This is a genomic window from Parasphingorhabdus sp. (assembly GCF_039982395.1).
GTDB lineage: Bacteria > Pseudomonadota > Alphaproteobacteria > Sphingomonadales > Sphingomonadaceae > Parasphingorhabdus.
Window position 1 is genome coordinate 1089825 of record NZ_JBDWYO010000006.1, and the last position, 57671, is coordinate 1147495.

Here is a 57671-nt window from a genome sequence, read left to right on the forward strand (position 1 = left end):
AATGCACCAATGTTGTCGCCAGCCTCACCGGAGTCGAGCAACTTGCGAAACATTTCAACACCGGTAACCGTTGTTTTCGTCGTATCTTTGATACCAACGATTTCACATTCGTCACCAACATTCACAATGCCGGTTTCAACACGGCCGGTAACAACCGTACCACGACCTGAAATTGAGAACACATCCTCAATCGGCATCAAGAAATCTTGATCGACAGGACGGTCTGGCTGAGGAATAGATTCATCAACAGCTTTCATCAGTTCAAGAATTTTTTCTTTACCGATATTGTCGTCGCGACCTTCTAGTGCAGCCAAAGCAGAACCTGAAACGATAGGAATGTCATCACCGTCAAAGTCATAAGAAGACAGAAGTTCACGGATTTCCATTTCAACCAGTTCGAGCAACTCTTCGTCGTCGACCTGATCAACCTTGTTCATGAACACAACCAAAGCTGGAACACCAACCTGACGAGCGAGCAAGATGTGCTCACGGGTCTGAGGCATTGGGCCATCGGCAGCGTTAACAACCAAAATAGCGCCATCCATCTGAGCAGCACCGGTAATCATGTTTTTCACATAATCGGCGTGACCTGGGCAATCGACGTGCGCATAGTGACGGGCTTCGGTTTCATATTCAACGTGTGCCGTTGAAATGGTGATGCCACGCTCACGCTCTTCAGGCGCCTTATCAATATTCGCGAAGTCTACAGCTTCGCCGCCGCCTACTTCCGCTAGAACCTTGGTGATAGCCGCGGTCAACGTTGTTTTACCATGATCGACGTGACCGATGGTACCAATGTTGCAGTGCGGCTTGTTGCGCTCAAACTTCTCTTTAGCCATTTTCTATTACCTCTGATTTTCTATCGTATTGATAGTCTGCGCCGCGCTTTGGCGAGACTCTCTAATTCTGTCAACACCCTTTTGTTGGTCTGGCGGTTTTCCTGCCAGCGCCGCACAAAAGGAAAGCGCGTTACCTCAAATAAGGAGTGGCGATTAAGCCATTTTCTCCTTGATCTCTTCAGCCACGTTGTTCGGCACCTCTTCATAGTGAGAGAATTGCATCGAATATTGCGCACGTCCCTGACTGAAGGAACGCAATTCGTTCACATAACCGAACATATTGGCCAGCGGCACCATGGCATCGACGGCCTGTGCGATACCGCGTGTATCGGTACCCTGAATCTGACCACGACGAGAGTTAAGATCGCCGATCACATCACCAAGATAATCTTCCGGCGTAATCACTTCAACTTTCATGATCGGTTCAAGCAACTTGATGCCGGATTTCTGAGCCGCTTCGCGCATTGCTGCACGGGCTGCGATTTCAAATGCCAGTGCCGAAGAGTCAACGTCATGATAGGCGCCATCATAGACACGGATGTGGAAGTCGATGATCGGGAAGCCTATCAACGAACCAGTATCAGCCGTCTCGCGCATACCTTTTTCAACAGACGGGATATATTCTTTTGGAATATTACCACCCTTGATTTCGTCTTCAAAGGTAATGCCTGCACCGCGCTCACCTGGCGTGACTTCGAACTTGATACGCGCGAACTGACCAGAACCACCGGACTGTTTCTTATGCGTGTAATCAATTTCAACAGCTTTGCCGAGCGACTCACGATAGGCAACCTGTGGTGCACCAACATTGGCTTCCACCTTAAATTCGCGCTTCATCCGATCCACAAGAATGTCGAGGTGAAGCTCGCCCATGCCCTTGATGATCGTCTGACCGGATTCGTGGTCGGTCGTCACCCGGAATGATGGATCTTCAGCAGCCAAACGGTTCAAGGCAACGCCCATCTTCTCTTGGTCAGCCTTGGTTTTTGGCTCCACGCTCAACTCGATAACCGGATCCGGGAATTCCATACGCTCCAGAATGATCGGCTTGTCAGCGTCACAAAGCGTATCGCCCGTGGTCGTGGTTTTCATACCAGCCAAAGCAACAATGTCGCCGGCATATGCTTCATCAATGTCTTTACGATCATTGGAGTGCATTTCCAATATACGGCCGACTTTTTCTTTCTTGTCCTTAACCGAGTTCAGCAACGTGCCTTTTTCCAGCTTACCGGAATAGATACGGCAGAAGGTCAGCGTGCCTACGAATGGATCGTTCATCACTTTAAACGCAAGAGCGGAAAATGGCTCATCATCGCTGGATGGACGCTCGTCTTCGGTTTCGCCGTCAAGGCCAACGCCTTTAATCGCGTCAACGTCGAGCGGGCTAGGCATGTAATCCACAACCGCGTCGAGCAGAGGCTGAACGCCTTTGTTCTTAAACGCGGAACCGCAAAGCACAGGAACGAAACTCTGGTTCAATGTGCCCTTACGGATGAGCGATTTCAGGGTCGCTGCATCAGGCTCGTTGCCTTCAAGATACTGCTCCATGATGTCATCGTCTTGCTCAACAGCAAGTTCGATGAGCTTTTCGCGATATTCCGCTGCTTCGTCCGCCATATCCTCTGGAATGTCACCATAGGAATATTCAGCACCGAGATCTTCGTTCTTCCAAGTGATCGAACGCTGATTGACGAGATCAACCAGACCAACGAGGCTCGCTTCGATGCCGATTGGCAAATAAAGCACAGCAGGCGTCGCGCCGAGGCGTTCTACAATCGAATCAACGCAGAATTTGAAGTTGGCGCCGGTCCGGTCGAGCTTGTTGATGAAGCACATCCGTGGAACTTTATATTTATCAGCCTGACGCCATACGGTTTCAGACTGTGGCTCAACGCCGGCAACGCCGTCAAAACAGGCGACCGCGCCATCAAGCACACGCAGCGAACGTTCAACTTCAATGGTGAAGTCAACGTGGCCTGGCGTATCAATGATGTTAATCCGGTGCTCAGGACCCTTGCGGTCTTCTGAATTCCAGAAACAGGTGGTCGCAGCAGAGGTAATGGTAATACCACGCTCTTGCTCTTGCTCCATCCAATCCATCGTCGCCGCGCCATCATGCACCTCGCCGATCTTGTAGGACTTACCCGTATAATAAAGAATACGTTCGGTGGTCGTTGTTTTACCAGCATCAATATGGGCCATAATGCCGATATTGCGATATCGTTCGAGCGGATGGCTGCGTGCCATAGTCTTTACTCCAATATGTCGGGAACCAATTTCTGGCCGCCCTATAGTGAAATGGGCTGAACAATGCCAGCCCTGTGATGGTCTATTCGATCTATTATTTCACCGTAGCGACGATCCGGAAGATCAACGCTACGGTGTATATTCTTACTACCAGCGGTAGTGAGCGAAGGCGCGGTTGGCTTCTGCCATCTTATGCGCATCTTCACGCTTCTTCACCGCGTTGCCGCGATTGTTGGAAGCATCAAGAATTTCACCCGACAGACGCGCTGCCATTGTGGTTTCGCTGCGGCCACGAGCAGCAGAGATCATCCAGCGGATGGCCAGAGCCTGCGCACGTTCAGGACGCACTTCGACGGGAACCTGATAGGTTGCACCACCAACACGGCGGCTGCGCACTTCAATGCCCGGCTTGATATTGTTGAGCGCATCATGGAACAGTTGAAGCGGGTCTTTTTTGGCCTTGGCTTCAACGCTGTCAAATGCACCATAAACAATCCGTTCTGCGGTGGATTTCTTACCATCCATCATCAGGTTGTTCATGAATTTCGAAAGCACCAGATCCTTAAACTTAGGATCGGGCAGGATAACCCGTTTTTCGGGACGACGACGACGTGACATATCTTATAACTCCGAAACTAAACTTATTTAGGACGCTTGGCGCCATATTTCGAACGGCTCTGCTTCCGGTCCTTGACACCCTGGGTATCGAGAACACCACGGAGTACGTGATAACGCACACCGGGAAGATCGCGAACACGGCCGCCGCGGATCAGGACAACACTATGTTCCTGAAGGTTATGACCTTCACCGGGAATATAGCTGATGACCTCGCGCTGGTTGGTCAGGCGAACCTTGGCAACCTTACGCAGAGCGGAGTTTGGTTTCTTTGGAGTCGTTGTGTAGACACGGGTGCAAACGCCACGTTTCTGTGGGTTGGCTTCCATGGCCGGCACTTTGGACTTCGTCTTCTGGGCCACCCGCCCTTTACGGACGAGCTGGTTAATCGTTGGCATAAAGTCTTCACCTTATAAGTAGTTTATCCTGCAAATTGCAGGGGTTACTCTCACCGCATGATAGTACGGCAAGTGTTTTGCCTATGTAGCTTTCCCATTCAGCAGAACGCATCCCGCACGAACAAGAGCGGCGCCATTAGCGGGGATTCGGGTGGGGGTCAAGGGTTGGGAGCGGTTCAGTATTTTCGTTTGGCAATGTTTAAAAACATAGTATTGAACTAGTATATATAAAAACCCTAGTCAATGGAGGTAACATAAGTGACGCATTCCGTGGGGCTAAGACAATACAAACTTTTGATTCAGGAAAAAGATAGCAAGGTATTCGTTGATCCTAGCTCAAGCGTACTACAATTAGACTTTCCTGATTTTCTCACGGATTTCATTGCACAAAATGCAATCCAACAGAACGAAAAAGAAGTGGAGCGAAGTTGGAAGTTTAAAGAAATTCTTGCCGACCTTCCGGGCTGCTCACGAGGGTGGATTTCCTATGGTGTTTATGGTTTTGCTTCCAGATTAGAGGACGGGAAAACGGGGGAACTAAACTATGCACGCAAGCGGGATGATAATGAAGTGATCGATCTTTATTATCGCTACTGGCTTCCTGAATTTGAAAATTTTGTCCTAGTTTCGTTTCAATCGTTCAGCGGGCGATCTTGTATAACTTTGGTTCTCAGTGCGATGCAAACGCTGTTCGAAAAAAAGAACCCCCAACACAGATTGCTCTACAGTAAATTGTTACCTTCAGATGCAACAGGAAAAATCTACGAGGGTAAGCCCGTCAAAAATTTAAGGCTGGTGAGTAGAAAACCAACAACTGATCTTGCAGCTCGCTTTTTTAATAATGAAGACCAAAAGACGTCTCGTATGAGTGTTACCATTAACGCTGGAAGAGGGCGCAGTTTTGGAATACTTTCAGAAATGCTTCAAAATCTCCCGCCAGATTCAAATTCCGTGATCACCCACAATGGGATCGAATTTGATGAAGCCATAGCTGGTGTTGAAATTGGCAACAAGATTCGACCAATCGGAGTTTTTGGCGCGCATAGCGATGTTGGAGTTGTCGACGTTACAGAGGAAATTGTTAAAGGCGATGATGATGGTCATCCGACCTATGAATCGATCAACAAGACGGCTGATGATATATTGAATGGCTTGTATGATAGCCTTCACGGAACCCAATCATGAAGATTGACGTCACTCCTATTATTACCGACTATCTCGGGACATTGAGGGACTCCAACACTAACAAAATTCTATTTGCTGATCTATTTTTCGTTTTTGGCTTTCCTGTAATAGCTTCAATTATCGCGGCTTGGATTAAAACAGCAATAACTCCATCCTTCTATCTCAGCCTCTTTACTCTTTTTGGGGTATTCGCAGCCGTTCTAATTGCATTACAATCCAATCTTTTACAAATTTCGGATATACCAAGAAAACAGAGTAAAGATCCTGCGGTTGATAAGCGCTTGAAGGGGCTCCACGAAAGTCGCCAAACGTTGGCAAAAGAGGTATGCTACGCAATCAGTTATTTGGAACTTTTTTTCGTATTCTCGATCATATATCTGATCATTCCGATTGCTTTGAACAGTGACCTTTTTCTTTTCAAATGGACCTCCATATTTCTTCTGTTTCACGCACTAATGAACATCCTGATTATTCTACGGAGATTTCACGCTCTGTTTCGCAATCAGTTCGAATGACAGAGGCAATAATCCCCGATCACCCACTAACCGACAACCGCACACCCATTGCCCGCAGCACATTCAGCAAAGTCTCCAGCGTCATATTGCCGCACCTTGTAAAGCGCCTGCCGCTTGATCTTGCTTCCAATTAGCCCGGAATGAATATTGAATTTTGCACGAAAGATTTTTTTGGGATATGCAGGCGAACATGAACGATCTTCCTAAGCCCAAGAACTATGCTAAATACTTCGTGTTTCCGGTTCTAGTTGTTGTCATTGGTGCTCTATTGACAAATTGCTGGGATCGAAACGAATTCGATCGAAGAGAAGTCATTGCCGAAAAAACTAGAGCCGAGAATAGGGCTAGAACTCTGGACGATCAACAAAAAGCCAAAATCGAGAAGCTATTTGCGGAATATCTCAAACTGCCGTCCAACAATGCGAAAACTAGAAACTTCATCGACTCAGGAACTGGAGCCACAAAGGAAAATGTAAAAGAAATCGTTCGCCACTTTGCGATGGTAATTAGATACACCAAGAACAAGCATGTTAATCGAACACATTTGGCGGATTTTTATGGCGGTCCACTACTGCATTGGGGACAAAGATTCCAAAAAATAGGCCATGACAAATCCGCTATCAGCGAACAGTTTTCATCAGATGAGAAAAAAGCCTTGAATGCGATTGGTGCGGCGATGAATTATATTTATTCAGAGAGAAGCGAGGTCGTCAGTAAAAACCAAAATGGCACAGTATCAACTGGAAGCTTTATCCAGGGAACGCCGGAAGATGCGGCGATTCCGGTAGACGTATTCTCAAGCGACTGGCTAGAATCCCCAGAAAATGAGAACACTTCTTCCGGTGATCCAAAAAAATAGGAATGATTGCTGGTCCCCTTACTAACGACTTGTTGGTGCCTCAAACCCCAATCAATCCACTCCCGGCCAGCGTGACCTGGCGTTTTTTTATCCCAACAAAGCCACCCAGATAGCGACAAAGAAAGACGCGCCACCCATCATACAAAACCGCCATCTCCTAACGCCCCCTGCCCAACCAGACCAGCAGCAGCGCAATCACCGCTGGCACGCTTTGCACCAATGCGGTGCGTGGCGATACGGTATAGGCGCCGAATAGTCCGGCCATCGCCACGAACAGCAAAAAGCATGTCGCAACGCGGCGCTGCCATATATCGTCCTTGATAAACAGCGACCAGATCAGGCCAGCGGCAAGGAAGCTGTTATAGAGCCCCTGATTGGCCGCCATCGCCGTGGTTGATTCAAATAAATCTGCAGGAAAGGCAGTGAAAACCGCCGGGCCTCTGGTGGTCCAGGCGAACATCTCGAACCAGGCGATATAGAGATGCAGCGCGGCGATAAGCCCGATGCATAGCGATGCTAATATTCTCATTGTGCCTCTCCCCGAACCGACAACCGCACCCCCATCGCGCGTAGCACCCCTAGTAAAGTCTCCAGCGTCATATTGCCGTTCGGACCCAACGCCTTGTAGAGCGCCTGCCGCGTGATCTTACTCTCCGCTGCCACCGAAGCCATGCCCTTGGCGCGGGCGACATCGTTCAGCGCCGTACGGATCAGCGCGGCGTCATTTTCCTCAAACGCGGCCCGCAAATAGGTCGCGATCATATCCGGGCTGTCGAGATATTCGGCAGCGTCAAATTCTGTTGTGGCGGTCGCCATCTTGCTATCAAACCTCGTTTCTCAAATTCTTCGCTTTCTCGATATCGCTCTGCTGTGTTTTCTTCGATCCGCCGCACAGCAATATGATCAACGCGCCCCCACGCTCGGCAAAATAGAGTCGATAGCCGGGGCCATAGTCTATACGCGCCTCGCGAACCCCCTCACCCACCGATTTCACATCGCCCAGATTGCCATGTTTAAAGCGGTTGATACGCAAAATGATCCGCGCCCGTGCCTCATGATCCTTCAGCTTCCTGAGCCATTTTGCGAAGGCATCGGTCTGCCGAATGTTCACGGGCGTAAACTATGGATGACAATAATTAATTTGTCAACTTTAGATGACATGCGTTGAGGGAGTTGCATGCGCTTCGGTAAAGATGCTCTTCATCCCGGATCAAGCCGGGATTGATGAGCTGGCCGGAACTGTCACAGGGCTTCAAGCCACCAAAGCCACCCAGATCGCCACAAAGAAACTCGCCCCGCCCATCATCACAAAACTATGCCAGATGGAATAACGAAAGGGTTGCGCCTTGCGGGCATAGAAAATGGTGCCGAACGAATAAAAGACTCCGCCCGCCAACATGGCCCATAAGGACAGTTGCGGTAACTGTTCCATCATTTCGGGCGCGCCGATCACGCCCATCCATCCCAGACCGAGATAAGAAGCCAGCGACCAACGCGAGTCCAGATTTTTGCCGAATATCTTGTACAACATCGCGGGGATGGCGAGCGCCCAGACTACCATCAGAAGAAAGAGACTGAACTCCGTGCCCGTCAGCACGAAAAGCGGCGTAAAAGTACCCGCAATGGTCAGATAGATCGCTGCATGGTCGATCCGGCGCAGCACCAGCCGCCGGCCATGATAAGGCGACAAATGGTAGAACATGGAAATGGTGTGTGAAAACAACACGCCGATCACATAGATACCGACCGCCGCGACCACAGCCGCGCCGTGACCAGCCGCCTGGATGAACAAAGCCACACCGGCCGCAAGAATGAAAATCAATCCAAAGGCGTGGACCAAAAAATCAGCGCGGCGTTCCTGTTTATCGGGCGTGGGGTACATCAGGTCACAATCTTAGGAAGTGGGCTTTGGAGAAGGGATGGCGGTAGAAGTAGCGATATTCCAGAATTTGGCGAGGGACATCAAAATAACCGGCTGCCGATCGGAACCTCGCTGTCCGGCTTGAACAGAACAACATCTCCGGCTGCATCCGGAAAACCCAAGGTAAGCACTTCAGACATAAATTTGCCGATCTGTCGCGGGGGAAAATTGACGACGGCGGCAACCTGCCGATCCAGCAAATCTTCGAGCGCATAATTTTCAGTGATCTGCGCCGATGATCGCTTTGTGCCGATGGTTGGGCCAAAATCTATCACCAATTTAAAGGCTGCTTTTCTGGCTTCGGGAAACGGCTGGGCTTCTATGACCCTGCCCACGCGAATATCAACATCCAAAAATTGTTCGAAGTTGATCAGATCACCAGCGGGATCCTCTGGATTGTGATTCAAATGCATCCCGTTCGCTTAGGCACCAAATCTTGGCTTCTCCAGAAGTTTTTTCCATTCAAAAGGCTTTGGGTCGGGAGCGACGCGGACAAAAATTACAGTAACAGGCTTCAACCAGGCAGCCGTCACCGTAAACATCGCGCAATTCTAAATCATTGAGAAGAGGAGTTACGAGGCCGGCGGGTCGCAAGTCCGGCCCCGTGACTCCTGCTCTATGGAGTAACACGTTTCAGGTCTTTGGTCCAATTCTGAAATTTTCCTGAAATATCGCTATCAACTTTGAAAGAGATCGCTGTATATCGCGGCCAGATATGAACAGCGCTCAAAAACCGTCAAAACGCATCAAGCTGGGCGGTCTAACACTTCTGCCGAACCGCGAACTCTTACGCGGCAACCAGCCGATTGCCATAGGCCGCAAAGCCATTGGGATCTTGTCGGCTCTTGCTCAAGCGGATGGTCAAGTTGTGACCAAAGCAGAACTGATGGACGCCATCTGGCTGGGAACGGTCGTTGAAGAAAATGCGCTTCAGGCTCAGATGACAGCATTGCGCAAGGCCATGGGCGATGACGGCAAGCTCGTGAAAACAGTGCATGGCCTCGGCTATCTTTTGAAAATCGGGTTGGCTGAAGAAACAGAGAGCCCCTTGCCACAAATTGCGGTTATGCCGTTTGCTGATCTGATCGGTGATCCCGAACAAGCCTATTTCGTCGACGGGTTGATGGAAGAGATCACTTCGGCTTTGACTCGTATTCGAACCCTATTTGTGATTTCCAGCGGATCCTCGCTGGCTTTGAGAAATCAGGATCTATCAGCAACCGCCGCTGCAGAAAAATTGGGCGTCCGCTATATTCTCGAAGGCAGCGTTCGCGCTGCCGCGAATAACGTCCGTATAAATGTGAAATTGATCGACACCAACAGCGGGGGCCAAATCTGGGCGGACAGCTTCGACGGTTCGATGGAAGATATATTCTCTTTGCAAGAACAAGTGGCGATGGGCGTTGCAGGCGTGGCGGAATTTTCAATCCAGAAAAGCGAAACCCAGCTGATTGTCAACCGCCCAACATCGGACCTGCAAAGCTATCACCTCTATTTACGCGCGATGGTGCCGTTCCGCACATATACCCGCCAGAATATTGAGATCGCTTTGAACTTGCTCAATGAAGCCATCGAACGGGACCCGGAACATGCATTGGCGCTTAGTCTAGCCGGCACCGGTCATGGCTTGATCGCGCAATTTGGCTGGACCGATGACCCGACAAAACATTTGGCGAAGATGAAGGACCTTTTTGAACGCGCGCTCTATTTCGGTTCCGATGACGCCCAAGTCGTTGGCACAGCAGCATTGAGCTATTGGACGGTCGGCAGATATGGTGAAGCGGCCCAGCATGCGGATCGAGCGGTGGAACTGAACCCGGGATCCTCCTTTGCGCTTATTGCCCGGGGTCAGATCAGTGCCCATGCGGGCAATCTTGCAACAGCAGAAGATTCGATCATCCGCTCCATGGAACTGGATCCTTTCTCGCCGAACCGCGCATTGCAATTGGGTACGCTCGCGCAAACGCGCTTTGTGCAAGAGCGCTACGCCGAGGCCGTTCGGCTGACGCGCGAATGGACTCAGATCAACAAATCACCGATGAATGTCGCCCTTCTCGCCGCCTGCCTCAACAAAATGGATGATGGTGAAGCGGCGAAAAAGGCCCTGGACGAAATGAAGCGCCTTTCCCCGATCACCCTGCCCGCGATTGCATCCATGTTTTTTTTGAACGACGACTTGCGTAAAATTTTCTTAGATGCCGTAGCGTCGATCTCTTAACCGAACTGACAGCAGCGACTATCACATAGTGCAAAACCCCCAGCGGGCGCGGAAATTGGAATATACAAGATGGCAAAAACCGGTATCGTGTAAGAAACCACGCACAAAAATGCGGGAAAAACGGTAGAGGAATTTGAATTTGGCCGAAGCGACAGCGAGCAGCGCCTCCCATTCAGACAGACATGGAAGCCCGGAAACGGGCTATGGCACCAAAGCCTATCGCAAATATATCCTCGGGATATTGCTGACCGTCTATATTTTCAATTTCATCGACCGCACCATCATCAACATTTTGACCGAGCCCATTAAGGAGTCTTTCGGGGTTGAAGACTGGCAAATGGGACTGTTGGGTGGCCCGGCCTTTGCGATCCTCTATACATTTGTCGGCATCCCCATTGCCCGCTTCTCCGAGAAGCATCACCGCGTCTGGATCATCGCCGGGTCGATCGCTTTGTGGAGTTTGATGACGGCATTATGTGGCTTTGCAACGAGCTTCATTGCGCTGTTCATTTTCCGGATCGGGGTTAGCATTGGCGAGGCAGGCTGCTCACCACCAGCCAATTCTATCATCGCAGACTATTTTGTTCCCAAAGAGCGATCAACCGCGGTCTCGGTCTATGCTTTGGGCATCCCGCTCGGCGGCATGGTTGCCTATGTATTTGGTGGCTTTGTGGTTGGCAATCTTGACGGACCAACCGTTGCTGCGCTTCTGAATAGCTGGAACTGGACATGGGCCGTCAATGCCTTGGATTGGCAAAATATCGAAGGTTGGCGTGTTGCCTTTGTGGTCGTCGGCGTGCCGGGAATCATTGTCGCAATGATAGTGAAGATGACGATCAAAGAACCGCCGCGTGGATATACCGATCCATCCGACATGCAGAATAAGGAACAAGTGGGTTTCCGCGAGGTTCTTAAGATTCTGTCGAAAAAACCGGCCTATTGGCACGTCACCATGGGCGTCACCATCGCGTCATTCGTCAACTATGGCGTCGGTCAGTTTTTCGTGTCCTTTCTCATCCGGACCCATGACATGTCGATCTTCGACGCGTCGGTAAAAATCGCAATGGCTCTTGCCGTTATGGCCTCAATCGGCACCTATATGTCCGGCTTCCTGGCCGACAAATATGCCGAGCGGTTCCCCAAAGCATTGGCATTCATTCCCATGTTTGCCCTGCTTGGGGTCATCCCGATGCATGTGGTCGGCTATCTGGCGGAATCCTTGTGGCTGGCCGTTCCGCTCATGATGATCGGACAAATGCTGCTCTATACCTATCTCTGCCCGCTCTATGCTGTGCCGAGCGGCGTGGTCGACAGCAGGATGAGAGCAACATCAGTTGCCGTTACCTTGTTCATCGTAAATTTGCTTGGCTATGGCCTTGGTCCACCGCTGATCGGCGGTCTATCGACGATCCTGAATGCAACCTTCTTGTCTGGGATCGATCCGGCGCTGACCCTGGAAGCGTGTAAGGCATCCAATCTTGCTGCGACGGCTCAAACTGCTTGTGATTCCGCCAATGCCGACGGGCTACAATGGTCCATGATCCTCTTCAAATGCCTCTATATTTGGTCGGTTTTCCACTTTTACATGGCCAGCCGGACGATTCAGCGGGACATGGGTCGTTAAAAGCAGCCACTAAGGTTGCAGAGGAACCGAGATATAGTCAGGCGGGATGTTTTTGCTCCAATATCCGAGCGCCTCTTGGCGCTGGGTGACCGAGACATGCACTTTCGACTGCGATGGAATGAACCTTCTCTCAAACAAGGGAATCGCAATGCCAAACAAAGAAGGCCTTGAAGAATTATCAGCCTTCCTCCCGGGAAGAAACTCCAGCAACGACCAACCGATGCTCATACTATCGTGAGGGTTCGCCAGCGGATCTGGTTTGATATATTTCGAGTTTTTTCGTTTGCCGTAAACAAGGGAATTCACGCTTTGCGTCCGAAAGCGCAAGCCACATTCCTTCGAACGATCAATCATCCAAGCAAGCGGCACTTTGCACAAACCGCTTTCTGCCTCTGGATAACCACCTCCGGCATCGCCGTGGACGCCCGCAAACCAGACTTCCTCGACAATCTGCGGTTTGGCATCTGAATTGTTAAAGGGGTTGCCCCAATATTCTTGCCCTGTGGGCCAAAGCATGGGACGGAACATGGTCCGTTTTTCATCGATGGCCAAGGCATGGGCAACGCATTCGACGCTTGTATTCTTGCCAGTGAAGGCATGCGACTTAAGCCTCGGTCCATGTTTTCCGCTCTCGATGACGGACGCAACGGTATCGAAAAGCCCTAGCATTCGAATGGGCGGGCGATCGGTGCTCAGAATACGCTCGTAAAGACGAACCTCATCAAACGCCCCTTCAACCGCATTTTCGCCAATCTGCTTATACGCTTGATAGGCATAAGAAAGCAGGTTGATGTTGCGCGGTTCGATCAGGCCAATGGCGTGAATGAACCCCGCCAATACTCTGGCCGAATAGGCGCCACGGCTAAAACCGAAAATATAGATCTGGTCGCGCTGCTGATCGTCCGCGCCATCCCGTTTCCCGTTGTCGTAATTTTCGATCAGGAACCGATAGGCTTCTTTCACATTGTGATCGAAACCCCAGCCGGTCATCAGCCCCCAAATCTCTGCGGTCTTGCGCCAAAACCGGGGCCAGACACCATCCGCTCCAAATGTCCCGACACCGGGGTCGTAATAGACGAGCTGTTCATCTCCTTTTTCAAGGACACCGTATAGGCGCAAGATGTTGGTCCGGTTTGCGCTGATTTCATTGGAGGTGCCATCGAGCAATATCACAATGTTCTTTGTCATTGCAGAACCCTATATCGTATCATTTCGCATGACAAATGGTGGCTGATAAATCCGGTGTGCAATATGCGTTGCTAGTCCATGTTTATTCAGACGGAGCATTGTTGAGACGGGGGAGTATGTCCTGCCTGCCAAACCAAATATAACTACTACTGGAATTATTTGATAAATTGTGTTATATAGCTTCCGTTCTGCCTCGTGCAAATTTCCGTGAAAGCAAAATCTATGGCGACCAAAAACTTTCAGGCTGTCGACGAACAGCGCGGCTCAATGGCATTAATGTCAGAAACCGATATTATCGCGCGAATATTGGACCATATCGACAACAAAACGACAGACATGGGACATTCTGGCTGGAAAGAGCCTGCAGCAAACTATCAATCCATTGAACGGCTTGATGCAGAGCTTGCCTTGTTGCGCCGACGCTGGATTGTCTTTTGTCCTTCCGCTGCATTATCGCAATCAGGGGACTATATTGCCAGAGATACAGCGGATGTCCCGTTGGTCGTCGTCCGAGGAAATGATGGAGAGGTCCGGGCTTTTCGCAATGCGTGCCGCCATCGCGGTGTTCAGGTTGCCAGTGGTCAGGGATGCACAAGCGTATTTGTTTGCCCTTATCACGGCTGGTCTTATGGCAATGACGGGGCCCTTCGCAACGTACCGCACAAAGATGGTTTCCCCGGTTTGGAAAAGCAAAATCGGGGTCTGGTTGCGGTCGAGTGCTTGGAAAAAAACGGCTTGATCTTCGTAAAGCAAGATCCGAACTCCAAAGATCAAGCAGACCCGACCGACTTGCCTGACCTCATCCCAAAAGAATATCGCGTGATCAAGTCGGAGACGCTCGAAATTGCGGCCAATTGGAAGCTTCATCTGGAGAGCTCTTTAGAAGGCTATCACATCCGTTCCACGCATCAGACAACATTCTTCCCGGTTCAATATGACAATCTAACGGTGAATGAAACCTTCGGTCAGAACAGCCGTATTGCATTTCCCTATCAGGCCATTGAAGGATTGCGTGACAAGCCCAAATCAACTTGGTCAACCAATGGACGCCTGACTTTTGTCTACCACCTTTTCCCCAATGTCGTTGTTTCGACTTTCCCTGATTGTATGCAAATCGTTGTGCTAGAACCGCTCGGGCTTGCATTGACGCGCCAACATATGTTCCTGTTGACCGATTGTGCGGAAGACGGAGCCGCCTTGAATGCGGTTCTGGAAGGCCAGGAATTTGCCAAAGTGGGCGCGATTGAAGACCGCGAAGTGGTCCTTTCCGCCCAACGGGGCTTGAAAAGCAAAGCCAATGACTATTTGGAATTCGGCTTATATGAAAGCGCCATAGAGCAATTTCATGGAGCTCTGACAGAAGAGTTAAAAGGCATAACCACATAACGCGAGGGGCTAGAAAATGGCAGATGATGGCACAGCATAACCATTCCAAGTCACAGGACTGTCCTCCCCAAATTTCCGCTCTTACAAAAAACCGTCCTTCGGCAAAGCGTCTCATTTTATCCGTGCTAAGTCAGCCAAACTTGTCTGAGATGCCGGTTGGGCAATTGATCCGTTGGGGCAGTTTGTTCGATCATGCCCCGGCGACAATCAGGGTCACGGCCGGACGATTGATGAAGCAAGGTCTGCTCGAAAGCACGGATCGCGGAATCTATAGAATTGGTCAGGTCGGCAAAGCCCTGCAAGAGACAGCAGCCGCGTGGATATCAATATTGGATCGGATCGGTGCGTGGGATGGTCAATGGCTCTGCGTTCACACCTCCCATTTGGGGCGAACCGACAAAACGGCCGTACGCACCCGAGAGCGGGCCTTTCGATTGATGGGTTTTGAACAGCTAGTCGCTGGCCTGTGGTGCCGCCCAGCCAATTTGGTCGAACCAGCCTCCGTCAGTTTGAACCGTTTAATCGCGCTAGGATTGGAACGCGGCGCTGTCTTGCTGCACATGCAGGGCGCCGATATGTGCGCTGACGTTGACGCCCATAGATTATGGCTGCGCGAACCTAGGGAGGACCAGTATCGCAAGATGATTGGCCTCCTGGAAGCGAGCCAACAGCGTTTGGCACATCTCGACTTGGGCTCCGCAATGCAAGAATCCTTTCTGGTCGGCGAGCATGTCATTCGGCAGATCAATGCCGACCCTTTGTTGCCAGAAGAAATGATCGACACCGCCTTGCGAATGCAGATGATCTCAACAATGCAATCCTATGATGCGCATTGCCATCCACTGTGGGTTGCATTTCGTGACCATTATCAGAACAACCAAGCGAGCGATTGACGCCGGGTCAAATATCAACGATCGACAGTCGCAAGGAGATGGATATGGCAAAGAAATTCGGAATAGCACTGGTCATTGTCGTGATGCTGCTCGCAATCGGGGTCTGGCAACGTCACCGGATTCTGGTACCACTCGCTACAACCGGCGAACGGATAATGCCATCAGAAGAAGCCAGCCTGCCCGCAGACGGGAAGCCTTTTGGTGAGGAAGCCTATTTTTACATTGTGCAACTTGATGAGCGCACCTTTGCGATAGCGGAGCCCTATTCGTGGGCAAAGAACGTTAACTATTTGATCGCGGGAACGGACCGCGCCCTGTTGCTGGATGCAGGCGTGGGATTTTATGATATCCGCCCGGTCGTCAAACAGCTCACAGACCTGCCCATCACCTTCCTCCCCTCGCATTTGCATTATGATCATACAGGCCAAGGCGGTTACGAACGCGTTGCGCTTGTCGATCTGCCGCATCTCAGAGATCGAGCAAAAGAAAATATGTTTGCGCCCAATTGGGGAGAGCATCTGGGCGTCGCCGAAGGGCTGGAGCCAGCAATCTGGGAGATTGATGAATGGGTCAAGCCAGGATCGGACATCGATCTGGGGGAACGCAAGCTCACCCTGTTCTATACACCCGGTCACACAGACAATTCGATTTCCCTTTTGGATCGGGCAAGCAACATCATGTTTACCGGCGACTATATGTCCGCGGGCAATATCTCCGCATATTATCCGGGCGGAAGCATGGGCGATTATCTGCAATCTGCTCATAAACTCCTCAGAGCGACCGCTGATAGCCCAAACATAGCTCTGCGCGGCGCCCATGCCGGAGACGACGGACAATTGCCTGTAAAAGCCCGGTCGGACATTGAAACCCTCCGCGATCAACTCGTCAAAATCGAAGATGGAACGCTTGAGAGCACTGGATCCTACCCTAGAGTGTATGCGATCAAGGAAGATGTCGTGATGCAGGCGGAGCCCCGCTGGCTGCAAGACTGGTCGCCGACCTATCCTGATGACGAGAATTAGGTCGGTATCTGGCCTAACCAAAAAAATGGTGTAGCTAGGTTTGTTCTCTAGCGCGCTGACTGCTGGCTCCGGACTGCAACTCCAACGGCACAATGTTGCGCGAAGTGGAAGAAGAAGGATATATCATGGAGGGAAGTCTTGATTTGACAATCGAAGGCAACCTCTATCATTTGGATCACCAGCCCGCCGGTTTATTAAACGAAAAGCGAGAGTTTGTTGAAAAATAGTAGCAAAATATTCACGGCAGTAGCGGCACTTTTATCTGGATCGCAAGCGGCAGCGCAATCGATCGACACCCAGATTAACAATGCAGTCCAACCGCTGACAGATGCGTTAGCGAGTTTCATTTTCTATTCCGTACCACTCGCCGGTGCCGACGTTCCCTTAATCGTCATGTGGCTGATTTTCGGCGCTATATTTTTCACCGTCTATCTTGGCTTTATCAATATCCGCGGTTTCAAACATGCGATCAACATCGTGCGAGGGAAATTTCATGATCAGGAGCATGACGGCGAGATATCCCATTTCCAAGCGCTGACCGCCGCCGTTTCCGGGACCGTAGGCATTGGCAATATCGCAGGTGTTGCGATCACCGTATCTTTAGGCGGTCCGGGTGCAATCTTCTGGCTCATCGTGGCGGGCCTCGTCGGAATGACCACCAAATTTGTCGAATGTACGCTCGGCGTAAAATATCGGCAGACGAATGCCGACGGATCCGTTTCTGGCGGACCGATGTATTATTTGCGCGATGGTCTTGCACGCCGCGGCTGGCCCAGTTTTGGCAAGTTTCTGGGGACATTTTACGCGGTCAGCATTGTCATCGGTTGCCTTGGTATCGGCAATATGTTCCAATCGAACCAAGCGTTTAAGCAGATGCTCGAAGTTTCAGGCGGCGAACAAAGTATCCTGCAAGGCTATGGATGGGCGGTCGGCACGGTGATGGCAGGCGTTGTCGCGTTGATCATCATTGGTGGCATCAAGTCCATCGGTCGCGTCACGTCAAAACTGGTCCCGTTCATGGTGGCACTCTATATCGCGGGCTGTCTGGTTGTACTGGCATTGAATTTCGCCGCCTTGCCGGCGGCCGGCGTTTCCATCATTGCCGGAGCCTTCTCCATGGAAGGTGTCGCGGGCGGAGCCGTCGGCATCATGATCCTCGGCTTTCAGCGCGCAGCATTCTCAAATGAAGCAGGCATCGGTTCTGCCCCCATTGCGCATTCCGCCGTCCAGACCAATGATCCGCTGACCGAAGGTTTTGTAGCCTTGCTCGAACCGTTTATCGATACGGTGGTCATATGCACGTTGACGGGTTTGGTCCTGGTCACGACCTTTCCAACCGATGTCTTGATGGACGGCGGCGTCAGCGGCATCGAGTTGACCTCCGCAGCCTTCAACGAGAATATTGCCGGTTCTTCCATCCCTTTGTCATTCGTGGCGTTGATGTTCGCCTTTTCCACGATGCTCGCCTGGGCCTATTACGGGACCAAGGGTTGGACCTATATCTTCGGTGAAGGCCGCTCGAAGGAAATGATCTTCGCATTGATTTTCTGCGCGTTCATTATCGTCGGAGCATCGGTCCAGCTTAGTGCCATCCTCGACTTTGCCGATGCGTTGATTTTCGTCATGGCGATTCCGAACCTTCTCGGATTGTTCATCATGGCCCCTGAAATTCGACAGGACCTCAAAATATATTGGGCCAAAAGACTGGGCCGTTTGGCGGTTGATTCCGGCGCGATACAGGCGTCAGAGCGAGATGCGTGACACGCTCCCAGCATGAGTTGCCGGTCGGTGCGGACCTGTTTGGCGAGCTCCAGCTATCAGAGCCGAATAGCAAGAAAAGTCTTACCTCTTATATACCCGGCCTGATCTTCGTCGGCGTTGCCGCTCTGGCCGCGCTTTGGTTGAACGAAAATTACGGTGTACCGGCTATCCTCATGGGGCTGTTGATAGGCCTAGCGCTGAATTTTGCGAGCTCTGATAAGCGCCTTTCCGCTGGCCTGGACTTCTCGTCGCAAACATTGCTGCGCCTCGGAATTGTGATGATCGGCACGCAAATTACATTCTACCAGATCGCGGCACTTGGCTTGGTTCCATTCGCTGCGCTTATCATTATCATGCTGGCGGTTATCTTGACCGGCGTGTTCATGGCCAAGCTACTCAAGCAAAACATATTTTTTGGCCTGCTGGCTGGTGGTGCAACCGCAATTTGCGGAGCCTCCGCGGCATTGGCGATCTGGAGCATCGTTGGACAACGCCGGGTCGATCAATCGCAATTCACCATCGTCTTGCTGGGCACAACCTTGGCCAGCGCCTTTGCCATGACATTCTATCCCCTAATCGCCGGATCTTTGGGTTTCGATGATCAACAAGCAGGCTATTTGATAGGGGCATCGATCCATGATGTCGCCCAGGCCATTGGCGGCGGATATTCTTTTTCAGAACAGGCTGGTGAAGTTGCGGCGATCGTAAAATTATCGCGGGTAGCGCTGCTCGCGCCGGTTCTGATATTGATCGCCCTTAGCGTGAAATATGCAGACCGTTCAGCAAGCGATAGCGCTGTGACAAAGTTTAACTGGCGACAAGGCATTCCCTGGTTCGTCGTCGGGTTTATAATTTTGGTGGCCGCCAATACATTCTACCCCATTCCCGACCAAATCAGCCAGATCGCAGACAAATCAGCCCGTATTTTGCTGTTGTTGGCTGTGATCGCAGCGGCCGTAAAGTCCAATATGGCCGGGCTGCTCTCGCAAGGGTGGCGCTGCTTCGGACCGGTTATTGCGACCACATTGGTGTCTTTCGCGCTGGCCTTGCTGGTCGCCAGCTCCTTGTAACCAGATACGGCACTCGCTTTTAAGAGCTTCGATTGCCGCAATCGCGCGCTGCAGTTCGGGCTGTAGCGCCCGATTTCCACGCAAACATCTTGTGCCTCTCTCCCTTAAAAGCCCACAACTTTGTCCGTTAAATGGATCGCAGCGGCTGCGGCTGACGTGGTTAAGATTGTGCTTCGTTCACAGGAGTTGGGGTCTTGCAGCTGCCATTTTAAATTTGTTTTGATTGGCTACTGGGCACGAGGACGAATATGCAGCATTTCACAAAATATGTGATCTTGATCCTGTCTATCGCTTCGCTTTCTGCCAATCATCCAGCATGGGCGCAATCCGTCGACACCTATACCTCTTTGGCAACCTATAATGCTGCCCTACCGGCTACGTCTATCGTTTCACATTTGGAAGATTTTTCATCCGTCACCACCAACACATCCGCTTCGCAAACAACCGGCGATAATTGGGACGGGTTTTCGGTGGTTGCCGCGGGTACATCACCATATGGCAGCGCCGGATATTGCCCAAGTCTTGACGGGTCATTCTTTTCTACCCCGACCGCGTGCATGGACTATAATGCTTTTGCCCCCAATGTTCCGGGTTTGGTTGGGGCCTTTGCCGAAGCCATCTCGGGTGGAGGCGAATTGACTTTCACCCCCACGGGCGAAGCAATAGCCTTTGCCTTTGATTATGTTGACTGGAACGATACAGACGGCAGCCACTTGACTGAACGTTCAGCATTTCGTGTTTTTCTGAGTGACGGAACCTCCGAAGACATTGACAGTCCGCCACTTTCTCCCGATGCCCCGATTGGCTTCTTGGGCCTGATTTTGGATGATGCGGCAATATCGAGCGGCGTGTCTATAACCAGCATATTCTGGTATGGGGTTACAGACGAACTGGTTGGGCTATTCAATATCAGAACAATCGATATTGTCCGCATGCCTGTCCTAAATCTAGCAAAGACATCGGCGGTATGGGATCCTTTAAGTTCCGGAAAACTCTCACTGCCTCAGGAAGAAATATATTATACTTTGACTCTCGAAAACCATGGCAATGGAGCCACGGACCCTTCATCATTGTTCATCCTGGACGACTTGCCGCCAGACCTGGAATTCTGGAATGGTGATATTGATGCAGGTGGATCGGAAACCTTCCCAGACATAGCCCCGATCGGCTTTCAACAGCTGGTCGGCACCGGCGTTAGCTTTGATCCTGCAACAGACCTTCGATATAGCAGTGGTCCCACCAGTCCAACCGACTTTGACGACTGCACAACCATTCCGCTGGATGGTAGCTTTCGATCCGACATCCGATATATATGTATCAGGCCTCAAGGCGCGTTGACCTATGGGACATCGAGCCCAACAATAGAATTCTACTTTCGCGCACGTATCCGATGAAGGCGGCAGTCGGTCGCCATTGTCAGGCAAGCTGTATTCCTCAATCAGGAAGCTAAAAAGCCCATCAGAAATGCCGTGAATTGGACAAATCAAGTTCGGCCGATGCATTTGGTTTGGCGCGCAGGATATAATTCTGCACAGCATCACTCTGATTCCGACCAGCAGAATGGTAAAGCACCGGTGCGGGCGTCAATCACCGAGCTGTTGCAAACAAAGCGTCCAGTTTTCCGCTGCGATCACTGCGCCGCCCACTTAATAGTTGCGCCAAAATTCCGTAATTGTTTCTGATCACATCAGCGGAAACAATGATAATTGAAACGCACGTGTAGACAGAGGCAGCGACCAATGATCCAGTTGGTTCTTGCGTTGGTAATCTTCGGATTGTCAGCGATGTCGGTGCTTGCGAATTTGCGTACCCCCTCTCCGCCGGGCTGGTATGATCCCGACGGCGTCGCAACCGGGCAAGATTGGCATTATCGCGTACCGGTCAACCTGCCAGCCACCTCAAGCGTGAACAGCACCGCCAAGGTCAATGTCAACTTCACAGCGTTAATGACGGATCTGGGCATCACCGGCAGTTTCGATATCAACTCAATCCGTGTCGTTCGTCCGAACGGGTCTCTTGCGACGACACAGGAATATACCGACAGGATTTTCAATGATGCCACCGATGCCGTTGCGAACAATCGCGGCGAGATAAAATGGATTGTGCAGGATAGCGGTGCGCAAACATATTATATCTACTTCGATATAACGCAAAACGGCACGAAATCGGCAAACCCGCAAACGCCGATCAATGCCAATTTTGAACGCTCAAGCACGGGACAGGAAGACCCGACCGGATGGAACGGAACACGGACCATAGCCACGTTTGACGCCCAGGTGCGACCGAATGAAAATGTGAGCGTTGCCGATGCCACCACTGTCACCACCGATGGCAGCGCCAATACCGGCGATTTCTCCTATCTAATCGGAGCACGTACCAACACGGACGACAGCGGCACGGACATCGTTGTCTTAACCCGGACGATAACGGTACCCGCAACCAACCCGGGCAATTTGACGGTACGCTGGAAACCGCAGGGCTGGGACAGCGCCGACAATGGGGTTACCGAATGGGATTTTCTGCGGATCGAGATTGTTGGCGGCACGACCACTGAAATTGTCGGACCAACCGCAGGAAATTACACAACACGGCCCTTCAGCCCCAATTTTGGTACAAACTTCGCGTGGGACACCCAATCCGGCTTCGGCAATTATAATGGCTGGGACATGACTACGACGGGAGTGCACACGGGGTCCCCTCCCATGACCCTTGCCTACGGATCGGAACCCTGGTGGACCCATAGCCAGTCTCTGGCAGCATATGCAGGCCAAACCATCACCCTCCGCTATTCGACCAGCCATGCCTCCGAATATCGCACCTGGTTCTTGATCGATGACCTGGAATGGTCGATCGTCGAAGCCACGCTGGGATCGCCAGAGGCTTTTGGGGTGGCGACCACAATTCCCGCCAATGCCAGCACTCTGGCCCCGGGACAGGCATTGACCATTGCTGCACAGGTCGATGCCAATCCGACCGCGCCAGCCAATCCGGTGACCGCAGATATATATGACGATAGCGGAGCATTGGTGGCCTCCAGCATCATCCTCTACAATGACGCCACGCATGGCGATGCTGTGGCGGGTGATGCAATCTGGACCAACGACAACAGCGTCCCTGCCCAGCCGACTTACACCATCCCGCTGAGTACCGGAAACACGACCGGCTGGATGGTGCGTGTTTTTGCCAAGGATGCCAGTTCCAGCTCCCTTGGTGCGCAGGACGGCCTGGCCCATCGCAACGGGCTGCCGACGGCGGAAGACGAAGCAAATTTCTGGAATATCGACGAGATTTTATTTGATGTGGCCAGAGCGAATATATCCGCGACCAAGATAAGCACAGTGCTCAGCGATCCGGTCAGCGGAACCACGCGCCCCAAAGCCATTCCCGGAGCATTGCTGCAATATTGCATTTTGACCAGCAACGCAGGCAACGCGACAGCGACATCATTGGTAGCAACCGACATTATTCCCGACAATATGAGCTATGTAGCCGGATCGATGCGCAGCGGCACCAACTGCGGTTCGGCTATGACGGTTGAGGATGACGACTCCATTGGAACGGACGAGAACGACCCGCATGGTGCCTCGATCAGTGGGACCAATCTGTTCGCGACGACGACATCGCTCACAACGTCGAGTGCTTATGCTTTGACGTTCCAGGTTACGATCGACTGACCATCAATGATGTCGCTAGGTGTATCCAGATTAATTTTGTAAGTGATGCAGACCCTGGCGCGGTGAAACCCCATGCCGCAACCACCGGCGATCCCCTTCATTGATCCAGCACGATACGGTAGCGCGCCATCCCGCTCTCAAGATGGGCCAAGGCCTCATTAATTTTTGCAAAAGGAAAATGCTCGGTAACCGGTTTGATGTCATGGCGCGCGCAGAATTCGAGCATGTCGGCAATGCGCTGCGGACTGCCGACCAGCGAGGATGAAAGCGACAATTGCGCAAACATCAGCGGCATCAGGTGGAGTTCCGCCGGCACGGCTTGAACACCCAGAAAATGCAACCTGCCTTTCGGCTTCAGCATCGCAATGATGACATTCCAATCCAGTGCGACATCGATGGTACTCAAAATAATATCAAACGTGCCGGCGGCGGCGGCCAAAGCTTCTGGGCTACGGGAATTGATGACGTCATGGGCACCGAAAGCCTTGGCTTCGTCATTTTTTGAATGGCTAGAGGTCAAGGCCGTGACGTGACATCCCCAGGCTTTGCCCAGTTGCAGAGCCAGATGACCCAAGCCGCCAATGCCCAGAACGGCAATGCGCGCAGTCGGCTTTATGTCATATTCGACAAATGGATTGAAGACCGTGATGCCCGCGCAAAATAACGGTCCGGCATCTTTGGGGTCCAGGTCTTCTGGCAATTTCACAACACTGACACCCGTTGCGCGGACGATATCGGCAAAGGCGCCATGCCGACCGGCCGAAACCGTAGATTGGACGGTTTCGCATAGATTATGATCACCATCGAGACACTGGCGACAGGTCATGCAATAATGCGAGTGACCGCCCAGCCCGACCCGGTCGCCAATTTGGACATGCACCACTTCCGATCCTGCGCCAATGACGGTGCCGATGGCTTCATGTCCGCCAACAAAGGGAAATTCGGTTATACCCCAGGCATTGTCGCGCAAGCTAAGGTCGGTGTGGCAAAGGCCGCAATGCTCAACCTGGATATCAATATCATCGGACCCCAAGGGCCCCAATTCATATTCCAACGGCTCCAAGGAGCTTCCGGCTTGCTTCGCAGCAAAAGCGTTTACGGTGCGCATATCGATGGATCTCCTCTGCTCGCTTGGCCAGAAAACGGCCTCTGCTCGGAAACTGGCATATCGGGAAGAGCAAAAACACTGTCATATCAGTTGAGGACCGAAGGCGCAGGAGAGCCGAGGCCTCGTGCGAAAAATTGACCTCAATTCAGCGCTCTATCTTACCCCTCCCGATTGCCAGAGCGGCCCCTTTGTCCGGTGAGCGGACAACTATTCTCTTCACTGCCAAGGCCCGTGCGATTTGAGTCCATAGTCTTTTCGCAAATCTGAATGGTTGTCGTCCATTCAAAAAACACAAACACCCAACGCTTGGCGCTCGCTTAAGCTCAAAAGGTCTGGAGACGGAATATGCAATCAACGCTTATCAATGATCTTATGTTGACCCGCCGACGCGCGCTTACAGGCTTGGGAATGTTGACGACTTCGGCTACCGCAATCGGCGGAAGCGCTTTGGCGGCCAAACCGACGCTATCCGCAAAGACGCGAACCGGGCCACTAACACTCGACTATCAAGATCCCCAAGACAATCTCTATGCCTTTGGCAAGATCTGGGCCGGTTTTGCTGAACCGGTTTATGGCGCTTACCACGGGATTATGTATGCGCGTATTCCGGGCAAACGCCATATGCCATTATTCGGCTATGTGGGGACCGGCGTGCTGCAGGCCAAATTTAACGAAGATGGGAACCTTCATCTGCGCGGCAAAGAAACCGGTTTTTTTACCGACCTCGCTTTTACCAAAGTGCTGGATGCGTGGCAGAACCCCTTTACGGGTGAAACCGTTAAGCCGTTTGATTTCTTCAATACGATTGGCGGCATCCTAACTTCGGAAATGCCGCGCTATGATTTCGGCACCAAAGACGATGAGCCGACTTTGATGAACGAGGGCTCGCACATCGAAAAAGATGGCACGATACCGTTTATCTTGCCCTTCGAATTCTACGGCGATGATGCCCTCTTGGCGTGGGACTATGCGCATGCTTACACCAACCCTGTGACGCCTGAAAAATGGCCGAAGGCCTCTACAGGGGGCAAGATTTCTCCCTCTGAGCATTTCACTTTTCGTGTTTCCAAAGCGGAACTTGAAAATCGTGATATTCCATCGGCTCGATCTATGACCGGCTTTTCGCGGGTTTCCGAATGGTGGCCATGGATGATGATGGGCGGCAATGAATATCAGAACGGCACACTTTATGGCCGGATGTTCAGCCATAAGGGGTTGAGTGGCTATCAGGATATCCCTCCCTATCTGCTCGCGCATATTGAAAAGCATCATCCAGATTCACTGCAAGTGCCCGACCAGTGGCTGAACAAACGCCCGATGGGCACGTGGGAAAAATACGCCGCCAGCGTCCCGCCGGAAGTTTCTACTTAGCGACTATTTTACCCTGTCCGGGAATCATCCTCCATAGATTGGCCGCAGGAACGCTAGCACCCGATGGGCAAAGGTTGGCTCTGAGCCATGATGGGCGCCCAAATCGAGAATATTCGATAGAAGATATCGAATTGGGAATTTTCCTGATTGTTGGAAAGCCGGTATTCTATGGCTGGGGCATGTTCCGGAAAGGGCGTCCGATTGTTAACTCTTGGACGGCCTGCATGATGCCGAGCGCATCTATCCCATAGCTTCGATATAATTCTGCGATGGATCCGGTCTGTCCGAATTTTTCGACACCAAGCGCACGCGTCCTATGGCCTTTTACCGACCCTAGCCACGCGAGTGTTGTTGGATGGGCGTCGCAAATCGTAACTATAGCGGCATGCGGATTGATACCATCGAACAGCTCTTCAATGTGCGAGCGGGCGCCGGCACCTCCATTTTGACGGCGCTTCTGTGCGGCAGAGAAACCTGCCAACAGTCGGTCCGCTGAAGTGATGGATAGCAACCCGATATCACGCACGTCTTCGCCCATTCTGCCCACTGCCTCAATGGCTTCCGGTGCCAATGTCCCGGTATAGGCGATGATCACTTCCGCATTGGGGCCCGGTTCTCGCAGCCAATAGCCGCCGTCTATGATCGAAGATTCTAGCGCTGGTGTCATTTCACGCTCAAATTGTTCAATCGGTCGCGTAGACAGGCGCAGATATATCGAGCCACCCGCCCCGTCATCCAGACAATTGCTCGATTCTGAAACCGGACTGCCATCATTCTGCATGAATGCAAAACCGAAACGCATGATCACCGCCAGTTCATCAGCGAAGGCGGGTTCAAAATAGGCCAATCGATCCTGTGCCATGCCGACCAGAGGCGTCCCAATGGATTGATGGGCACCGCCCTCGGGAGCTAGACTGACCCCGGAGGGCGTGGCGACAATCATGAAGCGCGAATCTTGATAGCAAGCGTAATTCATCTGATCGGCTGCACGGTAGATGAAAGGATCATATACGGTGCCGACCGGGAGCAACCGCTCCCCATTGATGGCATGGGAAAGGCCTAGGGCCGATAACAGAAGGAACAAATTGGATTCCGCGATCCCCAGCTCAATATGCTGACCGGCCGGCGAAGAATCCCATTTGAACGTAGAGGGAATTTTCTGATCCCTGAACAAGTCCACCGCTTCGTTCCGTGCAAATATCCCCCGGCGATTCACCCATCCACCCAGATTGGTCGAGACCGTGACATCTGGCGATGTCGTCACGATGCGATCCGCCAGTTCCGTCGACTCTTTGGCGATTTCATTCATGATATTGCCAAAAGCCATTTGCGTGGACAGCATATTATTTTTCGCTTTGGGAACAGGCAATTGCTCCGGCACGGCAATTTTCGGGGAGGTGAGCCGCCGCATCCCCTTTGCGAAAAAGGCGGCGTTGTCGATCACCGCCTCAAGCGCCTGCTGATCGTCTTCGACGCCTTCCCATTTTTCCCATTCACGGCCTTCCCGAACGTTCAAACGCTGGCGCAGCACGTCGATCTGCTTCGGAGTCATCAGCCCGGCATGATTGTCCTTATGCCCCGCCAGCGGCAGACCATTTCCCTTGATGGTATAGCAAATGAAAAGGGTCGGACGGTCATGCTGGCTCGCGCGTGCGAAGGCGTCGGTGAGCGAAGGCAGGTCATGCCCGCCCAAATTGCCCATAAATTCTTCCAGCCGCTCATCGCTCAGCTGGTCCAATATTTGCAATACATTGGGATTGTCGGCAAAATCGATCTGGAGGCGCGCACGCCATGCATCAGCCCCCTTGAATATCAGCGCCGAATAGAGCTGGTTAGGACATTGTTCGATCCACAGTTTCAGGGCTTCGCCGCCTTCCTGCGCGAATATCTCTTCCTGAAGCGCGCCGTGTCTGAGCGTGACCACATCCCATCCGAAACTGCGAAACATACCTTCAAATTTTTCAAACAGCCCTTCATGGACAACGGCATCGAGCGACTGGCGATTATAGTCGACGATCCACCAGCAATTGCGCAGATCATGTTTCCATCCCTCGATCAGCGCTTCGTAAATATTGCCCTCATCCATTTCCGCATCGCCGATCAACGCTATCATCCGGCCTTCGTCGCGCTCTTTCATCAGATCATGATGGGTCAAATAATCCTGCACCAACGAGGAGAATAAGGTTTGCGCGACGCCAAGCCCCACCGATCCGGTGGAAAAATCGACATCGTCAATATCTTTGGTGCGGGACGGATAGCTTTGCGCTCCGCCGAACCCGCGAAAATTCTCCAACTTCTCCCGGGTCTGATGGCCCGCAAGATATTGAATGGCATGAAAAATGGGCGAGGCATGCGGCTTGACGGCCACCCGGTCCTCAGGCTTCAGACAGGCAAAATAGAGCGCCGTCATAATGGTCGCCATGGAAGCGGAAGACGCCTGGTGACCGCCGACCTTCACGCCGGTCTCGTCTTTCTCGCGCAAATGATTGGCGTTGTGGATCGTCCAGGACGCCAGCCACAAAATGCGACTTTCGATGGTTTTCAAGGACTCGAGAGACTGTGTCGGCATCGCTTTGATTCACCATGGAAAATCTATTGATGTCGTTTTTATACACTAGCTATGATCGAATAACCTTGCAATTATCGGTACAAATTGCCTCTATAGCGACATTTATAACTAATATTTGAGCATATATTGATGAATAACTTCAATTTGGATTCCATTGATCGCAGCATTTTGAGCGCCTTGCAGAAAAATGCGCGCATATCGATGCTGGATCTGAGCGAACAAGTCGGCCTCAGCCCCACCCCTTGCGCCCGGCGCGTAAAAAATCTGGAAACAAACGGCGTCATATTGGGTTATCGTGCCGAACTGGACGACGCCCGGCTCGGATATGGCTTCTCGGTCTTTGTCTCCGTGCAGCTCGACAAGCAGGTCAACAATGCCCTCGAAGCTTTCGAAAAGGCCATCGGCGCCTATCCGGAAGTGGCCGACTGCTGGCTGATGACCGGGAACCGCGACTATCTGATGCGCATAGCGGTGTCAGACCTAGCCGATTTCGAAGCCTTTCTAACCGGCAAGCTGACCAAAATCCCCAGCGTCGCCTCGATCGAAAGCTCGGTCCCGATCAGACGTATCAAATCGCAACTGTCCTACGGGGAATGATAGATATCAAAAGCCGTCTGGTTCGGCGCTGATCCGCCTAGGACTTCACGGCATCCCAATGGTAAGATTTTTGGCAAGATAATGGGACGCATGGCCTTTCGGACGATCGGGCAATGTTGCCAGAAGCTGATAGCCATTTTTCTCGTAAAATGGCTTGGCTTGCCAACTGGTTGTTTCAACCAGAGCCTTTTCGCAATGGTGCTCGGCTGCATAATTTTCTGCCGAATCCAACAACTGCTTCCCGATTCCCGTTCCCCGACATTCTTCGGACAGCCAGAGAAGCTCAATATGCAGCGTGTTCCAATAGCATGAAGCCCTGATCCCGCCCACGACAGATCCTGTACCGGTCCTTGCGAGAACAAAAAATCGAACTTCATCGTCAACCGATTCCAGATCAGGAACCGCAGACTCATTATAGTCAATTATCCCCTGGCTCAGGATATTCGAATGCGCTTCCGGAGGGTCGGTGCTGACTATAATTTCCATCGTTTCGACCGCCATCTTGTATATTTGCCCATCCTATCCTGCCGCATAGCAATTTGGAATAAGAAGAACAGCCACCAGCATGGATTTTCGGGTTCATTTTTGGGATGAAGCAGTCACCGCGCTAGTGTCCGCTTTGGGCGCAAAGGCGGACATTAAGAATGCAGAAGTTGTTAGTCAGATAAGCGCCCCAATCTCGGACCTTCCAATGATTTCCGCTATATCCCGAAAGCAGGCGTTGGATTTGGCTGCGTTATCCGGTCACTTGGGTGGTGAGCCTGCCTGCACTGCCAACCCAGAAAGCTTCCAATTTGTGCCTTCATAAATATATCTTTGTTTCAAATGGACTGACTTATCTTTAGATCCGTAATGTCCTCTAATAGAGAGGATTGCTCCTTTTTCATTGATTTTGGCACTATCAATAACCGGTGCTATTCTGCTCATCGTCAAAAAGGCATCATCATCGTCGAAAAACGACTTAAAGGCTTTGTCCAGATCTTCCACTGATGCCGTTTGACGAAGACCATTTGCGGAACTGTCCCACAGTTTCTTCATGCTGTCATCGACCAGTGAATCGGCAAAGGCCGCAACTGTTTCTCGAAACAATTGCCTTTGCTCACCGGCAGAAGGGACGAGCCGGGTACCACTGCTATCCTTGAACCCCGCGCTTTCCTTCTCAATGGCGTTAATGCGCCATCCGGCTTCAGAGTTAATAAGCCGAAGCGAGAGAGGTATTTCGCTTCCATCTAATGTTGTGACCGTTCCTTCCAATTCTCCTGTACTGCCGGTTATTTCACGAGAACTCCAAGATGTTTCTTTCACATTATCCAATGCATTGGCTGCGAGATAGGCTCGGAGGCCTTCCTTACTGGTCCCATTCTGGAAGTCTCCGGACAGCAGCGCATAAGCGGCGTCCATATCGTCATTTTGCGCGGCTGCAAAAAAATCATCGCCGGCTTTGGTCATATCACCGGTTAGCCAGAAAATGAATCCCACCAGGGCTGCAATTCCGGCAAAAATGCCCAATGCAACTTTCATCCATGTCTTCATCAGAAATCCTTTCACGTTAAAAAGACAAGACCCGACCCAAGCTTCTGCCTATCAAACGGAAAATGGACGATGAGTGGATGTTGCGCCATCCCCAGTTCATGGGATGGCGTAACATCCACGATTTGATTTATCTCGCATAAGTGGTCATTCTCTACAACTGAGCTACCTGGGAGATATTCTATGCGACCCGGATATTCCAAAGTTGCCGTTGTGGAGGATGATCCGCCGGTTCTTACCGACATTTGCAAAGCGATTGAGCGTGCAGAGGATATGGAACTTGTCGATTCCGCTACCAACTTCGTGTCCGGAAAACAGCTGGTGGCGAATGGCGGGTTCGATGTTCTGGTATGTGATCTTGGATTGCCGGATGGGGATGGAACAAACCTTATCAAGATGGCGTCCGAACGGCAGAACAAAATAGATATCATGGTGCTCACCATGTTTGCCGATCACCAAAAAGTCTTGAATGCTATACGAGCTGGCGCGAGGGGATATTTGCTCAAAGACCAGCCGCTTGAAAATTGTGTTGATGCGATAAGAGAAATCCGAGCTGGCGGCTCGCCAATCAGCCCAATAATCGCTCGATTGGTGCTCAAACAGCTACAACCACAATCCCGGCCAGAAGACCAATTAGCAGAGGCTCTGTCGAACCGGGAGCTGGAGACACTCAACCTTTTATCGCGCGGATTTTCCTATTCTGAATCTGCCGAGATCATGAATATCTCTGCACACACAGTGGCAACCTACGTCAAACATATATACCGCAAGCTTGAAGTAAATTCTCGCGCCGAGGCCGTATTCGAAGCATCAAATCGCGGAATATTAGGGAGGTAGCGGTTTGTTGGTTCGCTTTTTTGGGCTGCTCTTGCTTTCTGCTTTTTTGATGGCCTTGCAACCAGTCGAAGCGCAGGATGACAATTCCAATAACCAGTTTGATGTGCAAACATCAAACGCCGGAAAAATCATCCACTTTGTTGATGCAGATTTTTCCTTTTCCGAAATCAGCGACATTCCGGACAGTAACTGGATCCGTCGAGAACTACCTGCACTCTGGCTGTCAGACGAGGCGCGCAAGGTGCAAGGCGGGGATTTGTCGGTCTGGGCAAGAGTAAGGTTTGACGGCACGGCTTTCGACAAGGATAGCATTTCCATATTCACCGAGAATAATCGCGAACGGGTTTCGGTTTCTATCAATGGAGTCGACATTTTTCGAAACTATGCTGATGATAGACACTCGATGCTTGGATGGAATCATCCCTATTTGATTCCGGTATCAAATTCTTTGCTGAAGCCCGGTACAAACGAGATTGTGATTCGGGCTGAATCGGGCCGTAACCATTCGCTAGGTATCGGTACCATCGCCGTGGGTAGTCACAACGCCTTGGCTTCGCATTTCGAAAGCCAGTATTTTTTCCGGATTGATGCGCCAAAAACGCTGAACTGGACCATGCTCTTGTTATCGGTTTTTGTGTTTATCATGTGGCTAGGGCGCCGACAGGAAATGGAGTTGTTTTGGCTATCGCTGACCGGAATATTCTGGTTCGTTCGAAACTATCACTTTTTCGCCGAGACAATTCCGATCGAGCCGCTGCTGTTTCAGCAAATCACCTATTATTCTATCTATTTTGCTGTTGCTGTCACGTTGGCTTTTTGTGCCGAATTTTTGAAGCTGCGCTACCGCAAGATCATCATTATTATCATACTCGGGATCGGAGTGTTTTTATGCCTGTCCCGGTTTTTCCTGACCAACATAGACCATACGGACATAGCGAGTAACCTGATGACGGTCGGCCTCTTTGGTTCGTTTCTGCTGATTTTGGCCCATCATGCATGGAAAGGTCAGTCGCCTGAAAGCTGGTTGTTGCTCATTCTACTGTCCCTTGCGGCTCTAACCGGCGTTCACGACATTGGACGGATCCCCAATGTCAACTGGTGGACCGGGGCAGGATTTCATTTTCAGCCTTACATCGGGTTTTTGCTTTTTCTGGTGTTTCTTCTGTCGCTAGCTGGACGCTTCCTCAGCGCGCTCAGTCTTGTCGAAGAAACCAATGTCCATTTGGAAAAAAGCGTTAAGGAAGCGACCGATGCGTTGGCTGCCAGCCAGCAGGCTCAGCGAAAGATGGAAGTCGAACGGGCGCTCGAGACAGAGCGCGAACGTTTGATGCGGGAAATGCATGACGGGATCGGTTCCAGTCTCGTCACGGCGCTGGCTGTCGCCCGTCAACGCAAAGACCCGCCGTCAACTATAACAACCCTTCAAAGAGCCATTGGCGATCTTAAGATCACAGTAGATTCTTTGGCACCAATCGAGGGTGATGTGGTCACCCTTCTTGCTAATCTGCGCCACCGGATGGAGCGAGAGCTTTCACAGGCGGGCATAACCAGCATCTGGCAAGTAGAGGAATGCCCCCCGCTTGATTGGATGGATGCCGGACATAGTCTTCATCTGTTGCGTCTGTTGCAGGAGGCTCTCAGCAATGTCCTTCAACATGCCGACACCAGTTCGATTACTCTGTCATGCAAGTCAAGCATGCGGCAAAATAAGTCTGGTGTCCTGATTAGCATCGTTGACGATGGTATCGGCTTCAATCCTTCGGATCGCAGTGGGAGCAAGGGATTGGCGTTTATGCATCAACGCGCTGAGATTTTGAACGGGACTTTGACGATTGAGAATTTGGTTTCCGGCGGTACCGCAGTAAAATTGTGGCTTGCGCAAGCATCTGTCTTGCAAGACTAGAACCCAGCGTCTGATTGCCAATTGTAGAGCAATATCCAATCGATGGGCTCAATTCCAATGTTTTCTGTTGCACTCGAAGCAGACACTAGAGCAGACAACATGAGCGTCCGAATTTGGGTCGTTAGCCGAAGGTCCGCTTTCCACCGCCCAGCATCCAATAGCGGACAGTCCGCAACCAGCCCAGCTGCTGTCGTTAAAAACGGCCTGCATTGACGTCCGCTTTCGGGATGAAGCGGACGTAACGCTAATGTCTGCTTTGGGCGCAAAAACCTCTGTTAGAGAGATGGGATCATCTGATGAATATGACATCCGCTGATATGGCGCGCCGATGACAGTGCCTCGGTTTGCCAATTTGCAAGCTTTGGGTTAATCGTCGCTTCGGGGGATGAATGACAGATATTATAGCGCCACCACGCGTGGTCGGCACCATGGGCGCAAGCCTTCTCAATCTCAATGGGATGATTGGGGCGGGCATTTTCGCTTTGCCGGCGTTGCTATATGTCGGCCTTGATAGTTTCGCGCCGATTGCGATTCTGCTGTTCGCCATTCCGACAGCCTGTTTGGCGGTATCCGTCTGCAAATTATCAACATTGTTCGACGGGTCCGGAGGCGTTCAACTCTATGTGGAAACGGCCTTGGGCAAGTTCACCGGCTTTCAGGTCGGTTGGTTTGTAATCTGTGCCAGCGGAACCGGGCGGGCTGCGAATTTCCTGGTGCTTGTGTCTTATCTAGCGGCGTTGTTTCCCGTTTTCGACGGCCCGATTGCACGCCCTTTGACCGTTCTTGCTTTCATTGCCTTCATGACAATATTATGTGTCCTGGGCACAAAGCGTTCCATGGGCGGCATATGGGTTGGCACATTGTTCAAGCTCGCTCCGCTTGTACTTCTGTGCGCAGTGGGTTTGGGGACCAATGGCTTTCCTGTAAATATCGCCTTGCCGTCATTCTCCGGTCTGGAATCGGTTGCTCTGTTGATCGCTTATGCTTTTTCGGGCTTCGCAACGTCCACCGTCGCGGCCGGTGAAACAAAAAACCCGCGCACCGCCATTTATCGCTCTGTCATCATGGCTTTGATCGGAGTGGCAATATTCTATGCTATCGTCCAATGGGCCTATATTGCCATCGGACCTGAAACGACAGATGCCGAGGTTCCCTTGGCCGCTGCAGCGCAAAAGCTCTTTGGCGATTGGGGCGCCGTGATGATCAGTGTTGCCGCGGTTTTTTCAATTGCGACAAACCAGCTTTGCGGTTTTATAACATTCCCGCGCGTTCTTTCCGGAATGGGCGAAAGAAAGCTCTTGCCGAAATTTTTCGCTCATGTGTCGCCACGGTTTCTGACCCCCGATTATGCAATTATATCTTATGGAGTGTTCGTAGCAGCAATCGCGATATCCGGTTCTTTCGCAACACTCGCCATCCTGCTGGTTGCAGTGGAGCAGGCGATTTTCGCCTTGTCGCTCATTTCTTTCGGTGTCTTGTGGAAAAGCAACTTTCGCGGTCTGAGAGATACAACGGGTCCGCGGTGGCTGATTATCCTGCCGGTAGCCGTCGCAATGGTTGCGTGGATGTCGTTGCAGGTTCCCGCAACCGCCATTCTGTCCACAACGGGGATGATCACGGTTGGCGCAGTCTTATACTGGCTCGCACGATCCAGGGTCTCGCGCCAATTGCCCGATGTTGTTGAAACATAGCGTTTCGCACTACCGCTTGCGGAAAGTTGCTCCGGCCACGTCTGTCAGATCAATCGGGATCAACAAGATCGTTTATTTCGTCCGCAGCCTCTAATGTGGCGAACAACAATACCCCTGCTAACACTCCAGCGCCTATGGCGATTCCAGCACCAGTGGTCAGATTTAGCTTGCCGTTTTCATCCTGAAGACGCTTGCCGTTGAGCATCATAACCGGATCGTTTTCCAATGTCAGAGAGAAACGATTATGTTGTATCTGCCTCTGCAATGGCCGAAAATTTGTTTCGCTCCATGAATAGCGATGGCGGGCGAGGGAAAAAGACAAGCGGGGGGTTTGATTGCTCTTGGTCGTTGCAGGGCCAATTGGAACAACCAAGCCCACCTGCATTCGGGATTCCGGTATATGTTGACCATCGTTCATAAAATAGGATTGCGCATTTACTGAAGCGCTTGAGAAAAGCGCTGCAGCGATGAGCGACCTGCTGACAACCTTTGTAATCATTTTCGTTTCCCCTCAACGTAGTAAGACATTACTTTGGTTAGACTATATGGCCGAATTGCGGCCAATCATTGTCCACAATATCCATGACTAGAGTGCCATGTCAGCGAGTGGTTGCGATCGCCGATATGTCCGGCATAACGCCAATGTCCGTTTCGATCGCAAGCGAATTGAAAGTTGGGAGCGCGGCGTCATAGCCAGCAAAAATCTCCTGATGGTCGACGATGGTAATTTTTTCGACCAATGCTGCAGACAGTCCAGAAAGGACGGGGGCTTGACCGTCGGTCACAATCCATATGCGCCGCACATCGGGCGCGTTGTTGGCAATAGATCGGAGGCAATAATCAAGTTCGTCACTGCATAGCCAGCGGTGCGGGTTAATCCCGTTGTCATGCAGCGGTGTCTGCGCTTCGCCAAGAAAATGATCCCGCTTGGCCTTCAAAGCGGGATCCGCCCCATCGACCCACGTGATTACAATATCAACGTTGATCCTATGTGCCTATTGGCCAAGCCAACACGGTTTTTGCAATGCCCTTATGGACATCTAAGCGCGGCTTTGTCGCTCCGGAGCTTGTCAATTTGGCTGAATTGAAAAACGGGATATTCTAAGCTGGGGCATTTTCCGATCTCGACCGGCTGGCGCTGCGCAACACCTCTATGGTGAACCGATTATCAATGTCGCGTTTATCGAATATTTACCTGATTTCACTAGATGAAACCGTGAAACGGGATCGGAATTATGGGTTTAACGGCAAAAAACAACGGCATGTCCACACGCGGTGAAAACCGCGTGGAAGCGCCGCTTGTCGGGCAAATGCGCAGAGGTGCAGGGATGCCACACCCCGTTACAATACGTGACATATCATCCAAAGGCATTCAGGCCACATGTTTCAATGCGCCCAATGAACGCGAACGGGTTTCGATTCGATTTGATAACGGCCGCAGCGTGAACGGCGTCGTTCGCTGGGTCCGCAAAGGTATTTTCGGGGTAGAGTTTCTGGCTCCGGTCAACGTTGACACGCTGACTGAAGATGCAAAGACACACCCCTTGCGCCGCAGCACCGATTTTCGCTGATCTTTTTGCAGCCATTGCAGATCGATGCAGTGCGCTGCGCACCGATAATCTGATTTCGGCAATTCACAGAAGCTTCCCGCGTAATCCCGTCGTTCAAGCGCTTGTCCAATTCCGTCGCGCGCTGTAAGCTAGGGTCGAACACGCCCTCTCGCCAACGGAACCCCCATGACATTGATCGGCCCCGCCTCGCACAGCTATTTCTCCCAGCGGCTTCGCCTGCATTATGCCGATTGGGGCAATAGCGATAAGCCGCCGTTGATCCTGCTGCACGGCGGCAAGGATCATTGCCGCAACTGGGACTGGACGGCGCAGGCGCTGCGCGATGACTGGCATATCATCTGTCCCGACGTCCGCGGCCATGGCGACAGCCAGTGGAGCACCGACGGCAATTACACCAGCATGGCGATGGTCACCGATCTGGCGCAGCTGATCCATCAGCTCGACCTGTCCCCGGTCACCATTGTCGCGCACAGCATGGGCGGCAATATCGCGCTGCGCTATACCGGTCTCTACCCCGATACGGTGCGTAAACTGGTTGCGATTGAAGGGCTTGGCCCCAGTCCCGAAATGCTGATCGAGCGGGAAAAAACCGGCCAATTGCAGCGTGTCCGCAACTCGATCGAAGAGAAGCGCAAGGCTTCCGGCCGGCAGGTGAAACGCTATCCGACATTCGAAGACGCGCTCAAACGCATGCAGGACGCCAACCAGCATTTGTCCGACGAACAGGCCCGGCACCTGACCACCCATGCGGTGATCCGCAACGAGGATGGCAGCTATAGCTGGAAATTCGATCCCTATGTACAGCATTGGGATAGCATCGACCTGCCCCAATCCGCCATTCACGAACTCTGGGGCAATATATCCTGCCCGACCCAGCTCCACTATGGCGCTGACAGCTGGGCCAGCAATCCGGAGAAAGACGGCCGGATGAAATATTTCGGTGATAATGTCGAAGTGCGGGAATTCCAGGAAGCCGGGCACTGGTTGCATCATGACCAGTTTGACGAATTTGTGGGAACGCTGAAAGCATTTCTCTAATTTGCCAATTGGACGGCGTTGCAAGGCGAGCGGTATAGGGGAAGCAGATTAGAGGCAGACCGCCGAGAAGCCTGGTCCGGAACAAGCAACATTGGTAATGAGCGAGTGCATTTGATGAAATGTCCCCGTAATTTCACAGGATCCTAGCATTCTCAATATTCCGAAAGCGGACCTTGTGATTAACTTACGATATCCTAGTTGCAGTCATCAAATAGCAAATATCGGGACATTCCTGAGCTCTAGAACCATTCATCGCGCATCTGAGCGGCACTCTGGTCATTGGTTCTCAGCGTTTCGGCCCATTTGGCGGTTCGGCTTAATTCTCTTGCATAGAAATATTTGGCTGACTGCCACTTGCCTTTGATAAAGGCTTCCGACTGCTCACTGGTGAGCGTAGCTTCAAGAATGCGTAAATGCATCCAAGCGATGACCATATGCCCCGCATAGTCGAGATATAGCGTGGCATTGGCGAGGCCGGTTTTGGCGTCTTCAGATACGGCATCAGTCAGAGAGCCAGAAACGCTCTGAAACTCTTCGACACGCTCGGCCAATCTGCGAGTGAAATATTCTGCGCCGTCGATATTGTGCATATTTGTGATGGTTTGCTGTATTTCAGAGCAAAGCAATGCCAGTCCTTTTCCGTCGAGCATTCTGGCTTTGCGTCCTAGAAAGTCGAGGCCCTGGATGCCATGCGTGCCTTCATGAATGGGGTTGAGGCGGTTGTCGCGATAATAGCGTTCAATCGGGTAGTCGCGCGTATATCCCGCCCCACCCAGAATTTGCAGCGCATGTTTATTGGCTTCAAGACAAAATTCAGATGGCCATGATTTCGTGATTGGGGTCAGCATCTCAAGAAGCAACTTGGCGCGATCGACCGCTGACGGATCGTTGCGACTGCGCACAATGTCGACAAGCTTTGCGCAATATAAGCCTAGCGCCAGAGAGGGTTCCACCGAAGATTTTTGTGCAAGTAGTAGCCGGCGTATATCTGCGTGCTCAACAATGGGAACGGGCGTGGAGTGCGCATCTTTATCACCCGGATGCCGACCTTGCGGACGACCGCGCGCATAATCAAGAGAGGCCTGAAACCCGGCTTGCCCCAAAGCCGTTGCGCCAAGTCCCACATAAATTCGAGCTTCATTCATCATATGAAACATGAAGGTAAGTCCTTGATGCTCTGCTCCGACCAAATGGCCGATACAGTCATCATTGTCACCGAAATTCAGAGCGCAATTGGTAATCCCGCGATATCCCATTTTATGATTCAGTCCCGCAAGGGTCACGTCATTTGCCTCTCCCGGACTGCCATCGGAATTGAGGCGATATTTCGGAACGATAAAAAGAGATATCCCTTTTACTCCAGCAGGTCCGCCGGGAATTTTCGCCATTACCAAGTGAACAATATTCTCGCTGAGTTCATGATCTCCGCTTGAAATCCACATCTTGCTGCCAGAAATTTTATAGGTGCCGTCATCACTGGGGGTGGCCGTCGTGGTTATATCCGCCAGTGACGACCCCGCATGGGGTTCGGACAAGCACATGGTGGCGAAATATCGCCCTTCTACCATCGGGATTAAGTAGCGCTGTTGCTGTTCTTTTGAGGCAAATTTCGCTAGCAGCCTTCCCGCTGCCGTCGTCAGCAATCCATAGCCCGTATAAGAAACGTTAGCGGAGGCCAGAACAAAAAACAGCCCTTGAATAACGCTCTCGGGCAGGCCCAACCCGCCATGTTCAGGTTCAAATCCGCTACCCATAAACCCTGCTTGAATATAGGCGTCGATGGCGGTCTGCGCTTCAGGGATCATAACAACCTTGCCATCCACGAAGTCCGGTTCAATTTCGTCTGCTTTTTTTGCCGAGGGCTCAAAATGATCTGCAGCCAATTGTTGCGCTGTGTCCAACAGGTTTTCGATGACGCTGCGGTCGAGCTCTTGCCCGGTTTCGCCGTCCAGAATATCTTCGATTTTTGCAACGTCGAAAAGTTGAAAAAAAAGATCATCTCTATCAAAGGTTCTCATGGATCTATCCGAAACGTTTCTTGCGGGCTTTTAAGGCTGCTTTCATACCGTCTTTTCTGACGATGTCGAAAAAGGCTTTGAACGTCGGACTCTGGTGGAAGACGGCATCCAAATCCGCCGCCTGTGCCGCTGAGGTGTGCAGACCCATATTCTCGTACCAGTTGTTCGTCGACTCTTTCAGCAAAGACAAATGATTAATCGGGGTTCTAGCAATATCCAACGCGAGCGTGTTGACCGTGTCCGTCAATTGATCTGCCGGCACAACATCGTTAATCAGGCCAAGCGATTGGGCCTCGGCGGCGCTGATTGATTTTGCGGTATATAAAAGCTCTTTGGTCTTTCGCATACCAATGAGCAGGGGCCACAAAAACATCGTGGGCGGAATACCAAGATCGCGGGCAGCGGGATGCCCAAAGCTGGCCTCTGGGGAAGCAACCACTAGATCTGAGACAGCGAGCAACTCACCTGCGCCCGACAAACAAGGCCCTTGAACTTGGGTGATAATCGGCTTGGGAAACTTCCACATTTCCAGCCAATAATCGAGAAGCCCAGCAATGTCTTCGCGGTCCTGTTGCAAGTCAACGCCATGTTCGAAATCTGCCGGAAATTGCGAGATGATCCAGTCTTTCTCGCTCAAATCATAACCCGCAGAAAACACATGTCCCGCAGATCGGATTATCACGACAGATACGGCTTCATCAACCTTGGCTGTCTCTAGCGCAGACTTAAGCTCATCCAACAATGTGGGAGAGAGTGCATTTAATTTCTCTGGGCGATTAAGAGTGATGCTTAAGACCTGATCCGCTTTTTCGACTAGTAGGGTTTCAAACATCATCATGGCGTCCATTTATAAAATTGGCTTATCGGGCATCTGAAATTCAATGCTCCTCTTGATAGGTATCAATGTCAACAAACACTATTGTGATACCGACTTCAACCATGGCTGGACGGCTGAGTGAGGCCTTTCAGCATTGTTACCGCTAGCTTCTGCTAAAGTGGTGATCTGCGATTTTTTGAGATACGATCGGAATACCCGCCTTTGCGCCCAAAGCGGACGTTAACTCCTGCAAATCAAATTCGCGTGCTATAAAATGTAGACTTGTAGTTTTCGGATAGTTAGCTTCTGCGCCACCTGTATGGAGCGCCAAATGTCTGATATTTTAAATGCCTATATTGCTCAATCGGACGACGTGATTGCAGACACCTTCACTGGTGAAGGTTTCCGTTGCAGTGTTGATCTAAGTGACGGAACTCATCTGCCCTGTGTCATGCTTCGAAGGCCAGAAAAGACTATTGATTTGGCTTTGCGTCGGTTCAAAGACGAGCAAAGTGGGCGCGGTGTTTTTCGAACCATGGACAATGGCTACCGTAAGGTGGTCAAGTCATTCGTAACCTCAGGCAACAAAGTGAGTTCATATGACATAGAATCAGTGAGACCGAGCATCTTTGCAATACCACTCGAGCTTTTGGAAGAGATTCAAGGTGAAACATTTATGTCTTGGACAGGTTGGGTCTTTGAAATGAATGACGGAGCCCTATTTTCCTTTGGAACAACATTCCTATTTGATTTTTTCTCGTTGCCGGAAAAATACAACTTTTCTGACGTAGCAAAGGTGCACAATCATTCTTACGTTGGAATGGATGGGACGATTGCATCAATACACGAGAACCGAGAATCTTACGTTCAGCTGTTATCAAGTAAATCAATACAAGTCTTCCGGGAGCGGCCATACTTCAAATGCTATGTAGACGAAATTTAGGCGTGATCCTTAGTGTCCACATTTGCGCCCATAACGGACATTAGCGCCATGACCGCAATATCCCGAAAGCGGCCACCAGGAAGTCAATCAAGTGCCGTTTGCAAATGACATTTGTAGACGAAATACTAGAATCAACTCGCGCCTGATGGGTCGGCTTTTTCGTTAATTTGAATCACCCAGCAAGGAACGGATAGTGTTGCGCAGACGCTCATTCTCGCGTCGCTCTTTGCGCAACTCTTCACGCAACCGAGATATCTCGGATGATTGATTATTCCCATTGGATACTGGCGGTCGAGGGCGCTCTACAAAAGGACGTGTCTGAGTTTGCTGCCGGGTTACACGTACTGATGATATAATGTCGTTATATCCAAAATTCACCAAGCATGAATTCGATCCGGTAAACGTTCTGGAACGCCCCCTGAAACCAGCGTCTTGGTAGACGGTTGCGATATAACCGGGCTTTACTTTTATCCCTGAAACCGTGTCGTTTCTCATACCGCGCCTCGTTAGGCTGTCGAGATCATAGGCACCGGTAGAAATCCCTGTTTGATCACCGCGATAGTTGCAGTCTTCATACATAATAACCGGTGAGTTTGACGGCGCAATCCGGGGTCGGCGCGGGGCCGGCCTCGTTGTGGGCCGCGAATTTGTTGCGGTTGAACCGGTGCGACTAACCTTGACCGATGAGATTATGTCGTTGAATCCCATATTCACTAGGCAAGCCGTGCTACGATTAATTGTCCGTGACTTTCCCCGAAATCCAGCATGTTCGTAAATAGTTACGCTATACCCCCTAGGCACGCGTATGGCGGAAACATCATCATTTTTTGCCCCACGAGCAGTCAAGTTATTTAGATTGTGATTGCCCACTGGAAGCGAGGCCGCTTTGCCATTGAAATTACAATGTTCATATAAAGTGACCTGCGCCGATGCGCTTTGCGCAATAAGCGCGGTCGATGATGCAAATATCACTGCCACAATTTTGTAAATCAAGCCCCGTTGCATTAACTATCCCCAATATTTAAGGCAGCGTTTGCAACCCGTTAATATCTATGGCGTCAATATGCTTGGCAGTAAACCCAGTTCTCCAATGTCCGCTTTTGCACCCGAAGCGGACGCTAGATTTCATACCGTCCAGTGATCGACCTTGAGTAGGAAATAAACGATGATCTCGCAGGTGACTTTTGTTCGTGAGATCGCTGTAATTTTTTATAAAATTTGGACCGTTTGCCACTAATGTGTTGGACTAGCTCGTGCATTGTTTCGACATGGAATCAACACCAGCCATTTCACCGCAATAGAAATCGAAGATTCCTTGGTTCAATGAAATCATAACCAACATAGAAATCGTGATCAAAACAAGCGGAAAAATCAAAATATAACCCTTGTCGTGCACCATCACCAATTCGGCCCAAGTCTTGTTGACGGCTTCTCCGCGTTCAACGCCAGGAACTTTCTTGGGGCGCAGGGCTGGAAGCATGAGCGAGAGCAGAAAGATCCAAAGAAGTGAGACCAAAACTTGTGCTGCGTGCACATGCATGTCTTCAACAACTATAACGAAAAACTCTTGACTGAATATTTTCAGCTTCGGGTTATTTGCGACGCCCTCTTGCAGCGAATGGACAATCGGAACTGCAACTGCGATGACAATTGCGGCTAGAGAAAATACAAAACCGAAGTAATTTTCTTCAAGCCAATCTAATGACTTAGCAACCACCTCTCTGGCCCGTCCCGAAGCAAACTGTAAGCCGAGCATCATGACATTTATGCAAGTCGCTGTGAAAAACAACATAGCGTCAAAAGCTGGTTTGTCTTCCTGGTAGAGGACAACATAGACCTCCCAAGTTATAGCAATAACCAAGCACGCAAAAAAGATTGCAACGAAGAATACAAGGGGAGCGACAATGATAATTGTTATAAGCCCTATCGCGATCTCAAGGACCGAACGACCTGCTTCCCTTACCCCACTTGGTGTAGTGCTTGGATCGTGGTCCGCAATTGCTGCAAAAACTACGCGATCCAAGCCAACGCTTTTGACGACCGCGTAGAGCATGAGCGATGTGCCAAAGATATACCCCGGCGAATGAGTCTGCTCGTCAAAAAGCAGAACAGAGAGAAGTTCCAACGCGAAATAGAAAATCAGCCAAGGTTCCAGAAGACGAAGTGTGATTAGCCACCAATTCTTTTGGAGGTAGCTGCCCGTCACATTGTCTATGAATTTGCCCTCAAAATTCCAGTTGTCCTTCTCAACTGGATTTTCGTTATCGCTCGCCTGCGCACGATAGCGCACCGCCTCATCAGAGTTCACGAAATTCCGGATGCCCCACCTACCCGCAAGAAAACACAGACACGCAACTATGGAAAACACGATAGCGCTGAATCCGAGGATTTTTGGAACAGTATCCATCATCTCTAATCTGTTGGCGAGGATGGCTAGCGCCAACATATCGACGGCTACAAGTGCAGCCTCAATGTTTGACCGAAGAATTATCCGAATTTCATCCTTAGTATAGCGCGATCCAGCAAAAGCTCGAATGACGATTTCGAATAGATCGAATACATATTTGGCTAATGTTCCAAGGTTGTTGCGGGTTGCAGACGCAGGCTGGTCCGTTATTTTGTCCTGATAGGTTTGCCAGATCACAACTAATGCGATCATCCCTGCGATGATGATGAAGTGCTCCTGTAAAAAGCCAACTACGCTCGGAATTCGTCGTAGTATGTAAACTTCGTCAAATTCCGAAAACAGAGCTATGATAGCATCGAGATTTACCTCGAATAGACTGATGAAACCTGAAATGAACAGGCCGTAGGTCAACAAAAGGAAGGCATGCCAGAAGCCGTTGAGGAGTGCCCAGGATTTGAGCTTTTTGGGGTTGTCTCTATAATATTTAGTCTTTGATATCGTCAAACCAACTGCATCAAAAGATACAATCAAGGCAATCACAATGAACCCAATTACCAAGAATAGCCAGATCACAACAAATCCCCCCCTAACTATTTAGTTAATGAAGTACCCCTCGAAATTATTCAAGTATTTTGAACATAGCTAATTATTGAGTTTTATTAATTTCACTTTAGTAAGCTGGATTTTCAAATGGCTTGAAATGTGAATGAAGATAGCGAGTGCGGAGGTTATTTTGATTCAGTTACTCACAAGTCGCATCAGAAAAAGGCATAAGATTGTTTGAGCGGGAAGCGGTTAGTGTATTAGCGGACTGCTGGTGAGCCTAATGTGTGCAACTGGGTCGTGCAGAACGGCAGCCAGTACGTTCCTAGTGTCCGCTTTTGCGCCCAAAGCGGACGCTAGATCAGACAAAATCTCGCGGGGATTTGCACTGATTATATTGTCAAAGACACGCCCCGCTTTCCTACATCATCTCGCAAATGCTATCCTAGGAAGATGGACAAAACACCTTCATATCCTTCACAAAACCGGTGCAATGGCGACTTTTATCAACCGGTAGATTTTCATTCTTATAACCCTGTAAGCTTTGTAAAGTTTGTAATATTATTACTCGGTCGAAAGGGTGTCATGTGAAGTCAATGTGATAAACACTCTAGACCAATCACATTGCAGTGTGATAAACGAGTCGCAACATCACATTGAAGGGCGAGTCCATGAGCAAAATCCTGATTGAACAACTGATCGAACTGATCGATTCCGGCGAAGAAACCCGCGCGGGTCTGGCGCGGGCGGCGGGTCTGCATGCCAATAGCCTGCGCAGCCTGGGGCAGGATGACTGGAACCCGACGGCGGAAACGCTAGGCAAGCTCGAAGCCTATCTGGCGCGTGGCGGCAGCGGCGTGATGGCGACGGCAGAAGAAATTATCAATGAAGCGCGCAACGGGCGCATGTATATTCTCGTCGATGACGAAGACCGCGAGAATGAAGGCGATCTGATCATACCGGCGCAAATGGCGACCCCCGATGCGATCAACTTCATGGCCAAATATGGTCGCGGGCTAATCTGTCTGGCGATGGCCAAGGACCGGGTGGAAGAGCTGGGCCTCGACATGATGAGCCAGAATAATCGGGGCGCTTATGAAACCGCCTTCACCATTTCGATCGAGGCGCGCGAAGGTGTCACCACCGGGATCAGCGCCGCCGACCGCGCGCGCACCGTTGCGGTGGCGATTGACCCGAACCAGGGGAAAGAAGGCATTGTCACGCCCGGTCACGTCTTCCCGCTGCAAGCGCGCAACGGCGGCGTGCTCGTTCGTGCCGGCCATACCGAGGCGGCGGTCGATGTATCGCGGCTGGCTGGCCTCAACCCCTCCGGCGTGATCTGCGAGATCATGAAGGATGATGGAGAAATGGCGCGGCTCGATGATTTGATCGAATTTGCCCAGCATCATGGCATGAAAATCGGGACGATCCGTGATCTGATCGCCTATCGCCTGCGCCACGATCATCTGACCGAACGCCGTGCGGAAGCGCGCTTTACCAGCCGTTGGGGCGGCGAATGGACCGCGCTGACCTTCTATAATAGCGCCACCGATAGCGAACAGATTGTCTTGCAGAAAGGCCATGTCGATCCGGACAAGCCGACCCTGGTGCGGATGCACGCCATGACGATCTTTCCTGATATTTTTGCGCAGGACACCGAGCGCCCGAGCATGGTGCAGGAATCGATGAAGATCATCGGCGAGGAGGGTTCCGGCGTCATCGTCTTCATCAATTCGCGCAGACCCGATTTTTTCTCGCAGCAAGTCCGCAGCCTTGCAGGCGAAAAAGCACCGCCAATGGACCAGTTGCGCGACTATGGCGTCGGCGCGCAAATCCTCAGCGAACTGGGTGTCAGCGACATGACATTGCTAACCAACAGCAGCCATGAGCTTGTCGGACTCGACGCCTATGGATTGCGGATTGTTGGACAGCATGCTGTACCGTCCAGCAATGACAGCACAGAAACCGCAACGTTGGAGACAGCGTAGCTATCGGATCACCCTGAATATATTTCAGGCACACCGTCAATAACATACAGGGTCCTGGAAAAGATTCAGGATGACGAATTTAAGGGACATATAGAATGGCAAAATTTCTGATCGTCGAAGCGCGTTTTTACAATGAGCTCAATGATATGCTGATCGATGGCGCCATCGATGCGTTAAAAGCCGCGGGCCATGAGCATGAACTGCTCACCGTCCCGGGCGCGTTGGAAATTCCCAGCGCGATCTCGCTGGCCATCGATACCGATCAATATGACGGCTTTGTCGCGATCGGTGTGGTCATTCGCGGCGAAACCTATCATTTCGAAATCGTGGCCGGAGAAAGCGCGCGGGGTATCATGGCACTGACCATGGATGGCGCAGCAATTGGCAATGGCATCATCACGGTCGAGAATGAAGATCAAGCGTTGGCGCGTGCCAATAAAGTCCGCAAAAACAAGGGTGGTGAAGCGGCACAGGCCGCCATTGCGATGTACGAACTGGGTCTGAAGTTCAGTCAGGCTGGCTAGCCTTCAGTTCCGCGACATCCCGTCTGATCGCCCGGATTTCGTTCAATATCTCGTCCCGCTGAGCGGTCTGCTCTTCGTCGGCTTCCTCGTGCATCGCGTTGACGATGATCGCGATGAACAGATTGAGCACGACAAAGCTGGTGATCAGGACAAAGGGTACAAAAAATACCCAAGCCAAGGGATAGACTTCCATGATCGGGCGGACGATGCCCATCGACCAGCTCTCCAGCGTCATGATCTGGAACAGCGAATAGAGCGACGCACCGATGGAGCCGAACCATTGCGGGAATTCGGCGCCGAATAATTTGGTCGCCATGACCGCTGCTATATAGAAGACCAGAGCCAGCAAGATGATGACGGTGCCCATGGACGGGATCGCGGCAAACAGCCCCTGCACCACTTTGCGCATCTTCGGCATCGCCGAGACCAGCCGCAAAGCCCGCAATATACGCAGCGCACGGAGCACAGACAGGCTTCCTCCGGTCGGCAACAATGCCACCGCGACAATTACGAAATCAAAAATATTCCAGCCGTTTTTGAAGAAAGACAGGCGATAGACGAACAGCTTGAGCAGGATCTCGACGATGAATATGCCAATGGCAATCTGGTCGAGCAGAATAAGAGTCGGGCCATAGCGCTCCATCATCATCGGCGATGTTTCCATCCCGATGATGATCGCATTGATCACAATCACCGCCATGATCCCGTTCTGAAAACGCGATGATTCAATCCATATCCGAAGTCGTTCCACCACAAGCCACCCTATGCAAAAAATATACTGCTTCTCAATTGGCAGACATGTGGTCGCACAGCCGCCAGCAATCAAGGCAGACTTTGCCTTGACCGCGATAGATATTGCCGCGGCTGGGCTTGGCTATTCCGGCTTGGTCAGTTTCAGGATGAACCGATCGGTTTTGCCGCGCGTGTCGGGCCTGAAGACATTCTTGCTGTAATCGTCATTTGTTCCGGCCAGCAGTTCGTCATTCCGTTCGACCGCGAATCCCGCCGCTTCTGCTGCTGCGACCGCCAAAGCCGGATCGATCCGGTGGGTGGCGTTGTTATCGCCATCGGGCGCGCCAACATGGTCAATCACGCCGAGCACCCCGCCGGGCTTCAGCTTCGTCTTGATTGCCATCAGCATCCCGGTCGCCGCCGGAGCACCGAAATTATTATAGACGTCGTGAAAGTTAAGCACGGTGATTGCGACGTCAACCATGCCATCCTGCACACCGAGATCGGTCATCTCGCTGTTCAACCGTTCGATCTGGGGCAAAGCATTGGCCGCGAGACGCGCGGATATCTCTGTTTCATATGCGCCGTCACGTAACTGGAGTGCGGCCGCCGGGTTCTGGGCATAGACTTTGCCTTCCGGTCCGGTCGCGATCGCCGCAGCGACACTATACCAACCGCCAGAGGCGATCAGGTCGAGCACTGTATCACCAGGCTTGAGGTTTAAAAAAGCCAACACTTCGGCTGGCTTGCGCCCTGCATCGCGGGCTTTGTCTTCATCCGAACGCCCTTCGGCAGCAGCCAGCGCGGCATTGACCGCAGCGACATCGATGGTTGCCATGCCCTTGGTTTCGTGATGGTTGGCGAGCGCCGGCAAAGGGGTTAGCGCGGTGGCAGAAAGACTGATCACCGATAGTTTGAGCCATGCCATTTTCATACTCTCTCTCCTGTTACCGCCATGTTCCCGCAGCCACGGGCCTTGGTCAAGTCTTATGCGACCGGCCTTGTTTCGTCTGTGCGGAAATCGTGAACGGACTTGACCAAATCCATCTCTTCTATAAATTAGAACAAATCATGAACAACATCGATTCGGATTCGGTGGAGCCTTTTGCGGGTTCACCGGTCAACTCTGCACCTGTGCCCAAAGCGGCCGCGTTAAAAGCGCGGCTTGCGAAGATTTTGGCGACCTCTGGCGTCAAAGCGGCGGAGCATGGCGATCGTCCGTCCCATTTTAGCTTTGGGGTGGAGCGGATGGATATGGCCCTCCGCGGCAATGCCGGGGTCGATGGTTTGCCGCGCGCGGCTTTGCACGAATTGCATGCCGCCGACAAAAGCCACCGGACCAGCGCGGCGGCAATGGCACTATTGCTGGCACACAGATGCCGAACTCTGGAATCAGACAGCAAGCCCATATTGTGGATTAGCGAAGGCGGAGAAGCGCGGCGACAAGGGCGGCTCTATCCGCCAGGGCTTGCCGAACTGGGCATTAATCCGTCCCATATCATCCATATCGACGCACCCGACAGTATCGCGGTGCTGCGCGCTGCCGCCGATGGCGTGCGCTGCGCCGCGATGGGGGCTGTGATTGCAGAATTGTCCGGCAAGAAGCCCAAGGGACTAGACCTGACAGCCACACGCCGCCTCTCCTTGTCGGCCCAGCAATCGGGGGTCGTGACCTTATTACTGAGAAGCGGCGGCGACAAAGACAATCCGTTGCCCACGTCCGCCTTTAGTCGTTGGAACGTGAGCGCAGCTCCATCCTCGCCACTGGAGGCCAATGCGCCGGGCCATCCCGCCTTTGATATCAATTTGCTGCGCCATCGCAGCGGCCTTTACGGGTTGAGCGCCCGACTGGAGTGGAACCGTGACCAACAAGCCTTCCGCGAACGACAGAACGAGCAGGATACGCCGGACCTTGGCGCTGTTCCTGCCCTATCTGCCGTCAGAGCGGATCATCAAGGCGCACGGGCCGCCTGACCATCCCTTTGCGCTGATCGAGAAAATTCGCGGCGCGATGGTTATCATGGCGGCGGACCGGCAAGCCATGGCCTTGGGCCTCGGACCGGGCATGAAGCTTGCCGACGCCCGCGCCCGGGTGCCGGACCTGCTGGCATTTGACCATGAACCATTGGCCGATGCAGATCTGCTGTCACGGCTAGCGGAAGCTTGCGAGCGCTACACGCCAATGGTGGCTGTTGAACCGCCTTATGCGCTGATCCTCGACATCACCGGCGCAGCACATCTCCATGGGCATGAGAAAGCGCTGGCGCAGGATACCGAAGACCGGCTCGATAGAGCAGGTTATAGCACCTGCTGGGCCTTGGCCGGGACAGCCGATGCGGCGCTCGCGCTGGCCAGACATGGATTGAAAGAAGGCGCAGAGGCCCAAATGCCGGTATCGGCGCTGGCCATGGATGCCAAGACCCATCAGGCGCTGGAACGGGCTGGGCTTTATCATATCGGCGATATTGCCGAACGCCCGCGCGCCAATCTCGCGGCCCGTTTCGGAATGGAACTCACGCTCAAGCTCGATCGCATTCTGGGCAGAGAAGACCGCCCGATCGATCCGTTGCGCAGAATAGGCAATGTGATCACAGAGCGGCGCTTTGCCGAACCGCTAACCCATATTGATAGCGCGCTCACATGCCTGTCGGAACTGTTTGCAGAAGCGTCCGAACGACTCAACGAACGCGGCCAGGGCGCGCGGATGGTCCGCATGATGCTATTCCGCTGCGATGGCGATATCGCACGATTGGGTCTGGAAACCGGCGCACCAACCCGCGATATCGCGCTTTTCACGCGGCTATTGCGCGAACGGATCGAGGCGCTCAACGATACGCTCAATCCCGGCTTCGGCTATGACCTGATCCGGTTGAGCATCGTCGCATCGGAGCCATTGGCACCCCAGCAATTGCGGCTCGAAGGCGGCGAGGACCGGGAAGGCGACACCGTCGCTCTGGTCAGCCAGTTGAGCACTCGTATGAGCCGTGAACGGGTGCAGAAATTTGCAGCCGCCGACAGCCATATCCCGGAACAGGGCCTGCTCGCCCTGCCCGCGCTCAATGCCCCGCCGCCTATCCCCTGGAAAATGCCGCCATCGGACGATCCGCCGATGCGCCCCTTGCATCTGTTCGACCCGCCGCAGCGCGTGCAGGTGATCGCCGAAGTGCCCGACGGACCACCCTATCGCTTCACCTGGCGGCGCAAGATCCATCAGGTAATCCGCTATGAAGGGCCGGAGCGCATCGCGTCAGAATGGTGGCAGCGCAAGGACGGTCAGCAACCCGGCAATGGCGGCCTGACCCGAGACTATTATCGCGTCGAAGATGCTCGTGGCCGACGCTATTGGCTGTTTCGGCATGGGCTATATGGCGAAGAGAAAGCGAACCCGGATTGGTATGTTCATGGGCTATTTGCGTGACTCTCTGTTCACTCCCGCTCACGGCCCAAAGGCATCCGCCTTTGCTTCGGTGCCAGCCCGCCTCCCCCTTCCGACCGCCCAGTGCGACTGTACCCTATGGGTGGTCGGAAGGGGGAGACGGACTGGAGCAGAGCGGCCACAGATGTGGGGGCGCGTCCGATGAGTAACTTCGCAGAGCTGGCCGCATCCACCCATTATAGCTTTCTGCGCGGAGCCTCCTCCCCCGCCGATATGGTGATGCAGGCCATGGCTCTGGACATGACCGGCATTGGAATCGCCGACCGCAACAGCGTCGCCGGTGTCGTGCGAGCCCATGCCGCGCTGCGCCGGGCCCATGAGGATGCAGAGGAGGAAGGCGGCACTTTGCCCAACCTCAAGCTAATCGTCGGGTCGCGGCTGTTGTTCAACGATAAAACGCCGGAAACCATCGTCTATCCACTCAACCGACGCGGCTGGGGGCGGCTGACGCGGCTGCTCTCGACCGGCAATTTGCGGGCCGAGAAAGGCGATTGCTTTCTCTATGAGGCCGACTTGCTGGAGTGGTGCTCCGACGATTGGGCTTTGATCATTCTGACGCCACCGACCAGCGCATTGGCAAGTAATCTAAGATCCCGCACGCCCCATATCTGGCTCGGTGCCGTGATGCCGCGCTCCGGTCCGGACAAGCGCCATGTCGCAACGCTGCACAGCCTCTCCCAAGCGACAGATATCCCGCTCATCGCGACCAATGACCCGCTTTATGCCACGTCGCAGCAGCGCCCGCTCCACGACATTTTGACCTGCATTGCCGAGAAGACCACGATCAGCAAAGCGGGCCGCCTGCTCGCCGTCAATGCCGAGCGTTTTCTCAAAGGTCCGGCAGAAATGGCGCGTTTGTTCCGGGATTATCCGGAAGCCATTGCAGAAACGCAGAAGCTGCTCGGCCTGATCGATTTTTCACTCGACGAACTGAGCTATCACTATCCTGAAGAACCTGTGCCCGAGGGCTGGACACCGCAACGCTGGCTGGAGAATCTCACCTGGTCCGCCGCCCATGCCCGCCATGGCACAGTCCTGCCGGAACGGTTGCGATCAAAGGTCGAAGAAGAATTGCGGCTGATCGAGAAAATGGAATATGCCCCCTATTTCCTGACCGTCCATGACATTGTCAAATTTGCGCAGGATCAGGATATCCTCTGTCAGGGGCGCGGGTCGGCGGCCAATAGCGCGGTCTGTTATCTGCTCGGTATCACCTCGGCTGATCCAATGGAACATGACCTGCTTTTCTCGCGTTTCATTTCCGAAGAGCGCCGCGAGCCTCCAGATATCGACGTCGATTTCGAACATGAACGGCGCGAGGAGATCATCCAATATATCTATGCACGCTATGGCCGCCACCGCGCCGGGATTGCCGCAACCGTGGTCCATTATCGGTCGCGCAGCGCGATCCGCGAGGTCGGCAAGGCACTCGATCTGTCGGAGGATATTACCAGCCGCCTGTCGAGCACTGTCTGGGGCAGCCATTCAAGCAAGGCGCCCGACAATCGCTTTGCCGAAACCGGCCTCGACCCGGACAGTCCGGAGATTAGACGGGTGGGCGACATGGTCCGGCAAATCCTGCAATTCCCCCGCCATCTGTCGCAGCATGTCGGCGGCTTTGTGCTAACACAGGATCGGCTGGACGAGACCGTGCCAATCCACAATGCCGCAATGGATGATCGCACATTTATCGAGTGGGACAAGGATGACATTGATACGCTGGGCCTGATGAAGGTCGATATATTGGCGCTTGGCATGCTCACCTGCATCCGTAAGGCCTTTGATATCATGCGCGAGATCGGTGCCGGGGATTATGATTTGCAGAATGTCCCGCACGAAGACTCGGTCACTTATGATATGCTGTGCAAGGGCGACAGTGTCGGCGTGTTCCAGGTCGAAAGCCGCGCCCAGATCAATATGTTACCTCGGCTGAAACCGCGAATTTTCTATGATCTGGTGATTCAGGTCGCGATTGTGCGACCTGGTCCGATTGAAGGCGATATGGTCCACCCCTATCTCCGCCGCCGCTCGGGCGTGGAGAAGGTCACCCTGCCCTCGCCCAAGCCACCCCATGATCCCGACGAACTCAAATCCGTGCTCGGCAAGACATTCGGAGTGCCTCTGTTTCAGGAACAGGCGATGAAGCTGGCGATTGTCGCTGCCGATTTCTCGCCCGGCGATGCCAACAGATTGCGCCGAGCGATGGCGACCTTTCGCAATGTTGGCACGATCCACCATTTCGAAGCGAAGATGATCGAGGGCATGACCGCCAAAGGCTATGAACGGGAATTTGCCGAGCGCTGCTACAAGCAGATTCAGGGCTTTGGCAGCTATGGTTTCCCGGAGAGCCATGCGATCAGCTTTGCCCGACTGGTCTATGTCTCTAGCTGGATCAAATGCCATCACCCGGCGGTCTTCGCAGCAGCCTTACTCAACTCGCAGCCCATGGGATTTTACGCTCCTGCGCAACTTGTCAGGGACGCGCGGGAACATGGGGTGGAGGTGCGGGAACCCGACGTGAATTTTAGTGACTGGAACAACCGGGTGGATCTTGATCGTACGATCCGCATCGGATTGCGTCAGATTGACGGCTTTCGCGAAGCCTGGGCCGCGAAAATCGTCGCGGTCCGGCCATTTCGAACCATCGAGGAGCTTGCCCGCAAAGCCGACCTGCCGACCCGCGCACTGCGCCTGCTCGCCGACGCCGACGCCTGCCGGTCCCTGCAGCTCGATCGCCGTCAGGCGCTGTGGGAAGTGCGCCGCACACCGGTCAACACCTTGCCTTTGTTCGAGGCTGCACGGGCAAAAGAACTAGGACAGGAACAGGATGCCCGCCTGCCTATGATGACCAAGGGCGAGCATGTGGTAGCAGACTATCAGAGCGTCCGCCTGTCGCTAAAGGGCCATCCCATGGAATTCCTGCGCGAACGGTTTCAGGCGTTAGGCGTGCTCAGCTGCGCAGAAATTGCCTCTGCAAAAAATGGCGCGCGGGCAAAAGTAGCCGACGTTGTCCTAATCCGTCAGCGGCCCGGAAAGGGCAATGCGATTTTCATCACTCTGGAGGATGAAAGCGGGGTTTCCAACCTGCTGCTCTGGGCCAGCCGCTTTGAAAAAATGCGCCGGCCGGTAATGGCCGCCCGGCTGATGATCGCCACCGGAGAAGTCCAGCGCAGCGTGGAAGGCGTCACCCATTTGATGACCACGCGGGTGGAAGATTATACCTTCATGCTAAGCGAGATCACCGACCGGGAACGGCCCGACATGCCCATGGCCCGCGCCGACGAGGTCAACCGCCCGATCTATCGCAACGAGGACAGGCAAGCGGCACGTCAGGCAGAGGCGGCGCGATCAAACCAGCCCCATCCCGCAAGATCCAATGGCGGCCATCCCCGCAATGTCCGGATATTGCCGAAATCGCGGGATTTTCACTAGGCGGCGGCTGCTTCAAACTGACGCTCGCCGCTACCGAAGACCAGATAGAAGATCAGGCCGAAGGCGGCGACCCCTGCGGCGACCTGAAAGACCAGTGCCCATGATCCGGTAACGTCCAATATCCAGCCGCTGACCAGCACACCAATAATGCCGGGAATGGTCCCGGCGGTATTGGTAATGCCCATCAACGTGCCGGCATGTTCCGGTGCAATGTCCATATGATTGACGAAGAAACCGCTGACCGCAAAGGCGCCTAAAGCACTGCCAATGGTCATGATGGTGATCGCGGTGACCGCATCCTGCGCCTGTCCGACAATCAGCAGCGCAATAATGCTGCCGCCAAAACCGATCAACATCATCAACTTGCGCACGCGGGTTATCGTCATGCCGCCGCCAATCAACCGGTCTGCGACAACCCCGGACAGATTGATGCAGAGGAACAGCGCGATATGCGGCATCATCGCAAAATAGCCGACCGAGGCATAATCCACACCGAGCCCCTTGGTGACAAAGGTCGGCAACCACGCGAGCAAGACATAGAACCACCAATTGTTACAGAAATGGGCAACGATAACCGCCCAGACCGGCATATTGGTTATCAGCGCGCGCCATGGCGTGGCGACCGCGGGCGTATCGGCTATCGTGTCGGCGGCAATCAGATCGAGCTCTGCCTGACTAATCCCAGCCTGCTTGTGCGGGCTTGGCGCGATAAGAAAATACCAGACAGCGCACCAGATAAAACCAACGCCGCCGAACAGATAGAACACCCACTCCCAGCCCCAGGATGCGACAATCACCGGTGTCGCCAAGAGCGCGAAAACCGTTCCGAGTGGAATGCCGCTATTGGAAAACCCAGCGGATCGCGACCGTTCCTTCACTGGAATCCAGCGCGCATAGAGCGCGTAAATGGCTGGAAAAGTAACCGCTTCGCCCATGCCCATCAATATCCGGGCGATGACCAGAACCGTGATACCCAGCGCGGCGGCAGGAGGAGCAACAAGCGTGAACAGCGACCAGATCAATACGCCATAGCCGAGCACGATCTTGCCACCGTAACGGTCCGCCAGCTTTCCGCCGACAATCTGGGTCAGCAGGTAGCCGATGAAGAAACTGGACAATACCAACCCTTGCGTCGACAAATTCCAACCATAGGTTTCCACCATTGGAATGATCGCAACCGAAATGGCGACCCGGTCCATATAGCAGATAAAAATGGCCAAAAAGGCCATGAGTGCCAGTTGATGGCGTTTTTGCATTGTCATCCTCCCCGATGATGCCCCGATGCCCTGTTTTTATCGATAGGATGGGCACCATTTCACTTGCATATCTGGCGCAAATTCCCTATAGTATCATTTGTAACTATATTGCGTCTTAGCGCATGTTTATCTCAAGGAAATTGTTGTGGCTGATCTGTTTGAAAATCCCGTGGGCCTGGACGGCTTTGAATTTGTTGAATTTTGCGCACCCGAGCGTGGCGTCCTGGAACCGGTATTTGCGGTCATGGGCTTTACCGAAATTGCCCAGCACCGTTCGAAGGACGTCCATCTGTGGCGGCAGGGCGGCATCAACCTGATCATCAACTATGAACCGAAATCGGCAGCTTGGTATTTTGCCCGCGAACATGGCCCCTCCGCCTGCGGCATGGCCTTTCGCGTAAAAGACGCGCGCAAAGCCTATGACTATCTGCTCGAAAAAGGTGCCGAGCCTGTGCATGTCGAAACCGGCCCGATGGAGCTGCATATCCCGGCGATCCGTGGCATCGGCGGGGCCATTCTCTATCTGGTCGACCGCTATAATGGCGGCGAGCGTGGCGAGAATCTTTCCATCTATGACATTGATTTTGAATATCTACCCGGCGTGGACCGCAATCCGGTCGGTGCCGGTTTCAACATCATCGATCACCTGACCCATAATGTTTACGGCGGCCGGATGAAATATTGGGCGGACTATTATGAGACGCTCTTTAACTTCCGCGAAATCCGTTTCTTTGACATCAAGGGCGAATATACCGGACTGACCTCCAAGGCACTCACCGCGCCGGACGGCAAAATCAAAATCCCTCTCAACGAAGAGGGCGAAGGCGGCAAGGGCCAAATCGAAGAATTCTTGCGGGAATTCAACGGTGAAGGCATTCAGCATATCGCGCTCATCTGTGATGATCTCGTGGCTTGCTGGGATCGGCTCAAGACACTCGGCGTGCCGTTCATGACTGCGCCTCCGACCGCCTACTACGAGATGCTCGACGGTCGCCTCCCCGGTCATGGAGAAGATGTGAATGCATTGCAGACCCGGGGCATATTGCTCGATGGAACAACCGATGGCGGTGACCCTCGTCTTTTGCTTCAGATTTTCGCAGAAGCGCAAGTCGGTCCGGTTTTCTTTGAATTTATCCAAAGAAAAGGCGATGATGGTTTTGGTGAGGGCAATTTCAAGGCCCTGTTTGAAAGCATCGAGCGTGATCAAGTGACGCGGGGTGTGCTGAAAGTAGAGGAACCTGCAGAATGAATGCACCTACGGTCGAAGGCATCCATCATGTCGCCTATCGCTGCAAAGATGCGAAAGAGACAGTTGATTTTTACCAGCGCGTGATGGGCATGGACTTCCAGCTCGCCTTTGCCGAAAATGAAGTGCCTTCGACCGGTGAATATGATCCCTATATGCATATTTTCCTCGATGCGGGTGGCGGCAATGTCCTGGCCTTTTTCGAACTGCCCGAGCAGCCGGAAATGGATCGCGACCAGAACACGCCGGCATGGGTTCAGCATATTGCGTTCAAAGTCGGTTCGCTCGACGCACTGCTGGCAGCAAAAGCCAATGCGGAAGCCGAAGGTCTGGACGTCATCGGCCCGACCCATCACGGCATTTTCAAGTCGATCTATTTCTTTGATCCCAATGGCCATCGTCTAGAACTGGCCTGCGACATTGGTACAGATGAAGAAATGACCGAACTGCGCCGCGTTGCTCCGGCGATGCTGGAGGAATGGAGTCGCACCAAGAAAGCGCCGCAACATGCCGCCTGGCTGCATGAGAAAGCCCGCGACGAGCATTAGTCCCGCGTTGAAAATCATAACCACCTTTATTTCCGTTCCTGTCGGGCCTAGTCTTTACCGATGAACAGTAGATCGTCGTGCCTCGACATCGTTCGGGAGCAACGGCAGCTTGGAGAAGGATCCTAGATGAAGCTCGCTACCCTGAAAAATG

52 protein-coding genes (2 of these 52 cut by a window edge) are annotated in these 57671 nt (G+C 52.4%); 30 read left to right on the forward strand and 22 right to left on the reverse strand.

The features are described from left to right. From tuf to rpsL, 4 genes are all read right to left on the reverse strand, one after another. Positions 1–839, reverse strand: partial view of an elongation factor Tu gene (tuf, locus tag ABJV08_RS15315; protein ID WP_348037128.1) — the 5' portion only. It extends 352 nt beyond the left edge of the window; 839 of the gene's 1191 nt are visible here — the first part of the coding sequence; its start codon is at positions 837–839; its stop codon lies beyond the left edge, outside the window. 153 nt (positions 840–992) lie between these two features. Next, positions 993–3086 carry an elongation factor G gene (fusA, locus tag ABJV08_RS15320; RefSeq protein ID WP_348037126.1) on the reverse strand — a complete coding sequence of 698 codons (2094 nt, stop codon included), beginning with the start codon at positions 3084–3086 and terminating at the stop codon, positions 993–995. 147 nt (positions 3087–3233) lie between these two features. Next, the gene (rpsG, locus tag ABJV08_RS15325) at positions 3234–3704 is read right to left on the reverse strand and encodes a 30S ribosomal protein S7 (protein ID WP_100092391.1); all 471 of its coding nucleotides are present in this window, start codon (positions 3702–3704) and stop codon (positions 3234–3236) included. Between the two features lie 23 nt (positions 3705–3727). Next, a complete protein-coding gene (rpsL, locus tag ABJV08_RS15330) occupies positions 3728–4099 on the reverse strand; it encodes a 30S ribosomal protein S12 (RefSeq protein ID WP_176280091.1) in 372 nt (123 codons plus the stop codon). 258 nt (positions 4100–4357) lie between these two features. On the opposite strand from rpsL, the gene ABJV08_RS15335 reads away from it, so the two are divergent. From ABJV08_RS15335 to ABJV08_RS15350, 4 genes are read left to right on the forward strand one after another with little or no spacing between them, the layout of a single operon-like run. Continuing rightward, on the forward strand, positions 4358–5284 hold the full coding sequence (locus ABJV08_RS15335) for a hypothetical protein (protein ID WP_348037123.1): 927 nt from the start codon (positions 4358–4360) through the stop codon (positions 5282–5284). Beyond that, a complete protein-coding gene (locus ABJV08_RS15340) occupies positions 5281–5799 on the forward strand; it encodes a hypothetical protein (protein WP_348037121.1) in 519 nt (172 codons plus the stop codon). The genes ABJV08_RS15335 and ABJV08_RS15340 overlap by 4 nt, the downstream gene beginning before the upstream one ends. Beyond that, complete coding sequence (locus ABJV08_RS15345; RefSeq protein ID WP_348037119.1) at positions 5796–5933, forward strand: hypothetical protein; 138 nt, start codon at positions 5796–5798, stop codon at positions 5931–5933. Before ABJV08_RS15340 ends, ABJV08_RS15345 begins: the two co-directional genes overlap by 4 nt. Positions 5934–5989: 56 nt before the next feature. Then, positions 5990–6658, forward strand: a complete 669-nt coding sequence (locus ABJV08_RS15350; protein ID WP_348037117.1) for a hypothetical protein — start codon at positions 5990–5992, stop codon at positions 6656–6658. Between the two features lie 157 nt (positions 6659–6815). On the opposite strand, the gene ABJV08_RS15355 is transcribed toward ABJV08_RS15350, so the two are convergent. The 5 genes from ABJV08_RS15355 to ABJV08_RS15375 form a co-directional block, all read right to left on the reverse strand. After that, positions 6816–7187: a DUF1304 domain-containing protein gene (locus ABJV08_RS15355; RefSeq protein WP_348037115.1), complete on the reverse strand. Its 372-nt coding sequence runs from the start codon at positions 7185–7187 to the stop codon at positions 6816–6818. After that, a complete protein-coding gene (locus tag ABJV08_RS15360) occupies positions 7184–7474 on the reverse strand; it encodes an addiction module antidote protein (RefSeq protein WP_348037113.1) in 291 nt (96 codons plus the stop codon). The genes ABJV08_RS15355 and ABJV08_RS15360 overlap by 4 nt, the downstream gene beginning before the upstream one ends. A gap of 7 nt (positions 7475–7481) precedes the next feature. Beyond that, positions 7482–7769 carry a type II toxin-antitoxin system RelE/ParE family toxin gene (locus tag ABJV08_RS15365; protein ID WP_348037111.1) on the reverse strand — a complete coding sequence of 96 codons (288 nt, stop codon included), beginning with the start codon at positions 7767–7769 and terminating at the stop codon, positions 7482–7484. Between the two features lie 141 nt (positions 7770–7910). Then, on the reverse strand, positions 7911–8540 hold the full coding sequence (locus ABJV08_RS15370) for a hemolysin III family protein (protein ID WP_348037109.1): 630 nt from the start codon (positions 8538–8540) through the stop codon (positions 7911–7913). 80 nt (positions 8541–8620) lie between these two features. Then, positions 8621–8992 carry a tRNA-binding protein gene (locus tag ABJV08_RS15375; protein WP_348037107.1) on the reverse strand — a complete coding sequence of 124 codons (372 nt, stop codon included), beginning with the start codon at positions 8990–8992 and terminating at the stop codon, positions 8621–8623. Between the two features lie 302 nt (positions 8993–9294). Here ABJV08_RS15375 and ABJV08_RS15380 point away from each other — a divergent pair, with 302 nt between their 5' ends. Together ABJV08_RS15380 and ABJV08_RS15385 are read left to right on the forward strand one after the other, a co-directional pair. Then, positions 9295–10797 carry a winged helix-turn-helix domain-containing protein gene (locus tag ABJV08_RS15380; protein WP_348037105.1) on the forward strand — a complete coding sequence of 501 codons (1503 nt, stop codon included), beginning with the start codon at positions 9295–9297 and terminating at the stop codon, positions 10795–10797. A 139-nt stretch (positions 10798–10936) separates the two neighbouring features. Beyond that, entirely contained in the window at positions 10937–12421 is a 1485-nt protein-coding gene (locus tag ABJV08_RS15385) for an MFS transporter (RefSeq protein WP_348037103.1), read from the forward strand. A 9-nt stretch (positions 12422–12430) separates the two neighbouring features. Here ABJV08_RS15385 and ABJV08_RS15390 read toward each other — a convergent pair whose 3' ends face one another. Next, positions 12431–13609: a DUF2235 domain-containing protein gene (locus tag ABJV08_RS15390; RefSeq protein ID WP_348037101.1), complete on the reverse strand. Its 1179-nt coding sequence runs from the start codon at positions 13607–13609 to the stop codon at positions 12431–12433. 222 nt (positions 13610–13831) lie between these two features. Here ABJV08_RS15390 and ABJV08_RS15395 point away from each other — a divergent pair, with 222 nt between their 5' ends. The 8 genes from ABJV08_RS15395 to ABJV08_RS15430 all read left to right on the forward strand — a co-directional run bounded on the left by ABJV08_RS15395 (position 13832) and on the right by ABJV08_RS15430 (position 23415). Further along, positions 13832–14995 (forward strand): Rieske 2Fe-2S domain-containing protein, encoded by a 1164-nt coding sequence (locus ABJV08_RS15395; protein ID WP_348037099.1) that lies wholly within the window; start codon positions 13832–13834, stop codon positions 14993–14995. A gap of 149 nt (positions 14996–15144) precedes the next feature. Further along, complete coding sequence (locus tag ABJV08_RS15400; protein WP_348037097.1) at positions 15145–15888, forward strand: hypothetical protein; 744 nt, start codon at positions 15145–15147, stop codon at positions 15886–15888. Positions 15889–15932: 44 nt separating this feature from the next. After that, positions 15933–16910, forward strand: a complete 978-nt coding sequence (locus ABJV08_RS15405) for an MBL fold metallo-hydrolase (RefSeq protein ID WP_348037095.1) — start codon at positions 15933–15935, stop codon at positions 16908–16910. Positions 16911–17002: 92 nt separating this feature from the next. Next, positions 17003–17137 (forward strand): hypothetical protein, encoded by a 135-nt coding sequence (locus ABJV08_RS15410; protein WP_348037093.1) that lies wholly within the window; start codon positions 17003–17005, stop codon positions 17135–17137. After that, positions 17127–18671, forward strand: coding sequence for an alanine/glycine:cation symporter family protein (locus ABJV08_RS15415; protein WP_348037091.1), 1545 nt, complete (start codon positions 17127–17129; stop codon positions 18669–18671). Before ABJV08_RS15410 ends, ABJV08_RS15415 begins: the two co-directional genes overlap by 11 nt. After that, on the forward strand, positions 18668–19741 hold the full coding sequence (locus tag ABJV08_RS15420; protein ID WP_348037089.1) for a putative sulfate exporter family transporter: 1074 nt from the start codon (positions 18668–18670) through the stop codon (positions 19739–19741). Before ABJV08_RS15415 ends, ABJV08_RS15420 begins: the two co-directional genes overlap by 4 nt. 248 nt (positions 19742–19989) lie before the next feature. Continuing rightward, on the forward strand, positions 19990–21135 hold the full coding sequence (locus ABJV08_RS15425) for a hypothetical protein (protein ID WP_348037087.1): 1146 nt from the start codon (positions 19990–19992) through the stop codon (positions 21133–21135). A 345-nt stretch (positions 21136–21480) separates the two neighbouring features. After that, complete coding sequence (locus tag ABJV08_RS15430; protein WP_348037085.1) at positions 21481–23415, forward strand: hypothetical protein; 1935 nt, start codon at positions 21481–21483, stop codon at positions 23413–23415. A 97-nt stretch (positions 23416–23512) separates the two neighbouring features. On the opposite strand, the gene ABJV08_RS15435 is transcribed toward ABJV08_RS15430, so the two are convergent. Beyond that, positions 23513–24523 carry an NAD(P)-dependent alcohol dehydrogenase gene (locus ABJV08_RS15435; protein WP_348037083.1) on the reverse strand — a complete coding sequence of 337 codons (1011 nt, stop codon included), beginning with the start codon at positions 24521–24523 and terminating at the stop codon, positions 23513–23515. A 345-nt stretch (positions 24524–24868) separates the two neighbouring features. Here ABJV08_RS15435 and ABJV08_RS15440 point away from each other — a divergent pair, with 345 nt between their 5' ends. After that, positions 24869–25894: a DUF1838 family protein gene (locus ABJV08_RS15440; RefSeq protein ID WP_348037081.1), complete on the forward strand. Its 1026-nt coding sequence runs from the start codon at positions 24869–24871 to the stop codon at positions 25892–25894. Between the two features lie 166 nt (positions 25895–26060). On the opposite strand, the gene ABJV08_RS15445 is transcribed toward ABJV08_RS15440, so the two are convergent. Further along, entirely contained in the window at positions 26061–28463 is a 2403-nt protein-coding gene (locus ABJV08_RS15445; RefSeq protein ID WP_348037079.1) for a 1-deoxy-D-xylulose-5-phosphate synthase N-terminal domain-containing protein, read from the reverse strand. 129 nt (positions 28464–28592) lie between these two features. Between ABJV08_RS15445 and ABJV08_RS15450 the strand changes: the two genes are divergently transcribed. Continuing rightward, a complete protein-coding gene (locus ABJV08_RS15450) occupies positions 28593–29060 on the forward strand; it encodes an Lrp/AsnC family transcriptional regulator (protein WP_348037077.1) in 468 nt (155 codons plus the stop codon). Positions 29061–29105: 45 nt separating this feature from the next. On the opposite strand, the gene ABJV08_RS15455 is transcribed toward ABJV08_RS15450, so the two are convergent. Next, a complete protein-coding gene (locus ABJV08_RS15455) occupies positions 29106–29561 on the reverse strand; it encodes a GNAT family N-acetyltransferase (RefSeq protein ID WP_348037075.1) in 456 nt (151 codons plus the stop codon). Positions 29562–29804: 243 nt separating this feature from the next. Further along, positions 29805–30608: a hypothetical protein gene (locus ABJV08_RS15460; protein WP_348037073.1), complete on the reverse strand. Its 804-nt coding sequence runs from the start codon at positions 30606–30608 to the stop codon at positions 29805–29807. Between the two features lie 165 nt (positions 30609–30773). Between ABJV08_RS15460 and ABJV08_RS15465 the strand changes: the two genes are divergently transcribed. The 3 genes from ABJV08_RS15465 to ABJV08_RS15475 all read left to right on the forward strand — a co-directional run bounded on the left by ABJV08_RS15465 (position 30774) and on the right by ABJV08_RS15475 (position 35021). Further along, complete coding sequence (locus ABJV08_RS15465; protein WP_348037071.1) at positions 30774–31427, forward strand: response regulator transcription factor; 654 nt, start codon at positions 30774–30776, stop codon at positions 31425–31427. A gap of 49 nt (positions 31428–31476) precedes the next feature. Then, a complete protein-coding gene (locus ABJV08_RS15470; RefSeq protein ID WP_348037069.1) occupies positions 31477–33330 on the forward strand; it encodes an ATP-binding protein in 1854 nt (617 codons plus the stop codon). 389 nt (positions 33331–33719) lie between these two features. Beyond that, entirely contained in the window at positions 33720–35021 is a 1302-nt protein-coding gene (locus ABJV08_RS15475) for an APC family permease (RefSeq protein WP_348037067.1), read from the forward strand. 49 nt (positions 35022–35070) lie between these two features. Here the strand turns inward: ABJV08_RS15475 and ABJV08_RS15480 are convergent, their stop codons facing one another. Beyond that, positions 35071–35229 (reverse strand): hypothetical protein, encoded by a 159-nt coding sequence (locus ABJV08_RS15480; RefSeq protein WP_348052506.1) that lies wholly within the window; start codon positions 35227–35229, stop codon positions 35071–35073. A gap of 391 nt (positions 35230–35620) precedes the next feature. Then, the gene (locus ABJV08_RS15485) at positions 35621–36007 is read right to left on the reverse strand and encodes a Stealth CR1 domain-containing protein (RefSeq protein WP_348052519.1); all 387 of its coding nucleotides are present in this window, start codon (positions 36005–36007) and stop codon (positions 35621–35623) included. A gap of 276 nt (positions 36008–36283) precedes the next feature. On the opposite strand from ABJV08_RS15485, the gene ABJV08_RS15490 reads away from it, so the two are divergent. Together ABJV08_RS15490 and ABJV08_RS15495 are read left to right on the forward strand one after the other, a co-directional pair. Next, the gene (locus ABJV08_RS15490) at positions 36284–36592 is read left to right on the forward strand and encodes a PilZ domain-containing protein (RefSeq protein WP_348037062.1); all 309 of its coding nucleotides are present in this window, start codon (positions 36284–36286) and stop codon (positions 36590–36592) included. Between the two features lie 165 nt (positions 36593–36757). After that, positions 36758–37630, forward strand: a complete 873-nt coding sequence (locus tag ABJV08_RS15495) for an alpha/beta hydrolase (protein ID WP_348037060.1) — start codon at positions 36758–36760, stop codon at positions 37628–37630. A 239-nt stretch (positions 37631–37869) separates the two neighbouring features. Here the strand turns inward: ABJV08_RS15495 and ABJV08_RS15500 are convergent, their stop codons facing one another. Further along, complete coding sequence (locus ABJV08_RS15500) at positions 37870–39648, reverse strand: acyl-CoA dehydrogenase (protein ID WP_348037059.1); 1779 nt, start codon at positions 39646–39648, stop codon at positions 37870–37872. A 4-nt stretch (positions 39649–39652) separates the two neighbouring features. Then, positions 39653–40495 carry an enoyl-CoA hydratase/isomerase family protein gene (locus tag ABJV08_RS15505; protein ID WP_348037058.1) on the reverse strand — a complete coding sequence of 281 codons (843 nt, stop codon included), beginning with the start codon at positions 40493–40495 and terminating at the stop codon, positions 39653–39655. Between the two features lie 301 nt (positions 40496–40796). On the opposite strand from ABJV08_RS15505, the gene ABJV08_RS15510 reads away from it, so the two are divergent. Then, the gene (locus ABJV08_RS15510; RefSeq protein WP_348037057.1) at positions 40797–41408 is read left to right on the forward strand and encodes a hypothetical protein; all 612 of its coding nucleotides are present in this window, start codon (positions 40797–40799) and stop codon (positions 41406–41408) included. A 1246-nt stretch (positions 41409–42654) separates the two neighbouring features. On the opposite strand, the gene ABJV08_RS15515 is transcribed toward ABJV08_RS15510, so the two are convergent. Beyond that, positions 42655–44388, reverse strand: coding sequence for a hypothetical protein (locus ABJV08_RS15515; RefSeq protein WP_348037055.1), 1734 nt, complete (start codon positions 44386–44388; stop codon positions 42655–42657). Positions 44389–45029: 641 nt separating this feature from the next. On the opposite strand from ABJV08_RS15515, the gene ribB reads away from it, so the two are divergent. Together ribB and ribH are read left to right on the forward strand one after the other, a co-directional pair. Further along, complete coding sequence (ribB, locus tag ABJV08_RS15520) at positions 45030–46346, forward strand: 3,4-dihydroxy-2-butanone-4-phosphate synthase (RefSeq protein WP_348037053.1); 1317 nt, start codon at positions 45030–45032, stop codon at positions 46344–46346. A gap of 95 nt (positions 46347–46441) precedes the next feature. Then, a complete protein-coding gene (gene ribH / locus ABJV08_RS15525; protein WP_348037051.1) occupies positions 46442–46870 on the forward strand; it encodes a 6,7-dimethyl-8-ribityllumazine synthase in 429 nt (142 codons plus the stop codon). Here ribH and ABJV08_RS15530 read toward each other — a convergent pair. Together ABJV08_RS15530 and ABJV08_RS15535 are read right to left on the reverse strand one after the other, a co-directional pair. Next, the gene (locus tag ABJV08_RS15530; protein WP_348037049.1) at positions 46854–47624 is read right to left on the reverse strand and encodes an ion transporter; all 771 of its coding nucleotides are present in this window, start codon (positions 47622–47624) and stop codon (positions 46854–46856) included. The two genes, ribH and ABJV08_RS15530, sit on opposite strands and share 17 nt — an antisense overlap. A 120-nt stretch (positions 47625–47744) precedes the next feature. Next, the gene (locus ABJV08_RS15535) at positions 47745–48536 is read right to left on the reverse strand and encodes a methyltransferase (RefSeq protein WP_348037047.1); all 792 of its coding nucleotides are present in this window, start codon (positions 48534–48536) and stop codon (positions 47745–47747) included. A gap of 137 nt (positions 48537–48673) precedes the next feature. Between ABJV08_RS15535 and ABJV08_RS15540 the strand changes: the two genes are divergently transcribed. The 3 genes from ABJV08_RS15540 to ABJV08_RS15550 all read left to right on the forward strand — a co-directional run bounded on the left by ABJV08_RS15540 (position 48674) and on the right by ABJV08_RS15550 (position 54470). Then, positions 48674–49576 (forward strand): hypothetical protein, encoded by a 903-nt coding sequence (locus tag ABJV08_RS15540; RefSeq protein ID WP_348037045.1) that lies wholly within the window; start codon positions 48674–48676, stop codon positions 49574–49576. Further along, complete coding sequence (locus tag ABJV08_RS15545) at positions 49464–51020, forward strand: DNA polymerase Y family protein (protein ID WP_348037043.1); 1557 nt, start codon at positions 49464–49466, stop codon at positions 51018–51020. Before ABJV08_RS15540 ends, ABJV08_RS15545 begins: the two co-directional genes overlap by 113 nt. 159 nt (positions 51021–51179) lie before the next feature. Beyond that, positions 51180–54470, forward strand: a complete 3291-nt coding sequence (locus ABJV08_RS15550) for an error-prone DNA polymerase (RefSeq protein WP_348037041.1) — start codon at positions 51180–51182, stop codon at positions 54468–54470. Here the strand turns inward: ABJV08_RS15550 and ABJV08_RS15555 are convergent. Beyond that, positions 54467–55726 carry an ACS family MFS transporter gene (locus ABJV08_RS15555; protein WP_348037039.1) on the reverse strand — a complete coding sequence of 420 codons (1260 nt, stop codon included), beginning with the start codon at positions 55724–55726 and terminating at the stop codon, positions 54467–54469. The genes ABJV08_RS15550 and ABJV08_RS15555 overlap by 4 nt on opposite strands. Before the next feature lie 145 nt (positions 55727–55871). Here ABJV08_RS15555 and hppD point away from each other — a divergent pair, with 145 nt between their 5' ends. From hppD to ABJV08_RS15570, 3 genes are all read left to right on the forward strand, one after another. Beyond that, positions 55872–56975, forward strand: coding sequence for a 4-hydroxyphenylpyruvate dioxygenase (gene hppD, locus ABJV08_RS15560; RefSeq protein ID WP_348037037.1), 1104 nt, complete (start codon positions 55872–55874; stop codon positions 56973–56975). After that, positions 56972–57520: a VOC family protein gene (locus ABJV08_RS15565; protein ID WP_348019420.1), complete on the forward strand. Its 549-nt coding sequence runs from the start codon at positions 56972–56974 to the stop codon at positions 57518–57520. The genes hppD and ABJV08_RS15565 overlap by 4 nt, the downstream gene beginning before the upstream one ends. A gap of 126 nt (positions 57521–57646) precedes the next feature. Beyond that, a protein-coding gene (locus ABJV08_RS15570; protein WP_348037035.1) for a fumarylacetoacetate hydrolase family protein crosses the window boundary here: on the forward strand, positions 57647–57671 show its start. Its footprint extends 986 nt past the window's final position; 25 of the gene's 1011 nt are visible here — the first part of the coding sequence; the start codon lies at positions 57647–57649; its stop codon lies beyond the right edge, outside the window.

Excerpts from the sequence above, each read along its gene's own strand:
- ABJV08_RS15470 (WP_348037069.1), top strand. The coding sequence starts at position 31,477 with ATGGCCTTGCAACCAGTCGAAGCGCAGGATGACAATTCCAATAACCAG.
- ABJV08_RS15465 (WP_348037071.1), top strand. The coding sequence starts at position 30,774 with ATGCGACCCGGATATTCCAAAGTTGCCGTTGTGGAGGATGATCCGCCG.
- ABJV08_RS15350 (WP_348037117.1), top strand. The coding sequence starts at position 5,990 with ATGAACGATCTTCCTAAGCCCAAGAACTATGCTAAATACTTCGTGTTT.
- ABJV08_RS15535 (WP_348037047.1), bottom strand. The coding sequence starts at position 48,536 with ATGAAAATGGCATGGCTCAAACTATCGGTGATCAGTCTTTCTGCCACC.
- ABJV08_RS15550 (WP_348037041.1), top strand. The coding sequence starts at position 51,180 with ATGAGTAACTTCGCAGAGCTGGCCGCATCCACCCATTATAGCTTTCTG.
- ABJV08_RS15340 (WP_348037121.1), top strand. The coding sequence starts at position 5,281 with ATGAAGATTGACGTCACTCCTATTATTACCGACTATCTCGGGACATTG.
- ABJV08_RS15395 (WP_348037099.1), top strand. The coding sequence starts at position 13,832 with ATGGCGACCAAAAACTTTCAGGCTGTCGACGAACAGCGCGGCTCAATG.
- ABJV08_RS15375 (WP_348037107.1), bottom strand. The coding sequence starts at position 8,992 with ATGCATTTGAATCACAATCCAGAGGATCCCGCTGGTGATCTGATCAAC.
- ABJV08_RS15390 (WP_348037101.1), bottom strand. The coding sequence starts at position 13,609 with ATGACAAAGAACATTGTGATATTGCTCGATGGCACCTCCAATGAAATC.
- ABJV08_RS15430 (WP_348037085.1), top strand. The coding sequence starts at position 21,481 with ATGATCCAGTTGGTTCTTGCGTTGGTAATCTTCGGATTGTCAGCGATG.
- ABJV08_RS15400 (WP_348037097.1), top strand. The coding sequence starts at position 15,145 with ATGCCGGTTGGGCAATTGATCCGTTGGGGCAGTTTGTTCGATCATGCC.
- ABJV08_RS15410 (WP_348037093.1), top strand. The coding sequence starts at position 17,003 with ATGTTGCGCGAAGTGGAAGAAGAAGGATATATCATGGAGGGAAGTCTT.
- ABJV08_RS15450 (WP_348037077.1), top strand. The coding sequence starts at position 28,593 with ATGAATAACTTCAATTTGGATTCCATTGATCGCAGCATTTTGAGCGCC.
- ABJV08_RS15425 (WP_348037087.1), top strand. The coding sequence starts at position 19,990 with ATGCAGCATTTCACAAAATATGTGATCTTGATCCTGTCTATCGCTTCG.
- ABJV08_RS15495 (WP_348037060.1), top strand. The coding sequence starts at position 36,758 with ATGACATTGATCGGCCCCGCCTCGCACAGCTATTTCTCCCAGCGGCTT.
- ribB (WP_348037053.1), top strand. The coding sequence starts at position 45,030 with ATGAGCAAAATCCTGATTGAACAACTGATCGAACTGATCGATTCCGGC.
- ABJV08_RS15555 (WP_348037039.1), bottom strand. The coding sequence starts at position 55,726 with ATGCAAAAACGCCATCAACTGGCACTCATGGCCTTTTTGGCCATTTTT.
- ABJV08_RS15445 (WP_348037079.1), bottom strand. The coding sequence starts at position 28,463 with ATGCCGACACAGTCTCTCGAGTCCTTGAAAACCATCGAAAGTCGCATT.
- ABJV08_RS15345 (WP_348037119.1), top strand. The coding sequence starts at position 5,796 with ATGACAGAGGCAATAATCCCCGATCACCCACTAACCGACAACCGCACA.
- ABJV08_RS15480 (WP_348052506.1), bottom strand. The coding sequence starts at position 35,229 with ATGATGCTCAACGGCAAGCGTCTTCAGGATGAAAACGGCAAGCTAAAT.
- rpsG (WP_100092391.1), bottom strand. The coding sequence starts at position 3,704 with ATGTCACGTCGTCGTCGTCCCGAAAAACGGGTTATCCTGCCCGATCCT.
- ABJV08_RS15440 (WP_348037081.1), top strand. The coding sequence starts at position 24,869 with ATGCAATCAACGCTTATCAATGATCTTATGTTGACCCGCCGACGCGCG.
- ribH (WP_348037051.1), top strand. The coding sequence starts at position 46,442 with ATGGCAAAATTTCTGATCGTCGAAGCGCGTTTTTACAATGAGCTCAAT.
- ABJV08_RS15475 (WP_348037067.1), top strand. The coding sequence starts at position 33,720 with ATGACAGATATTATAGCGCCACCACGCGTGGTCGGCACCATGGGCGCA.
- ABJV08_RS15355 (WP_348037115.1), bottom strand. The coding sequence starts at position 7,187 with ATGAGAATATTAGCATCGCTATGCATCGGGCTTATCGCCGCGCTGCAT.
- rpsL (WP_176280091.1), bottom strand. The coding sequence starts at position 4,099 with ATGCCAACGATTAACCAGCTCGTCCGTAAAGGGCGGGTGGCCCAGAAG.
- ABJV08_RS15505 (WP_348037058.1), bottom strand. The coding sequence starts at position 40,495 with ATGGACGCCATGATGATGTTTGAAACCCTACTAGTCGAAAAAGCGGAT.
- ABJV08_RS15405 (WP_348037095.1), top strand. The coding sequence starts at position 15,933 with ATGGCAAAGAAATTCGGAATAGCACTGGTCATTGTCGTGATGCTGCTC.
- ABJV08_RS15435 (WP_348037083.1), bottom strand. The coding sequence starts at position 24,523 with ATGCGCACCGTAAACGCTTTTGCTGCGAAGCAAGCCGGAAGCTCCTTG.
- ABJV08_RS15510 (WP_348037057.1), top strand. The coding sequence starts at position 40,797 with ATGTCTGATATTTTAAATGCCTATATTGCTCAATCGGACGACGTGATT.
- ABJV08_RS15490 (WP_348037062.1), top strand. The coding sequence starts at position 36,284 with ATGTCCACACGCGGTGAAAACCGCGTGGAAGCGCCGCTTGTCGGGCAA.
- ABJV08_RS15360 (WP_348037113.1), bottom strand. The coding sequence starts at position 7,474 with ATGGCGACCGCCACAACAGAATTTGACGCTGCCGAATATCTCGACAGC.
- ABJV08_RS15540 (WP_348037045.1), top strand. The coding sequence starts at position 48,674 with ATGAACAACATCGATTCGGATTCGGTGGAGCCTTTTGCGGGTTCACCG.
- fusA (WP_348037126.1), bottom strand. The coding sequence starts at position 3,086 with ATGGCACGCAGCCATCCGCTCGAACGATATCGCAATATCGGCATTATG.
- ABJV08_RS15370 (WP_348037109.1), bottom strand. The coding sequence starts at position 8,540 with ATGTACCCCACGCCCGATAAACAGGAACGCCGCGCTGATTTTTTGGTC.
- ABJV08_RS15565 (WP_348019420.1), top strand. The coding sequence starts at position 56,972 with ATGAATGCACCTACGGTCGAAGGCATCCATCATGTCGCCTATCGCTGC.
- ABJV08_RS15455 (WP_348037075.1), bottom strand. The coding sequence starts at position 29,561 with ATGGCGGTCGAAACGATGGAAATTATAGTCAGCACCGACCCTCCGGAA.
- ABJV08_RS15500 (WP_348037059.1), bottom strand. The coding sequence starts at position 39,648 with ATGAGAACCTTTGATAGAGATGATCTTTTTTTTCAACTTTTCGACGTT.
- ABJV08_RS15380 (WP_348037105.1), top strand. The coding sequence starts at position 9,295 with ATGAACAGCGCTCAAAAACCGTCAAAACGCATCAAGCTGGGCGGTCTA.